Here is a 56264-nt window from a genome sequence, read left to right as displayed (position 1 = left end):
GGCCACCGCGCCGGTGTACGAGGTGGTCGACCTGGTGTGCACCCCGGTCGACCCCGGCGCCGTCCCCGTGGCGGGGGACGACGCCGCGGCCGCCGCGTTCGTGGACCTGGCGACCCTGCAGCAGCTGCCGTGCACGCCGGGCCTGCTGACCGCGCTGGCGGGCTGGGGCCTGCTGCCGCGCTGCTGACCTACCGGCGGACGGGCTCGGGACGGCCGGGCTGCTCGCCGCCGCGGGCGTCGCCGTAGGAGCGCTTGGGCACCATCACCTTGCGCCGGAAGATGCACACGACCGTGCCGTCCTGCTTGTAGCCGATGGTCTCCACGTGGACGACGCCCCGGTCGTCCTTGGACCGCGACTCCGTCTTGTCCAGCACCGTGGTCTCGCCGTAGATCGTGTCGCCGTGGAAGGTCGGGGCGACGTGCTTGAGCGACTCGACCTCGAGGTTGGCGATGGCCTTGCCGCTGACGTCGGCGACGCTCATCCCGAGCAGCAGCGAGTAGACGTAGTTGCCGACCACCACGTTCTTGCCGAAGTCGGTCGTCTCGCCGGCGTAGTGCGCATCCAGGTGCAGCGGGTGGTGGTTCATGGTGATGAGGCAGAACAGGTGGTCGTCGTACTCGGTGACCGTCTTCCCGGGCCAGTGCTTGTAGACCGCCCCGACCTCGAACTCCTCGTAGTACCGGCCGAACTGCACGGATGGGCTCCTGTCGTCGTTGACCTGGACATCCCCTGGCAGGTGAGGGCCTCGGGGCGTCGGCGATCCTACGATGGGGCGGTGCCCCTCCAGACCGTGACCGATGTGCAGGCCGAACCGGAGGTCGTGCCCCTGACCGCCACCGGGCGGCGGGCCCGGCTGGCCGCCGTCGCGGTCGTGCTGGCCCTCCTGCTGGCCGGCAGCGTGTGGGGCGACGACTCGGAGTTCCCCTTCGGCCCCTTCCGCATGTACTCCACCCGCGCCGACCCCGACACCCCGGTGGTCTCCACCCGGGTGGTCGGGGTGACCGCGGCGGAGGAGGAGGTGCGGCTGTCCGGCGGCGAGGTCGGGCTGCGCCGCGCCGAGTTCGAGGGTCAGCTCCCCCGGCTGGTGGACGACCCGTCGCTGCTCGGGCTGCTCGCCGACTCCTACGAGTCCCGGCACCCCGGCGGACCGGAGCTGGTGCGGGTCGAGGTGGTGCAGCGGCACATCGAGCTCGCCGACGGCGAACCGACCGGCGCCTACCGGGACGACGTCCTGGTGTCCTACGAGCTGGACGCCTCGTGAGCGGCACCCGGGCACTGCCCGCGCGCCCGGAGACCGCACCCGCGGTGCCGTTGACCCCGCGCTGGTGGTTCCGGCCCGTCCCGCTGGCCCGCATCGCGGTGTTCCGGACGATCGCCTACCTGTTCGTCCCGGTCGACGTCTTCCTCACCACCGCCTGGGTGCGCGCGCACGCCGACGTCCCGACCGAGTACTACCAACCGCTGCTGATCGGGCGGATCCTGCACCTGCCCACCCCCACGCACACCGTCGTGCTCGTGGTGCAGTGGGCCCTCGTGGTCGCCGCGGTCGCCGCGGCGACCGGGCGGGCCCCGCGGCTGCTGGGCTGGACCGTCTTCGCGCTGTACGCGGAGTGGATGGTCATCGCGATGAGCTACGGCAAGGTCGACCACGACCGGATCGCCTACCTCGTCGCCCTGGCCGTGCTGCCCACCATCGGGGTGGCCCGGTGGCGCGACCGGCGCTCCTCGCAGGCCGCCGGGTTCGGGGCCGCGGCGATCCTGGTGACGGTCATGCTGACCTACTTCCTGGCCGCCTGGGCCAAGATGCGGTTCGGCGGCTGGGACTGGGCGACCGGCTCCACGCTGACCCGGGCGGTCGTGCGCCGGGGCACCGACCTGTCGACGTGGACCCTCGACGTGGCCTGGCTGCTGCCGGCCGCCCAGTGGCTGATGCTGGCCTTCGAGTTCCTGTCGCCGCTGCTGCTGCTGGTCCGCAGCGACCGCGCCCGGATCGGCCTGGTCGTCTTCCTGCTGGGCTTCCACGTGATGGTCTACGCCGGGGTCGGCATCATCTTCCTGCCGCACTGCATCGCGATCCTGTCGGTCCTGCCGTGGGAACGGCTGCGCCGGGACCGCTCGGCCACCGGGCAGCCGGTCGCCGCACCCGTCGGGGACGGCGACCGACCGGCCTGACCGGCTCAGACCAGCGCGCCGATCCGGGCCGCCATCTCGGCCTCGTGCTGCTGGTAGGCGGCCGCCACGTCGGTGAGCAGCCGGCCCATCCCGGACAGCGCCTCGCTCACCCCCGTGCTGCTGGCCCGCCACTGCTCGTACAGGCCGCGGAACTGGACGGCGGCCGAGCTGTCGGTCCAGCCGTCGGTGACCCCGGTGTCGATGCCCGCGGACAGGCTGCCCAGCCGGGACGTCTGCTCGGCGGCCTCCCCCTGGCACTGGGCGGCCATGGCCTGCAGGGTGGCGATGTCGACCTTCACGGTTCCTCCTGTGTTCCGGGCACCTCCCGGTCGAGCGGGGACGGTAGGGCCGGGGTGGGTCACCGCGTCCGCCGTCGTCCACAGGCCGGGTGGTCGTCCACAGATCGCCGCCGTGGCGTCCGGGGCGCCGCCGGGCGGGGCACCCTGCCCGGGTGCTCGACAGCCCCCCGCCCCGGTCCGGCCCGGTCCCCCGCCGGTGGACGCTGCACATCGCCGGCGGTGAGGTCGACGTCGAGGTGTCCGCACCCGAGGACGCCGTCCTGGCGCAGGTGCACCCGGCGCTGGCCGCGGCCGGCCTGCCCGCCGAGGGGCTCTGGGCGGGGTCCCGGTCGCTGACGCCGGACACCCCGCTGACCGACCCTGCGCTGCGCCACGGGGCCCGGTTGGGGGTCGACCGCCCCGGGCCCCGCGGACCGGGCCCCGGCGGCGCCCTCGAGCTGCACGTGTGCGGCGGACCCGGGGCCGGCCGCACCCACCCGCTGACCCGCGGCGTCCTGGTGGTCGGGCGGGGCCGGGGACCCGGGCACCCGCCGGCGGCCCGTCTGGCCGTCCCCGACGGCCAGGTGTCCCGGGCGCACGTCGAGGTGACCGTCACCGGGTCCGGCGTCGTCGTGCGCGACCTGGGGTCGGCCAACGGCAGCCGGCTCGACCGCACCGCCGCCGGCGGGGGCGGTTGCGAGATCGGGCCCGACCCGGTCGGCTGGCCGCTGGGGGCGGTGCTGCGGATCGGGGCCACCGCGCTGCGCCTGGTCGCACCGCACGCCGCCCCGGTCGGCGCCGGGCCCGGACCCGGGGGCCGGCAGCGGGTCCGGTCGGCCGACGGCCCGGGGCACCCCGCGGTCGCGCCGGTGGTGGTCGACGTCCCCGGTGCACCGCCGGCACCGGCGCACCGGTCCCCGGCCTGGCCGGCGATCGTCCTGCCGGCGGCGGGCGGGGCCGCGATGGCCTGGGTGCTGTCGGCCCCGCAGTTCCTCCTGCTCGCCCTGCTCGGTCCGCTCGTGGCGCTGGGCACCTGGGGCTCGGACCGCTGGTCGGGACGGCGCGGCCACCGGCGACGGACCGTCGACCACGCCGTCGCCGTCGCCGAGGTCGACGCCCGCACCGACCGGGCCGTCGCCGACGAGCTCGCCCGGCGGGACCTGCGGGCACCGGACCCCGCGGCGCTGGTCGCGGCGGCCACCCGGCGATCGGTGCCCCTGTGGACCCGTGGTCGTGCCGACCCCGACCTGCTGGTCGTGCGGCTGGGCACCGGGCCCGGCGTGACCGCCGTGGTCCGACGCACCGCCGAGGCGCCCGACGCGCCGGAGCCCGCCGACCGGGTCCCGGTGACGGTGGACCTGCGCGCGGTCGGGCTCGACCTGCGCGGCCCCCGCCCCGCCGTGCTGGGCGTGCTGCGGTCGTTGGTCAGCCAGGTCGCTGTGCTGCACCCGCCCGATGCGGTGGCGATCACCGTGCTCGCCGCGCCCGGGCGCCTGCCGGACTGGCGCTGGACGCGGTGGCTGCCGCACGTGGCCGTCGGCACCGCTGCACCCGGCGACGCCGTCCCGGTCGGCCCCGTGCACCTCCTCGTCGTCGACGGGGCACCCGCCGACGACGCGCGGACCGGGCCGCTGCCGCGCGCGGGGGTCGTGCTGGCCGGGGCCGGCGGCCCGGCCCGGGACGACCGGACGGCGGTGGTCGAGGTCGCCGGTGACACCGACGGCCGTGCCCGGCTGCGCCGCCCCGGGAAGCCCGACCAGCCGCTGGACCTGGACCTCGTCGACCCCGGAGTCGCCGACCGGCTCGCCCGGGACCTCGCGCCGCTGGCGGTCCCCCGGGCCGCGGGCGGCCTGCCCGCGCAGGTCCGCTGGCGGGACCTGGTGCGGGACACCCCGCCGCGGTGGTCGCGCAGCCGGACCCACCTCACCTGCCTGCTGGGCACCGGCGCGGCCGGGCCGGTCGCCCTGGACCTGTGCGCCGCGGGTCCGCACGCGGTGGTGGCCGGGACGACCGGTGCCGGCAAGTCCGAGCTGCTGCGGACGCTCGTCCTCGGTCTCGCGTCGGCGCACCCGCCGGACCTGTGCAGCTTCCTGCTCGTGGACTACAAGGGCGGCGCGGCGTTCGCCGAGGCCACGGACCTGCCGCACACGGTCGGCGTGCTGACCGACCTGGACGGTGCGTCGACCGCCCGGGCACTGCGCTCCCTCGGGGCCGAGCTGACCCGCCGGGAGCGGCTGCTGGCCGACCACGGCGCCCGCGACCTCGCCGAGCTCGGTCCGCAGGTGCTGGCGCCGCGGCTGGTGATCGTGGTGGACGAGTTCGCCACCCTCGGCGACGAGCTGCCCGGTTTCGTGCCGGGGTTGGTCGCCATCGCGCAGCGCGGCCGCTCGCTCGGCGTGCACCTGGTGCTGGCCACCCAGCGCCCCGCCGGCAGCGTCGGGCCCGAGATCCGGGCCAACTGCTCGGTCCGCCTGTGCCTGCGGACCACCGACGAGGCCGGGTCCCGGGACGTGCTGGGGGTGCCCGACGCCGCCTGGCTCCCCGTCGACCGGCCCGGCCGTGCACTGCTCCGGGTGGGCGGCGACCACCCGGTCGCCCTGCAGGTCGCCCGGGTGGGCGGGTCCGGGCCACCGGACGGCGCGCCGGCGGTCACGGTCCGCCCGTGGCGGTGGCCGGTCGAGCCGGTGCACGAGCCGGCCACCGACCCGGCGGAGCGGACCGACCTCGTCGAGCAGGTGGCCCGGCTGCGCACCCGCGCGGCGACCGAGGGGCTGCCCGCCCCGCCCCGGCCCTGGCTGCCCGCCCTGCCCGACCGGGTCCCGCCCGGCGCACCGGGGGCCGACCCGTCGCGCCCGCCCGGTGTGCTCGTGTGGGGCCTGGTCGACCGGCCCGAGGTGCAGGCGCAGGAGCCGCTGCTGGTGGACCTCGCGGCCGGGGGGTGCTGGCTGGTGGTCGGTGGGCCCGGCAGCGGGCGCAGCACCGCGCTGGCGACGCTGCTGGCCGCCGCGGAGGACCGGCTGGACCCCGACGCGCTGCACGTGCACGCGGTCGACCACGCCGGCGGCGCCCTGGCCGGTGCGGTCCGGGGCGGGCGGCACACCGGCACGCACCTCGAGCGGGGGGACGACCACCGGCTGCAGCGGCTGGTCACCCGGCTGCAGCAAGAGGTCGACCGGCGCCGCGCCGCCCCGGGCACCGCGCCCGCCCTGCTGCTGCTCGTCGACGGCGTCGACTCGGTCTGGACGGCGCTGGAGGAGCTGGCACCGGGCTCCGGGAGTGCGGCGCTGCTCCGTCTGCTGCGCGAGGGGGCCGCGGTGGGGCTGACCGCGGTGCTCACCGCCGACCGGGTGCTGCCCGGCAGTCGGCTGGCCGGTGCGGCGACGCACCGGCTGGTGCTCCCGCTGGTCGACCTTGCCGACTACGCGGTCGCCGGGGTGCCGGCCCGGGCCGTCCCCGGCCATCGGCCGCCGGGCCGGGCGCTGCTCGGCGACGATGCGCAGGAGGTCCAGCTGGCCCTGCCCGGTGAGCTCCACCGGCCCGCGGTCCCGGGACCGGCCCGCGTGCTGCCGGGCCGGATCGAGGTGGTCGAGCTCGCCCCGGACCCGCCGGCACCGGCGGTCGGTGCGCTGCCCACGGGGGTCGTCGTCCTGGGCCCGGGCGGGGACGACGGCGCCCCGGTGCTGCTCGACCTGGTGCGCAGCGGCGGGCTGCTGGTCGCCGGTCCCCCGGGCAGCGGGCGCAGCTGCACGCTGCGCGCGCTGGCCGCCCGGCTGGTCGCCGCCGGCACGCCGGTGGCGCTGGTGACCGGTCCCCGCGGTCCGGCCGGGAGCCCGGTGCCGGCCGGGGCCCTCGTGGTCGACCCGGGTGGGGTGCGGGCGCTGCAGGACTGGGTGGCCGCCGTGACCGGCGAGCTCGCCGTCGTGCTGGCCGACGACCTGGGGCGGCTGCCCGACCCGATGCTGGACGCCCTGGCCGGCCTGGCCGCACCGGGCGGGCCGACGGTGCTGGTCGCGGCCGCGGCGCCGGCCGACCTCACCGGCTTCCGCGGTCCGGCACCTGCCCTGCGCCGGACCAGGACGGCGCTGCTGCTGCGACCGGACCGCGGGGACGCCGAGCTGCTGTCCCTGCGGCTGCCGCGGGCCGCCCTGCCGTCGCGGCCGGGCTCGGGCTGGCTGGTCACCGCCGGCGCGCCGACCCGGGTGCAGGTCTCCCGCCGGTGAGGTGCTGGAACGGCCCCGTCGCAGGGACCCGGTGCGCGCGGAGCGTGTGCCGGGGGGCGACGGGGTCCTTCGTCAGAGCAGGTCGAGCGCCGGGCCGATCTCCTGCGTGGCGTACCAGGCGAGCTCGTGGCCCTCAGCCTGGTCGACCACGAACTGGGCGTCCTCGCTGCCCAGGTCGGCCTCCAGCACGACCGACACCGCCTTGGCCACGTCGGCCTCGGCCTCGGCGACGTCGATGTGCGCGCTGGCCACGTCGGTCATGGCCAGGTCGGTCGTGGCCCGCGCGGCCCCGCGGTCGGTGTCCGGGTCGCCGAGCGGCGTGACCGCCCCGTCGGGGAGGTCCGCGGCCAGCACGACCCGGCGGCGGGCCGCGGTCGGGTCGACGTCGACCAGGCGCAGGCTCGCCCGGGCCGCGGCCAGCAGCGCGGCGTACTCCAGCTCCTCCTCGTCGGAGTCGCTGAGCTCGTAGAACTCCCGGAGCTCGGGGGTCACCGCGAACACCGTCAGCGGGCCGGTCAGCCGGCCGTCGTCCAGGAGGCGGCGCAGGACGGTGGTCGTCGCCGGCAGGTACACGCGCATCCCACCAGTGTCGCCCACCCGGCGCGCCGGCCGGGCGGCGGTCACCCCTCCCGGGTGGTCTCGACCAGGTCGGCGACCTCCTGCTCGATGAGGTCGGCGAGCACGTCGACGTCGCTGACGGAGTCCCGGTCGGCGTTGAGGCCGAAGTAGACCGTGCCGTCGTAGCTGGTCAACCCGATCGCCAGCCCCTGCCCCCGGGCCAGCGGCACCACCGGGAAGACCTCGAGCATCCGGGCGCCGGCGGCGTACAGCGGGACCTGCGGACCGGGCACGTTGGTGACCACCAGGTTGAACAACCGGCGGGACAGCCCGCTGGCCGCGCGCGCACCCAGCGCGTGCAGGGTCGGCGGTGCGAACCCCGACAGCGCGACGAGCGCGTCGGCCCCGACCGACTGCCCGCCCTGGGCGGCGCCGCGCATCGCGTAGCCGATCCGCGCCACGCGGACCCGGGGGTTGGGCTCACCGACCGGCAGGTCCAGCAGCAGCGAGGACACCACGGTGCCCTCGGCGTCCTCGTCGGCGTCGTCGGGGCGCACGGACACCGGGACCAGGGCCCGGATGGAGGTCGACCCGACGACCGGCTCTCCGCGGGACAGCAGCCACTCCCGCAGCGCCCCGGTGACGGTGGCCAGCAGGACGTCGTTGACCGTGCCGCCCAGCGCCCGGCGCACGGCCTTGAGCTCGTCCAGGTCGGCGCGGGCCACGGCCACCCGCCGCTGCCGGCCGATCGACCCGTTCAGCGGGCTGGTCGGGGCGGGGCGGACCGTCGTCCGGGCCAGCGCGCTCAGCACCGACCCGGCGGTCCCGACCAGGCGGCCGGCGGTCGCCCGCAGGTCACCGGTCGCCGTGCGCACGGTGTCCAGGACGGCGGTCGGCCGCTGCACCGCCTCCTCGACGGCCTCCCACACCAGGGCGACCGGGCCCGGGGGGCGCCGCGGCCGCCACTCGTCCGGCGGTGCCGGGCGGTCGGCGGGGACCGGGGCGTCGTCCAGGATGACCTGGCCGATGTCGATCGCGGTCAGCCCGTCGACGAGGGCCGGGTGGGTCTTGGTGACCACCGCGATCCGGTCGCCGGCCAGGCCCTCGACCAGGTACATCTCCCACAGCGGCCGGGAGTGGTCCAGCGGCCGCGCGGTCAGCCGGGCCACCAGGTCCAGCAGCTGCTCCTCCGTGCCCGGGCGGGGCAGCGCGGAGCGGCGCACGTGGTAGGTCACGTCGAAGTCGGGGTCGTCGATCCAGGCCGGGTTGGCCAGGTGGCCAGGCACCTCGACCACCTTCTGCCGGAACCGCGGCACCAGGACCAGCCGGGAGCTCACCAGGTCGACGAGGTCCTCGTGGTCCAGGCCGCCCCGCGGGGACTCCAGCACCAGGAACCCGGCCACGTGCATCGGGGTGTCGGCGTCCTCGAGGTACAGGAACGACGCATCCAGCGAGGTCAGCCGGTCGACCACGGTGCTCCCTCCGTCGGGGGGCCCAACCTACGCACACCGGTCACCGGCGGCGACGGCTGCGTCCGGGCACCGGCACGCCGGTCAGCTCGGCGGCCAGGTCGCGCAGGCCGGTGCGCAGCGCCGAGCGCTCCGCGACCTCGCCCAGCGTCCGGCCGGCGGCCAGTGCCGCGTCGGTGGCCCGGCGGTCGGCGGGCAGGAACCCGACCACCGGCGCACCGGTGAACCGGGTCAGCGCGTCGCCGATCTCCCGCCGGGGGTCCCCGGGCACCGGGCCGCGGCGGACCTGGTTCACCACCACGCCGGGCCGCACCGCGGGCAGCACGTCGCGCTGCTGGCCCAGCGCGCGGATGGTCCGCTGCAGGGCCACCGGGTCCGCCCCGCTGACGCACAGCACCGTGTCGGCCTGCTCGAGCACCGTCGTGGTCACCCCGTTGCGCCGCGGCGCGGCGGTGTCGAAGGACAGCTCCTCGTCCTCCTCCACGCAGAAGGCGCAGTCCACAACGGTCAGCGCGGACAGCCGGCGGGCCTGGTCGAGCACGGTGCCGACGGCCTGCGGGCGCAGCTCGGGCCAGCGGTCGGCGCGGGCCAGCCCGGTCAGCACCCGCAGCTGCGGGGTCACCGCCCAGGCCAGCCGGGCCAGCCGGGCGACGTCCAGGGTCCCGGCGGTCGCCTGCCGCGCGGCGGCGGAGATGCCGGGCGACTCGTCGAGCAGGCCCAGCGCCTGGGCGACCACGCCGCCGTAGACGTCGGCGTCGACCAGCAGCGTCGAGACGCCCAGACGGGCCGCCTCGTCGGCCAGCCCGACGGCCACCGTGGTGCGGCCGGGCGCGCCGGTCGGCCCCCACACGGCCACCACCCGGCCCCGGCCGGCCGGGCGCCCCGCAGGGTCGTCGGGCACGCCCAGGGCGGGCAGCGCGGCCCGGGTGTCGGCGATGTCGTGACCGACCTGCCCGGCACCGGCGGACGGGCCGGCGACCGCCTCGCGCAGGGCGGCGGCGATCCGGGCCGCGTCGGTGTCGGCCGGGAGCACCCGGGCCACGCCGAGCTGGCGCAGCCGGTCGGCGGACGCGTCGTCCCCCGGTTCGACCAGGCCCACGACGGCGACGCCGGCGGCCAGCAGCCGGGAGACCGTGTCCCCGTCGAGCCGGCGCAGCTCGGCCGACAGCAGCACGGCCTGACCGGTGCCGGTGCTGGCCGCCGCCAGCAGGTCGGCGACGTCCACGCACCGGCGGACGACGGTCACCCCGTGGTCGGCGCGGTCCAGCGCGCCGACCAGCTCGGACTCCCAGGCCGCGCCGGTGACGGCGGTGAAGACCTGCAGCGCCATCAGCCGGTCGGCCCCGCCGAGGTCGACGGCGCCGTGGCCGGCACGGTGGTCGGCACCGTGGCCGACGAGCCGGCGCCGTCCGCGCTGTCCCGGACGACGACCACCAGCGCCCGGCCGCCCACCGCACCGAGCACGTCGGGCACCTGGTCGGCGGCCAGGCCCACCACGACCTGGATGGTCGTGGTGCTGGTCGACAGCACGCCCTCGCCGCGGCCGGAGACCGCCTGCACCGTCGCCCCGCCGAGGACCAGGGACACCTCACCGGACACGTCGGTGGCCCCGGCGGCGGGGTCGGCGACGGCGTAGACGTCGACCACCTGGCCCCGGGCCAGCGCGGGCGGGGCGTACCCGGCCTGCACCGGCAGGGCCAGCTGCACCTGCTCCGACGCGGGGTCCAGCGCCGACCGCGGCACGAGCTCGCCGGCCAGCACGGCACGGCCCAGCACCTGCCCCGCCGGGTCGGTCGACGTCGAGAGGTAGCCGCCGGCGACGTCGTCCAGCCGTACGGGGACGGCGACCAGGTCGTCGGCCTGCAGCACGGTGCCCGCGGCCAGGTCGCCGGCGGCGGACCAGACCGGGACGGTCGCGTCGGCCGCGGTGACCACCCGGGCGCCGATGAGCACCGAGCCCAGCACCAGCAGGACGCCGAGCACCAGGCGGAGGTCCAGCCAACGGGGCGGGCGGACCCGGCGCGGCACCGGGCCGGCCGGGACGGCGGTGCGGTCGTCCGCGACCGCCGTCGGCGTGCTCCCGCTCATCGAGCTCCGTTCGTCGTGCTCGCACCCGTTCGGGCACGACCAGGTGCCGATGATGACCTACAGGAGCGGATACGTGCACTGGTTGTGGACGTGGGGCCTGTGGATCCACCCGACCGGGTCACCCGGCAGGTGCCAGACTGTCGTCCATCTCTGGAGGGAGACGACCGCACCCGATGGCCACGCCCCGCTTCCTGACCCTCGACGACGTCGCCGAGACGCTCAACGTCTCGTGGTCCCAGGCCTACGCGCTCGTCCGCCGCAAGGAGCTCATCGCCATCCAGATCGGCGGCCGCGGGCAGTGGCGGGTCGAGCGCGACGAGCTCGAGCGCTTCATCCAGCAGAAGTACGCCGAGGCGCGGGGCACGACCCCGCCGCCGGTCGACGCGGTGGCCGCCCCGGAGGGCACGACCGCCGCCGACTGAACGACCCCGGACCGACCACCGTCAGTCCGACCCGGGCACCACCGACACCACCACGGCCAGGGCCTCCAGCACCACGAGCTGCACCGACCGGACCGCTCCCCGGCGCCGGGGCTGGTCCAGGTGGTGCTCGGCCAGCTCCAGGAAGTCCGCGCCCACCCGGTCGACCGTCCCGGTCAGCACCGTGCCGTCGTCGAGCAGGCACCGCACAGGCGCCCGGTCCCGGGCCAGTCCGCGGACGGCCCGCCGCAGATCCCACGACCGGGCGACCGGTCCCTCCTCCCGGCCGGGTGCGGTCGCGCCCCCCGGCCCGGTCACGACCCGCACGGCACCGGTCGACACCAGCAGGTCGCGGCCCTGGTCGTCGGTCAGCAGCAGCCAGTCGACGCCGACGTCGCGCAGCCGGCCCTCGACCGCACCGGCGCCGCGGCAGACCACCCGGACCGGGTGGCCGACGGCGGCGCGCACCCGGTCGACCCAGCGGACCGCACCGGTCTCGGCCCGGGCCCGGGACCCGGCGACCGCGTTCTCCTCGGCCGCCTCCTCGGCCTCGAAGGCGGCGTCGAGCTCGGCGAACAGCTGCTCCCAGCGCATGCCGCGACACAGTAGCCGTCCACAGATCCGTGCGTTTGGTTGCGTTTGCTGCGTTCGGTCGTGTTCGATGCGCTTCATGGACGAGGTGGCGCGATGACGATGCGGCGGTGGGCGACCACGACGGTGGTGATGGCCGTCGTCGGCGTCCTCCTGTGGGCCGCGGCCCCCGACCCGGGCACGGTGGCCGCGGCGACCACCGACCCCCAGCGGCTGGTCGACACCCAGGGACCCGACGCCCTGGTCACCCTGCTGGCCTGGGCGCTCGCCGCCGCGTGCTGGTGCTGGGGGTCGCTCGGGCTGCTGCTCACCGCAGCCAGCGCCGCCCCCGGACTCGGCGGACGACTGGCCGGTGCGCTGCTGACCGTCGTGCTGCCCGCCGGGTTGCGCCGCGCGGCCGCCCTGGCCGTCGGCGTCTCGTTGGTCGCCGCCCCGGGCGTCGCCCTCGGCTCCCCCGGCCCGACCCCCAGCACCACCGCCGTCTCGAGCACCGTGTCGAGCACCCTCTCGAGCACCGTGGGGAGCACCGCCTCGAGCACGGGCCCGGCGACGGCCGCCTGGTCCGACGTCGGTCCTGCTGCGGCGCCGCCGGTCCCCGACTGGCCGGCCCCGGTGACCGCCGACGAGCACGTCGTGGTGCGCGGGGACTGCCTCTGGGACATCGCCGCGGCGTGGCTCGCGACCCGCGGACCGGCCACCGACGACCAGGTCCAGGACGCGGTGCAGGCGTGGTGGCAGACCAACGCCGACGTCGTCGGTCCCGACCCCGACCTGCTGCTCCCCGGGCAGGTCCTGCGCGCCCCGCCCCTCCCCTGACACCGGCCACCACCCTCAGCGCACCCCAGGAGTCCCGACCATGAGCACGCCGCTGCCTACCCCGTCCCGCCAGGAGCAGGTCCGCCTGTGGCTGGTCCCCACCCCGGGGCCGGCCCTGGACCCCGAGCCGGTCGTCCGGCTGGTCCGGCCGGGGGTGCCCGCGCCCCGCCCCGTCCAGCGCCCGGGGCCGCGACCGGGGCCGCCGGGTGCCGGCCCGGTGCGTCGCCGGGCGCTGCCCGACCCCGCGCCGGTCGCGCACCGCCTGGTGACGATGACCCTGGAGGCGTTCAGCGGGCGGCGCCCGTTCGCCCAGCTGCAGGCGGCCTACACGCTGCCGGTGTTCACCGCGGTCAGCCGTGGGCGTCGCCCGGCCTGGTGCGTCGAGGGCACCGGGCCGCTGCTCGTGGGTGCGGTGCGCGTCGCCGAACCCGTCGAGGGCGTCGCCGAGGTGTGCGCGGTGGCCCGGCGCAACGGCCGGGCGCACGCCGTGGCCGCCCGCCTGGAGGCGCTCGACGGCCGCTGGCGGTGCACCGCCCTGCAGATCGGCTGACGGGCCCCCTCGCGCCTGCGAGGGGGCCGCTCCCTCAGGCCCCGGTGACCCCGTGGCACTGCTTGTACTTCTTGCCCGAGCCGCACGGGCACGGGGCGTTGCGGGCCGGCGCCTTGGTGCCGGTGACCGTTGCCGACTTGGCCGCCGCGCCCTTGCCGCCGCCGGAGCGCCGGGTCTCGGCCTCGCCGTCCAGGCCGGGGGCCGAGTAGCTCAGCTCGTCCGTGGACTGCGGGCGGTCCAGCCCCTTCACCGCCAGCTCGGGGCCGGTGCCGGTCGAGGTCGACGACGCCGGGGCCGCCGGGGCCGCCGGGGCCGCAGCGGCGGTGGACGACCTGCGCGCGGAGGCCGCCGGGGCGGCCGCGCTCGCCGGGGCCGCGGGCGGTGCGTCCTCGACCGGGGCGGGCTTCATGAGCTCGGCGGCGCGGGCGGCCGCGGCGCGGGCCAGCACCTTGTCGTTGCCCGACTGCGCCCGGGCCAGCGCCTCGGCCTCGGCGGTGTCCTGCTTGGCCTTGGCCTCGGCCTCCTGCTGCTCCTTCGTCTTGACCTCCAGGTTGAACAGGAAGCCGACCGACTCCTCCTTGATGCCGTCGAGCATCGCGTTGAACATGTCGTAGCCCTCGCGCTGGTACTCCACGACCGGGTCGCGGTTGGCCATCGCGCGCAGGTGGATGCCGGCCCGCAGGTAGTCCATCTCGTAGAGGTGCTCGCGCCACTTGCGGTCCAGCACGCTCAGCAGCACCCGGCGCTCGAGCTCCCGGGTGACGTCGCTGCCCAGGGTCTCCTCGCGCACCTCGTACTGCGCCTGGACATCGGCGAGCAGCTCGCGCTTGAGCACGTCGGCGGTGAGCGCGGACTGGTCACCCTCGGCGTGGTCGTCGAGCAGCTCCTGCTGGGTGAGGCCGACCGGGTAGAGCGCCTTGAGCCCGGTCCACAGCTGGTCCAGGTCCCAGTCCTCGGCGTACCCGGCCTCGGTGGCGCCGTCGACGTAGGCGCCCACGACGTCGTCCAGCATCGACTCGACCTGCTCGTGCAGGTCCTCGCCGTCCAGGACCTTGCGGCGCTCGTCGTAGATGACGGTGCGCTGGCGGTTGAGGACCTCGTCGTACTTGAGGACGTCCTTGCGCGTTTCGAAGTTCTGCTGCTCGACCTGGGTCTGCGCCGACCGGATCGCCCGGCTGACCATCTTGGACTCGATCGGCTGGTCCTCGGGGACCCGCAGCGTGGTCATCATCGACTCGAGCATGGGTCCGTTGAACCGGCGCATCAGGTCATCGCCCAGCGACAGGTAGAACCGGGACTCCCCCGGGTCGCCCTGGCGGCCTGCGCGACCGCGCAGCTGGTTGTCGATGCGGCGGCTCTCGTGCCGCTCGGTGCCCAGGACGTAGAGACCGCCGGCGTCGACGACCTCCTCGTGCTCCTTGGCGACCTGGGCCTTGGCGTCGGCCAGCTCGTCGTCCCAGGCGGCCTCGTACTCCTCCGGGGTGTCGGTGGGGTTGAGACCCCGGGCGCGCAGCGCGTCGTCGGCGATGACCTCGGGGTTGCCGCCGAGCTGGATGTCGGTGCCGCGGCCGGCCATGTTGGTGGCCACGGTGACCGCCGAGAGCCGCCCCGCCTGGGCCACGATCGCGGCCTCCCGGGCGTGGTTCTTGGCGTTGAGCACCTCGTGCGGGATGCCGCGCTGGAGCAGCACCTTGGAGACCATCTCGGACTTCTCGACGCTGGCCGTGCCGACCAGCACCGGCTGCCCGGCCTCGACCCGCTCGGCGATGTCGTCGACGACGGCCTCGAACTTGGCCTTCTCCGTCTTGTAGATGACGTCGGAGCGGTCCTCGCGGACCATCGGCCGGTTGGTCGGGATCGGCACGACGCCGACCTTGTAGGTCTGGTTGAGCTCGGCCGCCTCGGTCTGGGCGGTGCCGGTCATCCCCGACAGCTTCTCGTAGAGCCGGAAGTAGTTCTGCAGCGTGATGGTGGCGAGGGTCTGGTTCTCGTCCTTGATCGCCACCTTCTCCTTGGCCTCGATGGCCTGGTGCATGCCCTCGTTGTAGCGGCGCCCGGCGAGCACGCGGCCGGTGAACTCGTCGACGATGAGCACCTCGCCGTTGGTGACGATGTACTCGTGGTCCTTGTGGAAGAGCTCCTTGGCCTTCAACGCGTTGTTGAGGTAGCCGATGAGCGGGGTGTTGACCGCCTCGTAGAGGTTGTCGATGCCGAGCTGGTCCTCGACGAACTCGACGCCCTCCTCGGTGATCGCGACGGTCCGCTTGGACTCCTCGACCTCGTAGTGCCGGTCGCGCTTGAGCAGCGGGGCGATCCGGGCGAACTCGCCGTACCACTTGGCCGACTGCTCGGCCGGACCGCTGATGATCAGCGGGGTGCGGGCCTCGTCGATGAGGATGGAGTCGACCTCGTCGACGATGGCGAAGTGGTGGCCGCGCTGCACCAGGTCGGCCTGCGACCAGGCCATGTTGTCGCGCAGGTAGTCGAAGCCGAACTCGTTGTTCGTGCCGTGGGTGATGTCGTGGGCGTACTGCTCGCGGCGCTGGGCCGGCTTCTCCCCGGACAGGATGGTGCCCACCGACAGCCCCAGGAAGCGGTGCACCCGGCCCATCCACTCGGCGTCGCGCTTGGCCAGGTAGTCGTTGGTGGTGACCACGTGCACGCCGTCGCCGGTCAGCGCGTTGAGGTAGGCCGGCAGGACGCCGGTCAGGGTCTTGCCCTCACCGGTGCGCATCTCGGCGATGTTGCCCAGGTGCAGCGCGGCCCCGCCCATCAGCTGCACGCGGTAGTGCCGCTGGCCCAGCGTGCGCCCGGCGCCCTCGCGGACGACGGCGAACGCCTCCGGGAGCATGGAGTCCAGCGACTCGCCGTCGGCGTAGCGGGTCTTGAACTCGTCGGTCTTGGCCCGCAGCTCGGCGTCGGTCAGGTCGACGACGTCGGGTTCGAGGGACTCGACCGCGTCGGCGATCTTGGACAGCCGCCGGACGAGCTTGCCTTCGCCCGCGCGCAGGATCTTGGAGAACACCACGCGACCAATGTAGTGCGGTCCCGCCACCGTGCCCCGGCCCCCGACCTGGACCGGCGCGGCCTGTGCGCCGCCTCAGCGCAGGACGAGCGCCCCGGCCCTCGGGTCCAGCACGACCTCCTTGGCACCGGTGCGCATGCCCGCGAGCACCGCGTCGACGACGGCATGCCGGTCGAGGCCGGCCGGCAGCTTCGGCGGTGACCCGGCCAGCGCCCGGTCGACCAGCCCGGTCTCCACGTGCGGCGGCTTGACGTCGAGCACCGCCAACCGGCGGGGGCGCAGCTCCCGGCGCAGCACCGAGGCCCAGGACGACAGCGCCGCCTTGGACGCCGAGTACTCGGCCATGTGCAGGGTGGGCGCGTCGGCGACCACCGCGGACAGCAGGACGACGGCGCCGCCGTCGGCCAGCAGCGGGAGGGCCGAGCGCACCAGGCTCATCGGACCGAGGGTGTTCACCGCGAACACCTCCTCCACGACGGCGTCGTCGGCGTCCGCGGCCGGGCCGAACGCGACCACCCCGCTGGCCACCACCACGGCGTCCAGGCCCCCGAGGGCCTGCGCGGCCTCCCGGGCAGCTGCCCGGCCGGACTCGACGTCGACGACGTCCAGCCCCTGCGCCGGGACCCCGCCCAGGTCGGCGGCCAGCGCGGCCAGCCGGTCGGGATCGCGCCCGGCCACCGCCACCCGGGCCCCGGCGTCGACCAGCCCCCGGGCCAGCGCACCGCCCAGCACCCCGGTCGCCCCGACCACCCACACCCGCGCACCCTGGAGTTCCACCCGGTGATCGTCCCCCGCCACCGGCACTTGCGCAGGTCAGAGCAGCGACCTCCGGGCGCCCGTACGCTGCGCCGGTGACCCGAGACGAGTTGTCCGAGGACCTGCGCGCGTTCTTCACCGAGCGGCACCTGGCGACGCTGACGACGCTGCGCGCCGACGGCAGCCCCCACGTGGTCCCGGTCGGCGTCACGTTCGACGTCGATGCCCGCACGGCCCGGGTGATCACCTCGGGCACGTCGGTGAAGGCCGGGCACGTGCGCGCCGGGGCCGGCACCGCCCGGGTGGCGGTCTGCCAGGTCGACGGCCGGCGCTGGACGACGCTGGAGGGCACCGCGACCCTGCGCGACGACCCGGACTCCGTCGCCGACGCCGTGCAGCGCTACGCCGCCCGCTACCGCCAGCCGCGGGTCAACCCGGCCCGGGTCGTGCTGGAGATCGCGGTGGACCGCGTCCTCGGCAACGTGTAGACGCACCGACGGCCCGCCCCGCGGGAGCAGGACGGGCCGTCCGGGCGGTCGGTCAGACCGACGCGGGTTCGCGCTCGGCGGTGCGGGCCACGTCGACGACGGGCTGACCGGCGAGCCGGATGAGGCCGTAGTCGTAGGCGTGCCGGCGGTACACCACCGTCGGCTGGCCGGTCTCGGCGCAGGCGAAGAGGAAGAAGTCGTGGCCGACGAGCTCCATCTCGTGCAGCGCCTGGTCGACGGTCATCGGGGTGGCCGGGTGCTGCTTCTCGCGGACGACCTGGCCGGGCAGGTGCTCCGGGAGATCGGTGCGGTGCTCGCCCTCGGCGAGGGCGGCGTCCAGGGCCAGCGCGCTGGCGGCGTCGACCTGGGCGGCCGAGGAGTCGACCCGGACGCTGGCCGGGGTCCGCCGGCCGTGGTGCACCCGGCGCCGGTCGGCGGCGCGGCGCAGCCGGTTCTCCAGCTTGGCCACGGCGGCGTCCAGCGCGGACTGGAAGTCCGCGGCGCAGGCCTCGGCCCGGACGACGGGGCCCTTGCCCCGCAGGGTGATCTCCACGCGCTGGCAGTTCGCGGACTGGCGTGGGTTCTTCTCGTGGAGCAGCTCCACGTCGAGGCGCTCGATCTTGGCGTCGAAGCGCTCGAGCTGGCCGACCTTGTCCTCGACGTGCTGCCGGAAGTGCTCGGGCACCTCGACGTTGCGACCTCGGACGACGATCTCCATGTGACCTCCCGAACTCGGGTGTGATCGACCCGACGCTAGCCCCGGTCCGGCCGGTCCGACAGTGGGCAGACCGGGTTGCCCGCCGGTTCACCGCTCACGCACCGTGAACACCCCAGGTCCGGGCCCGACGACGGGGACCGGGCGGCCGCGGGGGGTGGCCGCGACGACCGCGGCGACGACCGGCGTGTCGTGCCGGCGCGCCGCGGGGATCAGCACGGCGGCGGCCTCGGTGACCGACGCCCCGCTGCTGACCACGTCGTCGACCACCACCAGCAGGCCGCTCCCCCGCCGGACCGGTTCGCGCAGCACGAAGGTGCCGGCCAGGTTGGCCCGCCGCTGCCGGGCGTCCAACCCGGCCGAGTCGCGGACCCGGCCGCGGCGGCCCAGCAGCCGTGCCGCGGTCACCGGCACGCCGGCCCGGCGCAGCTCGCGCACGGCGGCCCGGGTCAGCTCGGCGACGTGGTCCCGGCCGCGCTCGCGCACTGCGGCCCGGCTGCTCGGCAGCGGCACCAGCAGCACCGGCCCGGCGCTGCCGGCACCCGCGCGGACCACCACCACGGCCAGCGCGAGTGCGGCCCCCAGCGGTGCGGCAAGCTCGGTGCGCCCGTGCTCCTTGAACGCGTTCACCACCGGGCGGACCGGCCCGGCGTAGGCCGCGGCGGCCACCGTCGGCGGGAACCCGTCGGGGTGCCGGCGCGGGGTGGCCAGCCGGGGCCGGGCCAGCAGGGCGGCGCAGCGGGGGCACATCAGGCAGCCCGGGTGCCCGCAGCCGGCGCACACCCGGGGCAGGACGAGGTCGACCAGCGGTTCGAGCACCCGGGGCAGCACCGACCGAGCCTGCACCCGGGCCGGCCCGCGGCCGGGCCACCGCGCCCCCCTGTGCACGGGACCCCGCGCTGTGGACGACGAGGCCCGTCGCGGGCTCAGAGGGGGTAGAAGGGGGCGCCGCCGCCCAGCGGCTCCTGGCCGCGCACCAGGGTCGACCAGGTGCCCGACACGAGCTGCCACAGCGTGCCGCCGGCGACCACCAGGGGGGTGCGGCTGGGCGCGGCGGCCACCGCGGTGGGCTGGGCCGGGAGCCCGGAGCGGCTCAGCGTCGTCAGGTCCCAGCCGTCCACCCCGACCGAGTAGGGCGCCGTCCCGTCCTCGTCCTGGGCGCCGGCCAGGACGACCAGCTCCGAGGCCGCCCGCCAGGCGACGTCGACCACCTGGGACAGCTCGGGGGCCACCGACCGCAGGTCGCGGACGGCGACCTGGTCGTCGCTGCGCACCACGGTGCCCACCAGCAGCTCGCCGCCGTCGGGCCCGTCGACGACGACGGCGGCCCGGACCCCGTCGGGCGAGAGCTGGAAGACCCGGGCGGCGCCCTGCTCGGGCAGGGTCGGGGCGCTGACCGTCTGCGGCGTGCCGGTCGCCGGCACCCGGATCACCTCGCTGCCGTCGCGGACGGTCCACACCTCGGCGCGGGTGGCCGCGGTCGTCGGGTCGGTGAAGGACCCGGCCGGGAGGACCGGGGCCAGCGCACCCCCGTACGGCCCCACCAGGAGGGTGGCCGTGCCGCCGGCGACGGACACCCCGACGGTGGTGCCCAGGGCGTTGGTGCGGGCGTCGGCGGTCACCGCGGCGGCGCTGAGCGCGTACTGCCCGGTGCCGGCGGGCCCGGGCGCGGCCTCACCGGCGGTGACGGTGCGCAGGGCGCCGTCGGCGACGTAGTGCCCGACCGAGACCGCGGGGACGGCGTCGGGGTCGAAGGACGCCCAGTCGTCGACGGTCTGCACGTCGGGGACGCCGGTGACGTCCACGGGGGCGCCGTCGACCCGGACCCGGACCGCGCGGACGTCGTCGAGCTGGTCCAGCGACCAGACGAGCTGGGCGCACAGCACGTTGAGCGCATCGGCGTTGTCGGCGGGCAGGCCGGTCAGGTCCACGGTGGCGACCTGCTGGGCGATCCGCACGTTGCTGCGCAGCTCGGCGCCGGTCAGCGGGTTGGCGACCCCGGCCGACAGGACGGCGGAGGGGCCGGTCAGCAGCCGGTCCACCAGTGCGGTGGCCTGGGACTCCCCCGACACCAGGAACCGGGGGTCGGGGACGACCCGGGTGCCGGTGGGGTCCAGGAAGTAGGCGTTGACCTCGTCGTAGGTGCGGGCGAAGTCCGGCTCCAGGAGCACCAGCCCGTCCCGGGGGTCGGCGATCCGCCACTCGCCGTCCTCCTGGACGAGGGTGAAGCCCTGGTCGTAGGTCTGCCCGCTGCCGGTGGTGAAGGCACCCTGCGCGTCGACGCCGCCGACCAGACCGGCGGTGACGGCGACGGTGTCGTCGTCCCCGGCGACCGGGGCGTAGTCGGAGCTGATCACGGTGATGGCGCCGGTGTCGCTCCAGCTGTCCGCGGCCTCGCCGGTGAGATACTGGCGGGCGACCGGGTGGTTGCGAGTGGTGCTGGCCATGGCGTCGACGAAGCCGCGGACGATCTCCTCGCGGCTGGCCCCGGGGACCGGGGGCAGCGCCTCGATGCCGACGTCCTCCGGCGGGTCGGCGACCTGGGTGATCTCCACCGGCGACGAGCTGGTGGGCACCGTGCCGCACCCGGCCAGGACGACGGCCAGCGCGACGAACGCCGGGCGGGCCCTCACCGCGGGCTCCGCGGGCGGCGGCGGACGACGACGGGGCGCAGCGGCAGCGGGGACCCGGTGAGGTCGGTCCCCGCGACCAGCGGCAGGGTCAGCCGGAACTGGGCGCCCTGGTCGGGCTGGCCCCACACCTGCAGCCAGCCGCCGTGCAGGCGGGCGTCCTCCAGGCTGATCGACAGCCCCAGTCCGGAGCCGCCGACGGTGCGCACCCGGGCGGGGTCGGCCCGCCAGAACCGGTCGAACACGTGCTGGGCCTCCTCGGAGTCCAGGCCGATGCCGTGGTCGCGGACGGTGATCGCGGCCGCCGTCCGGTTGGCGGCCAGGGTGAGCTCGACCGGGCGTCCGGTGCCGTGCTCGACGGCGTTGCCGACCAGGTTCCGCAGCACCCGCTGCACCCGGCGCGCGTCGATCTCGGCGATGACCGGGCGGTCGGGCACGCGCAGCTCCAGCCGGCAGTCCAGCCGGTCGGCGAGGGAGGTCATGTCCTCGACCACCCGCTCCAGCAGGGGGCCCAGCGCGGTGGGCTCGGCCTCGAGCTCGGCGGCCCCGGCGTCGTAGCGGCTGATCTCCAGCAGGTCCGACAGCATGAGCTCGAACCGGTTGACCTCGGCGTAGAGCAGCTCGGCCGACCGGGCCACGTGCGGGTCGAAGTCCGCCCGGGACTCGTGCAGCACCTCCGCGGCCATCTGCACCGTGGTCAGCGGCGTGCGCAGCTCGTGCGACACGTCGGAGGTGAACCGTTGCTGCAGCTGGGACAGGCCCTCCAGCTGGGTGATCTGCTTCTGCAGGCTGTCGGCCATGGCGTTGAAGCTGCTGGCCAGCCGGGCCAGGTCGTCCTCGCCGTTGACCACCAGCCGCTCCTCCAGCTGACCCGCCGCCAAGCGCTGGGCGCTGCTGGCCGCCCGCCGGACGGGGTCGACGACGAGCCTGGTCACCAGGACGCCGATGCCCACCACGAAGAGGGTCAGCGCGATCCCGCTGATGGCCACGGTGCTGCGCACCAGCGAGAGCGTCTCCTGCTCCTGGTCCAGCGGGAACGCGTAGTAGAGGTCGACCTGCTCCCCGCTGGGGCCCTCGACGGGCACGGGGGCACCGATGAGCAGCGTGGGCACCCGGCGGGAGGACCCGTCGTCCACCAGGCCGTACTGCCAGACCTGGGTGCCGGCGTCCACGGCGGCCACCAGCTCGGCGGGCAGGTCCGGGTACAGGCTCTGCCGGCTCTGGGCGGGACGCGCGGTGTCCCCGGTCCGGTAGACCAGCACGGTGTCGAAGTTGCCGGCCGACCCGTTGCGGCTCTGCAGCTCCCGGACGGTGCGGGCCAGCGTGGACCGCACGCTGGCCGCGTCACCGGTCACGATGCCGGCCACCTGCGACTGGGCGTAGGCGACGCCGGCCTGCGCCTGGTCGATCGCGGCGTTGCGCTTGACGGTGAGCAGCTGGGTGCTGATCTGCTGGAACAGCACGATGCTGACCACCACGACGACGACGCCGGCCACCAGCATCGTGATGGCCCCGATGCGGAGCTGGAGCGAGGACCGCCAGGCGTGCCAGCCGGTCGAGGCCCATCCGCGCAGGCGGGTCGCGACCGTCACCGACGGGTCATGCGGGGCCGGCCTTGTAGCCCACCCCGCGCACGGTCAGGACGACCTCCGGCCGCTCCGGGTCGCGCTCGACCTTGGCGCGCAGGCGCTGCACGTGCACGTTGACCAGCCGGGTGTCCGCGGCGTGCCGGTAGCCCCACACCTGCTCGAGCAGCAGCTCGCGGGTGAAGACCTGGCGGGGCTTGCGGGCCAGGGCCACCAGAAGGTCGAACTCCAGCGGGGTCAGCGCGATGGGCTCGCCGCCCCGGCTGACCTGGTGGGCGGGGACGTCGATGGCCACGTCGCCGATGGTGAGCGTCTCGGCCTGCCCGGTCTCCCCGCGCCGCAGCTGCGAGCGCACCCGGGCGACGAGCTCGACGGGCTTGAACGGCTTGGTGACGTAGTCGTCGGCGCCGGCCTCGAGCCCCTGGACGACGTCGATCGTGTCGCCCTTGGCGGTGAGCATGATGATCGGGACGCTGGACTGGGTCCGGATGTCGGCGCAGATCTGCAGGCCGTTGCGCCCGGGGAGCATCAGGTCCAGCAGCACGAGGTCGGGGCGGACCTGCTGGAAGGTCGCCACCGCCCGTGCCCCGTCGGAGACGAAGGCCGGTTCGTAGCCCTCCCGCCGCAGCACGATGCCGAGCATCTCGGCGAGCGCGGCGTCGTCGTCGACGACGAGCACCCGACCGCGGGTGGGACCGGGCAGCGAAGCAGGGGACGGCACGCCCCCATTGTGCGCGAGCCGGTGCAGAACGGGCCGCACCCCGGTCCGGGATCTCCCCCGGCCGGGGTGCGGCGGTGACGTGCTGGAACGGCCTGCTCGCCGGGTCCCGTGCCGCGCGGAGCGTGGTGCGGGGGGCGAGCAGGTCCTCTCAGTAGCGGTAGTGGTCGCTCTTGTACGGGCCCTCGACCGCGACGCCGAGGTAGTCGGCCTGCACCTTGGACAGCTCGGTGAGCTTGACGCCGAGGGCGTCGAGGTGGAGGCGGGCGACCTTCTCGTCGAGGTGCTTGGGGAGCACGGTGACGCCGGGGGTCTTGCCCTCGTAGGCCGCGCGGTTGCCCCACAGCTCGATCTGGGCGAGCACCTGGTTGGTGAAGGAGTTGCTCATCACGAAGCTGGGGTGCCCGGTGGCGTTGCCCAGGTTCAGCAGCCGGCCCTCCGACAGCACGATGATCGTGTGGCCGTCGGCGAACCGCCACTCGTCGACCTGCGGCTTGATGGTGGTCTTCACGACGCCGGGGATCTTGGCCAGACCGGCCATGTCGATCTCGTTGTCGAAGTGCCCGATGTTGCCGATGATCGCCTGGTGCTTGGTGGCGGCCAGCTGCTCGGCGGAGATGATGTCCTTGTTGCCGGTCGTCGTGATGATGATGTCGGCGGTGCCGATCACGTCGTCCAGCGTGGTGACCTGGTAGCCCTCCATGGCTGCCTGCAGGGCGCAGATCGGGTCGATCTCGGTGACGATGACCCGGGCACCCTGGCCGCGGAGGGCCTCGGCGCTGCCCTTGCCGACGTCGCCGAAGCCGCAGACGACGGCGACCTTTCCGCCGATCATGACGTCGGTGGCGCGGTTGATGCCGTCGATGAGCGAGTGGCGGCAGCCGTAGAGGTTGTCGAACTTGCTCTTGGTGACCGAGTCGTTGACGTTGATCGCCGGGAAGAGCAGGCGGCCGTCGCGGGCGAGCTCGTAGAGCCGCAGGACGCCGGTGGTGGTCTCCTCGGTGACGCCCTTGATGGCCTGGCCGATGCGGGTCCAGTACTGCTCGTCGGCGGCGATGGTGTCGCGCAGCACCTGCAGGACGACGGAGAACTCCTCGCTGTCGGACTCGGTGGTGTCGGGCACCGCGCCGTCGGCGGCGAACCGGGTGCCGAGGTGGACCAGCATGGTGGCGTCACCGCCGTCGTCCAGGATCATGTTCGGGCCGACGACGGTGCCGGCCTCGTCACGGAACTCGAACAGGCGCTGGGTGCACCACCAGTACTCCTCCAGCGACTCGCCCTTCCAGGCGAACACGGGGGTGCCGGACGGGGCGTCGACGGTGCCCTCGGGGCCCACGGCGATGGCCGCGGCGGCGTGGTCCTGGGTGGAGAAGATGTTGCAGGAGACCCAGCGGACGTCGGCGCCCAGCGCGGTGAGGGTCTCGATGAGGACGGCGGTCTGCACGGTCATGTGCAGCGAGCCGGCGATGCGGGCGCCGGTGAGGGGCTTGTCGTCGCCGAACTCGGCGCGCAGGGCCATCAGGCCCGGCATCTCGTGCTCGGCGAGGGAGATCTCCTTGCGGCCGAAGCCGGCGAGGGAGAGGTCGGCGACCTTGAAGTCGTCGGCGGTCAGTACGCGTGCGCCTATTGAGGCGGTCATGTCGCTCCAGAGTGTCCCGGCCGCGCCAGAGGGGCTGCGGCTGCGTCGGATCTGTTCGTGAGCGAGCATGCCGAGGCTTCGGCGGGGCTCGTGCCGTTGCCCAGGCTACCGGTTCGGCGCCCTGGCGTCTCGCGTACCGGGGGTTCGGACCACCCCCGGTACCTGGTTCACACCGCGCGCAGACCGGTGGTGGCGCGGTACAGGATCGCCGGCCCCTGGGCCTCCAGGGGCGCCCCCGCCGGCACGAAGGCCGACTGCCCGCGCTGGAGCACCAGCTCCCCGTCGTCGGTGGTCAGCACGGCGGTGCCCTCGGTGCACAGCAGGACCTGGGGACCGGCGGTGCGCAGGCTGCCGGCGTAGTCGCCGAGCTCGCACCGGGTGAGCTCGAAGTCCTCGACCGGGACCGGGTAGCGCAGGCCGCCGGGCCCGAGCACCGGGTGCAGGACCGGCACCCGGCCGTCGCCGAAGTCGAGCACCTCGACCAGTGCGGCGAGGTCGACGTGCTTGGCCGTCAGCCCGCCCCGCAGCACGTTGTCCGAGCTGGCCATCACCTCGATGCCCGCCCCGCACAGGTAGGCGTGCAGGTTTCCCGCGGGCAGGAAGACCGCCTCGCCCGGCGCCAGCTTGAGGTGGTTGCACAGCAGCGAGATGACCACCCCGATGTCGCCGGGGTAGGTCTGCGCCAGGCTGGCCGCCCAGCGGTAGGTGTTGATGAACTCGGGGTCGTGCGCGGCCACGAAGGTGGCGGCCTTGGCCGCGACCGCGGTCACCAGGGACTGCCGCCGCCGCGCCGACAGCGCCAGGAGCTGCGGCACGGCGACCTGCAGCCCGCCGCGCGCGAGGGCCGCGATGGTCGGCTTGAGCTCGGGCAGCTGGAGCTTGGCCAGGCAGTGCAGCGACTCCTCGACCGGGCGGAAGCCGCAGAGCGCCTCGACCGGGGTCATCGCGAGCAGGATCTCGGGCTTGTGGTGCGGATCCTTGAACGTCCGGGTCGGGTCGTCCTTCGGGATCCCCGCGGCCTCCTCGGCGGCGAACCCGACCTCGGCCTGCGCCGTGGTGGGGTGCGCCTGCAGCGACAGCGGCGACTCCGCGGCCAGCACCTTCATGAGGAAGGGCAGCCGGTCACCGAACCGCTGCCGGACCACCGGCCCCAGGAGCCGGTCGGGTTCGGCCGCGATGGCCGCGTCCAGGCCCCGCCCGTCCGACAGCCGGCTCGGGGCGTCGGGGTGGGCACCCATCCACAGCTCGGCGAAGGGCTCGGTGGCCGGGGACGCCTCACCCAGCAGCTCCGGGATGACGGTGCGACTTCCCCACGGGTAGTGCCTGATGGTGTTCGTCAGCTGCCACATCGTGCGCGAGGCTACCGGGGCGAGGGTCACCCCTCCGACGTCGACGACCCCGGGGCAGAACTTGAGGACCGCTCACCCGCACTGGGCTGTCCGGCCCGGCGGATGTCGGGCTCGAGGTAGATGACCGTGGCGATCGGGACGGCGGCCCGGATCCTCGCCTCCGCCTCGTCGATGGCCCGGGCGACGGCCTCGGCGGTGTCGTCGTGCCGAACCGCGATCTTGGCGGCGACCAGCAGCTCCTCCGGCGCGAGGTGCTGGGTGCGCAGGTGGATCACCGACTCGACGTGCTCGCCGCCCTCGAGCGCGGTCCGGATGTCGCGCTGCACGGCTTCGGTGGCGGCCTCGCCCAGCAGCAGGCTCTTGGTCTCCACGGCCAGCACCGAGGCGACCGCGATGAGGAGGACGCCGATGGCCACCGTCCCCAACCCGTCGTAGACCCCGTCGCCGGTGGCGGTGGTCAGCCCCACGCCCAGCATCGCCAGGACCAGGCCGGTGAGCGCGGCGGTGTCCTCGAGCAGGACGACGGGCAGCTCGGGGGCCCGGGCGTTGCGGATGAAGGCCCAGTAGCTCTCCCCCGCCGGCCGCACCGCGTTGGTCTCCCTGACCGCCGTCCGCAGCGAGAAGGACTCCAGAACGATCGCCACGCCCAGGACGCCGAACGCCCACACCGGGCTGGTCAGCTCCTCCGGCGCCAGGATCTTGTGCACGCCCTCGTAGACGGCGAAGACACCGCCGACGCTGAACAGCACCACCGCCACCAGGAACCCGTAGACGAAGCGGTCGCGACCGAAGCCGAACGGGTGCTGCGCGGTCGGCCGGCGCTTCGAGGTGCGGCCGCAGATCAGCAGCAGCACCTGGTTGCCCGAGTCGGCCACCGAGTGGATGGCCTCGGCGAGCATCGAGGACGCACCGGTCACCAGGAAGGCGACGAACTTGGCGATCGCGATGCCCAGGTTCGCCAGCAGGGCGGCGACGATCGCCCGGGCGCTGCCGCCGTGGCCGCCGTCGGCGTTCTCGGTGCTGGCCTCGGCCTGTTGCGTCACGGGAGGAGTGTCCCCCCGGCTCAGCGGGCCCGCTCGGCGTCCAGGGCCAACGCGAGGTACACCGCGGCGAAGTCGGCGGCCGCGACCTGACGGGCGACCCGGGCAAGTCGGGGTACGCCGTCGGCGTCCCCCTGCTCGGCGAGCCCGCTGACGGGCACGTTGCGCTCGGTCGCGGTGCGCAGCACCTGGTGCAGCGCCTCCGACGCCGACCGCGGTTCCCGCTCGGCCGGGCCGTCCGGGCCGCCGGCCTCGGGATCGCGGACGGTGATCAGCCGCAGCCGGCGGCCTTCGTCGTCGGTGCGGTCCCGGAAGAAGTCGTCGGCCCCGGCAGGGGCGAGGGGGCCACCGAGCACCGCGCAGGCCGCCACCCGCTGATCGGGCAGTCGGAAGGCCGTCGCCGGCAACCCGGCCAGCGTGGCCAGCTGGTCGGCCACCCGGCCGGCGGCCGCTGCGGCCAGCGGTCCCTCGGCGGCGATGACCGGGAGGGCGTCGAGCAGCTCGAGGGCCAGCAGCTTCGCCGGGTTGGCATACGTCGGGACGACGGGCCCGCAGTCGGCCGCCACCGCGTCGAGGGCGTCGGCCACGGCATCGGTGTCGGCGGCCTCGGCGGACAGCAGCCCGAGGTCGGTCGCCAGCCGGAGCATCGGGGTCAGCAGCGACCAGAGCGTGGTGTGCTGCACCCGGGACGGCGGCAGCGGGACGTAGGGCGCCCGGGCGCTCGCGCAGGCGGCGTGCAGCGGAGCGCCCTCGGCGCCGATGCCGACGACGGCCACGCCCCGGCGGGCCGCCTCGTAGGCCGGGGCGAGGGCGTAGTGCCCGGCACCGGTGCGGGTGGCGATCACGACGACGTCCGAGGCACCCATCCAGACCGGCAGCTGCGGGCCGGGCACCACGTCGACGGTCACCGGGCTGCCCGGACCGAGCAGGGCCCGCAGCACGGACGCCGCCACGGCACCCTCCCGGCGGGCCACGACGACCAGGCCGCGCGGGCGGCCGGCATCGGTGACCCGACCGAGCCCGGCCTCGGCGGTCAGCGCGGCGGTCTCGCGGACCTGCGCCCCCGCCCCGGCGACGGCCGGGAGCAGGCCGCGGGGGTCGCGGGCACGCAGCAGCTCCGGGTCGTCCAGGACCTCCTCGGCCAGCTCGGGCGAGGTCACGGCGTGCGGTGCCGGGCCTCGTCGAGGAGCAGCACCGGGATGCCGTCGCGCACCGGGAAGGCCCGGTCACAGGTGCTGCAGAGCAACTCGGCGGCCTCGACGTCGAGCGTCAGCGGGCTGTGGTGGGTGTCCGGGCAGGCGAGGATCGCCAGCAGGGCCGGGTCGATGCCCAGCGTGTCGGGGTGGGTCGTGGTCATGAGCGCACCATCTCCAGGACGTCGTCGCGGATCTCGGTCATGCGGGCCTCGTCGGGGGCCTCGACGTTCAGCCGCAGCAGCGGCTCGGTGTTGCTGGCCCGGAGGTTGAACCAGGCACCGTCGGGCAGCGTCACCGTCAGGCCGTCGAGCTCGTCGAAGGTGACCCGCTCGTCGGCTCCGTAGGCCTCCCGCACCGCGGCCACCCGCCCGGCTGCGTCCTCGACGGTCGAGTTGATCTCGCCGGACGCGGAGTACCGGCTGTAGGCGGCGGTCAGCTCCGACAGCGGGCGGGACTGCTCGCCGAGCGCGGCCAGCACGTGCATCGCGGCCAGCATCCCGGTGTCGGCCCGCCAGAAGTCCCGGAAGTAGTAGTGGGCGGAGTGCTCGCCGCCGAAGACGGCGTCGGTGCGGGCCATCTCCGCCTTGATGAAGCTGTGCCCGACCCGGGTGCGCACCGGCTCGCCGCCGTGCTCGCGGATGATCTCGGGCACCGCCGAGGAGGTGATGAGGTTGTGGATGATCGTGGTCCCCACCCCCCGGGCCAGCTCGCGGACGGCGACCAGGGCGGTGACCGCCGACGGGCTCACGGGCTCGCCGCGCTCGTCGACGACGAACACCCGGTCGGCGTCGCCGTCGAAGGCCAGCCCGATGTCGGCACCGTGCTCGGGCACCGCGGCCTGCAGGTCGACCAGGTTGGCCGGGTCCAGCGGGTTGGCCTCGTGGTTGGGGAACGAGCCGTCGAGCTCGAAGTACATCGGCACGATCTCCAGCGGCAGACCGGACAGCACGACCGGCACGGTGTGCCCACCCATGCCGTTGCCGGCGTCGACGACGACCTTCAGCGGCCGGCTCCCGGAGAGGTCGACCAGACCGCGGAGGTAGTCGGAGTACTCGCCGAGCACGTCCCGGCTGCTGACGGTGCCGGGCGCGCTGACCACCCGGTCGAACACGGCCACGCCGTCGAGCTGCTGCTCGGACCAGGTGCGGATCTGCGCGAGACCGGAGTCCTGGCCGATCGGCGCCGCGCCCGCCCGGCACATCTTGATCCCGTTGTACTGCGCCGGGTTGTGGCTGGCGGTGAACATCGCCCCGGGGAGGTCCAGGCTGCCGGCTGCGAAGTAGAGCATGTCGGTGGACCCCAGGCCCGCCTCCACGACGTCCAGGCCACGGGCGAGCACGCCCTCGGCGAAGGCCCGGGACAGCGGCACCGACGTCTCGCGCATGTCGTGGGCGGTGACGACCGCGGTGGCCCCGGTCTCGGCGTGCACGAACTCCGCGAAGGCCGCCCCGATCGCCCGGGCGACGTCCTCGTCCCACTGGTCGGGGACCACGCCGCGCACGTCGTAGGCCTTGATCAGCGACGACAGGTCAGGCACGGGTCCACCTCGAGAGCGCTGGGCTGGTCCCCGGTCGAGGACGCCCGCAGACCCTATCGAGCGGGTACGACAGCGGCGCCGGTCACGGGAGGTTCGGCAGCACCCGGAGGTGCCCGCGCCGGGTCCCGGACCCGTCGTCGGCAGGGTCGCGCTCGGGCTCGGGCCGGGCCGCCTCGCGGACGGCGTCGGCCAGGGCCAGCAGGTCGTCCCCGGTCGGGCCGGCGTCGTCGGTGTCCACCTCGTGCCGGACGACCTCCCACCCGCGCGGGACGGTCAGCCGCTCGGCGTGGAACTCGCACAGGTCGTAGCTGTGCGGCTCAGAGTACGTGGCCAACGGGCCGACGACCGCCGTGGACTCTGCGTAGACGTAGGTCAGGGTGGCCGCCGCCGGCTGCGCGCACCCACTGCGCGAGCAGCGTCGCGACTGCCTCACCACCGGATCCTCACGGCTCGCACCATAACCGCGCCGACGGCACTTCGTCAGCAGGCACTCCGGCGCGAGCACGAGAACGGCGGTCGACCGGGCCGTCGTAGGCTCGCCCCGCCATGGACCGCTCCCCTGCCCGCCGCCGCGACCGGCACGGCCGTGGCCTGCGCGGTCGGCTGGTGCCACCCGGCGTCCCGCTGTCCCGCAGCCGTGCCGAGCAGTTCGACGACCTGGTCCTGGACGCGGTCGAGGAGATCGAGCGTCGCTGGGAGCGCGAGCTGGCCGGGGTGGAGTTCGCGGTCGAGGACGTGCCGTGGGTCGACCACAGCAGCCCCGACGAGGTCGTCCTGGACGCCGACGTCCTGGACGACGGCAGCGTCCCGCTGGCCCGGGTGATGCCCGGGCGGCGCGAGGGCGGTGTCGAGCACCCGCCCCGGATCGTCGTCTACCGGCGTCCGCTGGAGATCCGGGCGCACGACTCCGTGGACCTGGCCGACCTGGTGCGGGACGTGGTGGTGGACCAGGTGGCGGTGCTGCTGGGCCGGGACCCGGAGGAGATCGACCCCACCGGCTGACATGCTGGGCCCGGTGAGCGACGGGGGACGATCGATGCGCAGGTCACGACGGCGGAGCACGACCACCCCGGCCACCACCCCGGCCCCGGCCGTGGCGCCCACGGCTGCGGAACGCGTCGTCGACGACCTCCCGGGCTTCTACGACGCACCGCCCGGCTCGCCGACGCCCCCGGCTCCCGCGCCAGCACCGGCACCGGAACCCGGGGCGGCCGACGACCGGTCGGCGACGACCGGTCGGGGCCGCCGCCGCGGGGTCGTCGCGGCCGGGGTCGCGGTCGTCGCGGTGGTGACGGCGGTCGTGGTGGTCGGCACGGTCACCGACCGGCACGGTGCCGAGCCCCCGGCGGGGCCGGCGGCGACGACGTCGGCCGCACCGCGCACCTCGTCGGCCCCCTCGACGTCGTCCCCGTCCGCGCCCCTCACGGCGGCCGCCGCCGGGGACCTCGCCGACCTGGACCTCCCCGCCGGGGACGACGGGTTCACCGGCTCGCTGACGTCGACCGGGGTGGTCCTGGAGCCGCAGGCGGTCGGGGTGACGGTGGCCTACCCGCAGCTGACCGTCAGCTCCGACGGCACCCGGTCGGTCGCGCACCTCGACCTGGCTGTGTGGAACTGCCTGGGCGACCAGGCACCGGCCGACCCGGCGGCGGCCGACTGCCGACGGGTGCTGGCCGAGTTCGCGGACCTCGGCTCCCCGGACCTGCAGGTGACCCGCACCTCCGACGGGTTGCAGCTGAGCGGGACCTTCGCGACCTACACCCGGCCGAACGGCTCGGCGCCGGTCTACACCGGCCGCAGCTACCCCCTCGAGGTTCAGGTCGAGGACGCCACCGGCGGACCGACCGGCACCCTCCGGCTCGGCAGCGGTGCGGCCACCGTCGTCCCGCCCGGCGAACTCGTCGGCTAGCGCCCCTGCCCCGAGGCGGTGAGGGACACCCAGGGTTGCCCGGGGGCGTCGTCCGACCCGCCGTCGGGGCCGAAGCCCCACCACGGTCGCCGCACCGGACCGTCGAGCAGCGTCAGCAGCCCGGCGGTGAGCACCCCGCCCGCCGGGACGACGGCGTGCTCGAGCTGACCCGCGGCGGCGTGCACCCGCGCCAGGGCCCGGAGATCGGCCCGCCGGGCACCGGCCGGTCGGTGGTCCAGGAAGACCGGGAGCCGGTCCTCGAGCAGGGCGGGGTCGGTGGACCGCAGGGCCCCGGTCCCGAGGGTGTCCACGAGGGATCGGCTGCGGGAGCTACGGAAGACGGCACCCGTGCCCAGGCGGGCACCGAGCGCGGCCAGGACCGGGTCACCCAGCGGCAGACCGCTCAGGTCCAGCTGCCACCGTCCGCGCACCCCGGCGAGCAGGTCGCTGATGCCCTCGGCGAGGAGACCGGCGACCTCGGGGTCGGCGGCGGGCAGTCGGCGCGGGGCCGAGCCCGGCGGACCGGGCACCCCGTCGTCGCCGAGCAGCCGGACCACGGTGACCAGGCGCCCACGCCGGAGCTGGCTGCGCGACGTCAGCAGCGCCAGCCCCGCCGGACGACCGTGCCGGTGGGCTTCCACCACCACCGCCCGGTGCCGGGCACGACGGGCGGGGGGCGGCGCCGCGTGCAGTGCGGCGGCCAGCCAGGGCCCTCGGGCGGTGGTGGGTACTGCGAGTTCGGACAGGAGCGGACCAGCGGCGCGGATCTCCCGCACCACCCTCGCCCGCCCCTCGACGACCCGGGTGAACACGACCTCAGCGTCGCGTACTCACCCCGGCCCGCCGGCGGCGGGGTTCAGACCGCGCGGCGACGGAGCCGACGACGCTCGCGCTCGGAGAGGCCACCCCAGATGCCGAAGCGCTCGTCGTTGCCCAGGGCGTACTCCAGGCACTCCATCTTGACGTCGCACCCGGTGCAGATCTTCTTCGCCTCGCGGGTCGAGCCGCCCTTCTCCGGGAAGAACGCCTCGGGGTCGGTCTCGGCGCACAGGGCGCGCTCCTGCCAGCCCTGGTCGTCCTCCTCCAGACCGGCCGACCAGTTCGCCACGGCGAACCCGGTCGTGCCGGTCCCGTAGCCGGACCCGTAGGCCGGCTCGGTCTGCTGCTTGTAGTCGCTCAACCAAGACACCTCTGCCATGACGATGCGTCCCCTCTCGCCTTCGTCACAGTGCGTGATCATCGGGCCACTCCCGACGTGCCGCACTCGGTGACATCGAGGGAATTACACGCGTGTCATTGGGGGTGGGTCAAGTCGGACTCCTGTAACGCCGAGCCCCAGAGGTCACAGGTGTCACGCAGGGTCTCGAGGGGGTCACGAAGGCCGGTGACACGCCGCACCGGTGCACAACATCTGCCGACGGAGTGCCGGTAGTTGGTCCAGATCATTCCGACACGGAACCGACCTCGAGAACGTCTCTTGCCATCAGGCACCATGGTGTGCATGAGGATCGTGGTCGTAGCCGGCGGCATCGGCGGGGCCCGTTTCCTGACCGGGGTGCGCTCCGCGGCTCCCAGGGCCGACATCACGGCCGTCGTGAACACCGGCGACGACGTCACGCTGCACGGGTTGCGGATCTGCCCGGACCTGGATTCCGTGATGTATACGCTCGGTGACGGGATCGACCCCGAGCGCGGCTGGGGTCGACGGGGCGAGAGCTGGGTCGTCAAGGACGAACTGGCTGCCTACGGGGCCGAACCGACCTGGTTCGGGCTCGGCGACCGCGACCTCGCCACCCACCTCGTCCGCACCCGGATGCTCGATGCCGGTTACCCGCTGTCCGAGGTCACCCTGGCCCTCGCCGAGCGCTGGCAGCCCGGGGTCACCCTCCTGCCGATGAGCGACCAGCGGGTCGAGACCCACGTGGTGGTCACCGATCCCGACACCGGGCGGCCGCAGGCCATCCACTTCCAGGAGTGGTGGATCCGGCACCGCGCCGCGCTGGACCCCAGCGCCTTCGTCCAGGTGGGTGTCGAGGACGCGCGACCGGCACCCGGGGTCGGCGAGGCGTTCGCCTCGGCCGACGCCGTGCTCCTGGCGCCGTCGAACCCGGTGGTCTCGGTCGGCACCGTGCTCGGCGTCCCCGGGCTGCGGGAGGCGCTCCTGGCGTCGCCGGCGCGGGTCGTGGGGGTGTCACCCGTCGTCGGCGGCGCACCGGTCCGCGGGATGGCCGACCGGTGCCTACCCGCGATCGGGGTCGAGGTGAGCGCCGAGGGCGTCGGGCGGCACTACGGCGCACGCTCCGCGGGCGGGCTGCTCGACTCCTGGCTGGTGCACGAGACCGACGCCGCCGACGTCCCGGGCGTCGACGTCCGGCGGGTACCGCTGCTGATGACCGACCCCGCCACCACGCAGGCGATGGCGGAGGCGGCGTTGAATGCCGCACGTGCCTGAAGGTCCCCTCTCGATCCACGCGGTCCCCGGTCTCCCCGAGTTCGCCCCCGGCGACGACCTGGCCGGCTCGATCGCCGCGGCTGCCCCGTGGCTGGCCGACGGCGACGTCGTCGTCGTCACCTCCAAGGTCGTCAGCAAGGTGGAGGGCAACCTGGTCCGGGTCACCCCGGGCGAGGACCGCGAGGCGGTGCGCCAGCGCGCGATCGACGCCGAGACCGTGCGGGTGGTCGCCCGCCGGGGGCCGCTGAAGATCGTGGAGACCCGGCACGGCTGGGTGGTGGCCGCAGCCGGGATCGACGCCTCGAACGTCGCTGCCGACACCCTCGTCCTGCTGCCGGCCGACGCCGACGACTCGGCGCGCCGGCTGCGGGCGGCGCTGCAGTCCCTGCTGGGGGTCACCGTGGCCGTCGTGGTCAGCGACACCTTCGGCCGCACCTGGCGCGACGGGCTGACCGACGTGGCGGTCGGCTGCGCCGGGCTGCCGGCGCTGGTGGACCTCCGCGGTGCGGTGGACGCGCACGGGAACCGTCTGGAGACCACCCAGGTCGCCCTGGTCGACGAGCTGGCCGCCGCGGCCGACCTGGTCAAGGGCAAGCTCGCCGGGGTGCCGGTGGCCGTCGTCCGCGGGCTCCTCCTCGACGTCCCGGACCAGGACGCCGGCACGCGGCCGCTGGTCAGGCTCGGCCCCGGCGACCTGTTCGCCCACGGCACCCGTGACCTGGTGCCGGCCCGGGCCCCCGGCTCGGGTATCACGGCCCGCCCGGGAGCTCTCGAGGCCGTGGCAGGGGCCTTCCGGGTGGCCTCGGCCGCCCTGCCGGAGTTCCCCGTCGTGTTCGCCTACGGCAGCGACGAGCCCGACGTCGTCGACGTCCACCTCACCGACGCATGGACGACGACCACGGCGCTCAACCTGGGCGCGCTGGTCGGCGCCGCGCTCGTGCAGCTGCACGCCGAGGGATGGGCCACCCGGTGGGAGCCGGTCGGCACCCCGGGTGGCTCCTCGCTGGTCGGCCGCCTGCGCCTGGGCGCGGCACCGGCTCAGCCGCGGTAGCCCTCCCGCATCGCCTCGGCCAGCGCGTCGCGCCAGCCCCGCCGGGCCGGCAGCCCGGCGGCGTCCCACGCGCTGCCGTCCAGCACGGAGTAGGCCGGGCGGGGGGCAGGACGGACGAACTCGGCCGAGGTGGTGGGCAGCACCCGGTCCGGGTCGGCCCCCAGCTCCTCGAAGACCGCCCGGGCCAGCCCGTGCCAGCTGACCTGGCCGTCGTTGGTGCAGTGCAGGACCGGCGGCACCGGGCCACCGACCGCGCCCAGGGCGACGAGCCCGGCCGCCAGGTCGGCCGACCAGGTCGGGGAGCCGATCTGGTCGGCCACCACCTGGACGGTCCCGTGCGACCGCTCCAGCCGCGCCATCGTGGCCACGAAGTTGCCGCCGTGCCGGCCGTGGACCCAGGCGGTCCGCACGACCGCGTGGTCACCGCCGACCGCGGCCACCGCCCGCTCCCCCGCCGCCTTGGTCCGGCCGTAGGCGGACCGGGGGTCGGTCGGCGCGTCCACGGGGTACGGCGTGGTCGCCGTCCCGGCGAAGACGTAGTCGGTGGAGACGTGCACCAGCCGGGCCCGGCCCGCTGCTTCCTCGGCCAGCCAGCCGGGGGCGAGGCCGTTGACCACCAGCGCCGTGTCCTCGTCGTCCTCGGCGGCGTCGACGGCGGTGTAGGCGGCCGCGTTGACGACCACCGCGCGGTCCGCGGACGCCGCAGCCAGCCAGGAACGGACCACGCGGCGGACGGCGGCCTCGTCGGTCAGGTCCACCTCTGCCCGGCCGACGGAAGTGACCTGGTCGCCGACCCGGCCTGCCAGGACGCCCAGCAGGTCCTGGCCCAGCTGCCCGCGGGCGCCGGTGACCAGCCAGGCGGTGCTCACGTGCGCGCCGTGGCGGCCGCGGCCTTGAGCGGCTCCCACCAGGCCCGGTTGTCCCGGTACCACTGCACCGTGAGCGCCAGGCCGTCCTCGAAGGTCATCCGGGGGGCGTAGCCGAGTGCACCGGTCTTGGAGTAGTCCACGGAATACCGCTTGTCGTGCCCGCCGCCGCGGGGGTCGACGATCTCCTCGACGTAGCTCCAGTCGCGACCGGTGGCGGCCAGCAGCTGCTCGGTGAGCTCCCGGTTGGACAGCTCGCGGCCGCCCCCGATGTTGTAGTACTCCCCCGGCGCGCCCTTCTCGACGACCAGCTGGATGCCGCGGCAGTGGTCGTCGACGAACAACCAGTCGCGGACGTTCGCGCCCACCCCGTAGAGCGGGACCCGGTGCCCGTCGAGCAGGTTGGTGACGAACAGCGGGATGACCTTCTCCGGGAAGTGGTAGGGCCCGTAGTTGTTGCTGCACCGGGTGATCGAGATGTCGAGCCCGTAGGTCTTGGCGTACGCCCGGGCGATCAGGTCGCTGCCGGCCTTCGCGGCGGAGTAGGGCGAGTTGGGCTCGAGGAGGTGGTCCTCGACCCAGGACCCCTCGTCGATCGAGCCGTAGACCTCGTCGGTGGAGACGTGCACGACCCGGCCCACGCCGTGCCGGAGCGAGGCCTCGAAGACCTGCTGCGCGCCCAGCACGTTGGTCAGCACGAACTCGGCCGCGCCGGTGATCGACCGGTCGACGTGTGACTCGGCCGCGAAGTTCACGACGACGTCGTGACCGGGCAGGGCCGCGTCCAGGTCGGCCGGGACGCAGATGTCGCCCTGCACGAACCGGTACCGCGGGTCGTCGGACACCGGAGCCAGGTTCGCCAGGTTGCCGGCGTAGGTGAGCTTGTCGAAGACGGTTACCTCGGCGTCCTCGAACCCGGGGTAGCCCCCGGAGAGCATGGTCCGGACGTAGTGGGAGCCGATGAAGCCGGCACCGCCGGTGACGAGGACGCGCATGACGGCGACGGTAACGACCGCCTCTAGGGTTCCCGCATGCGCGGCATCATCCTCGCCGGGGGCACCGGCAGCCGGCTCTTCCCGATCACCCAGGCCGTCAGCAAGCAGCTGATGCCGGTCTACGACAAGCCGATGATCTACTACCCGCTCTCCACGCTGATGATGGCCGGGATCCGCGAGGTGCTGGTGATCACCACGAACGGTGACCGGGCTGCGTTCGAGCACCTGCTGGGCGACGGCTCACGTCTGGGCATGCAGATCGGGTACGCCGCCCAGCCGGAGCCCGAGGGCCTCGCCCAGGCCTTCCTGATCGGCGCGGAGTTCATCGCCGACCAGTCGGTCGCGCTGGTCCTCGGCGACAACATCTTCTACGGCGCGGGCCTGGGCACGGCACTGGCCCGGCTGCCCGAGCCCGACGGCGGACACGTCTTCGCCTACCACGTCGCCAACCCGGCCGAGTACGGCGTCGTGGAGTTCGACGCCGACGGCAGGGTGCTGTCCATCGAGGAGAAGCCGGCCTCACCGAAGAGCTCCTACGCGGTCCCCGGGTTGTACTTCTACAACTCCGACGTGGTCGACGTCGCGCGTGCGATCACCCCCAGCGCGCGGGGCGAGCTGGAGATCACCGCCGTCAACGAGCACTACCTGGGCGAGGGCCGGTTGACCGTGACCCCGCTGGACCGCGGCACGGCCTGGCTGGACACGGGCACCTTCGCCTCCCTGCGCCAGGCCACCGAGTTCGTCTCCGTGGTGGAGGAACGGCAGGGCCTGAAGATCGGCTGCATCGAGGAGGTCGCCTGGCGCAACGGCTGGCTGGACGACGACGGTCTGCGTCGGGCGGCCGAGCCGCTGGCCAAGAGCGGCTACGGCGACTACCTGCTCGGGCTGCTCCCGTCGTGAACATCCGTGAGCTGGCGGTGCCCGACGCCTACGTGCTGGACCTCGTGCCGCACGGGGACAGCCGTGGCCGGTTCACCGAGTGGTACCGGGCCGACGTGCTGGGCGAGGCACTCGGGTACGGCCTCACCCTGGCGCAGGCCAACCACTCGGTGTCCGCCCGGGGTGCCCTGCGCGGCGTCCACTTCGCGCTGGTCCCACCGGGCCAGGCGAAGTACGTCTACTGCCCCAGCGGCAAGGTCCTCGACGTCGTCGTGGACGTCCGGGCCGACTCCCCCACCTTCGGGGCCGTCGACGCCGTCGAGCTGGACAGCGAGCAGCCGAAGGCCGTCTACCTGTCCGAGGGCCTGGGCCACGCCTTCGTGTCGCTGGCCGACCACACCTCGGTGACCTACCTGGTCTCCAGCGGCTACTCCCCCGGCCGGGAGTTCGGGATCAACCCCATGGACCCCGCACTGGACCTGCCGTGGCCCTCCGGCATCGAGTTCGAGCTGTCCCCCAAGGACACCGCGGCACCGACCTTGGCGGAGGCACGCGACCAAGGCCTGCTGCCGACGATGGCGCAGTGCACCGCCCGGTACGACGAGCTCCGGGCTCAGTACGCCCGGTAGTTCGTCGGGGCCATCCGCGGCCCGCGCTTGGGCGGCCGGGAGCCGCCGACCTCGAGCAGGCGGATCACCCGCTGCCGGTGGCCCCGCCACGGCTCGAGCAGCTCGAGCATGCCGGCGTCGTCGGTCTTCCGGCCGGCCAGCGACCAGCCGACGAGGTTCTTCAGGTGGTAGTCCCCGACGCTGACCTGGTCCGGGCACCCGATCGCGCGCTGCGCGACCTCGGCCGCCGTCCAGACCCCGATGCCCGGGACGGACTGCAGCCGGCGGCGCAGGTCGTCGCAGTCGGTGTGGTCGTCGCACTCCAGCCGGGAGGCGACGCCGGCCACCGCGAGCAGGGCACGACGGCGGGCGCCGTCCAGCCCGCAGCGGTGCCACTCCCAGTCGGTGACCGCGCGGACCCGCTCCGCCGACGGGACCACCCGCATGCCCTCCGGCGCCGGCCCGGGTGCGGGGTCACCGGCCAGCTGGAGCAGCTGCCGCCAGGTGCGGTGCGCCTCGATCCCGGTGACCTTCTGCTCCAGCACGCCGGGGACGAGGGCGTCCCAGACCCGGCCCGTGCTGCCGATCCGCAACCAGGGCGACATCCGGTGCAGCCGCTCGACCAGCGGGTGGTGGTGGGCGGGGAACCCCTCGGGCCGATCCTCGGCCCCCAGCCAGCGGGGCACGACGTCCAGCGCCCAGTCCGCGCCGGGGCCCCAGGTCTGGGCGTGGACGTCGCCGCCGCGGACGCTCAGCCGGACGCTCGCGGCGCCGTCGGGGGTGGTGGTGGTCCGCCAGACGGCGCCGTCGGCCGCGTGCTGCAGCGTCGGGTCGCTGGTTCCCCGGCGGTGCGGCGACAGCGCGCGGCGGACGTCCAGCGGCCAGTCCGGGCGCCAGGTCCGCTCCCGGGGGGGCGCGGTCGCAGCGGTCACCCCACGAGGGTAGGACGCTCAGGCGTAGCGCCCGGGGAACCGCTCCTCGGCGACGGCCAGCAGCTGCTTGACCCGCTCGGCGTCCCCCACCGGGCAGACCATCGTCACGTCTGCGGTGTGCACCACCACGCTGTCGCGCACGCCCACCAGGGCCACGAGGTGGTCGGGGTCGTCGGAGAGGACGACGTTGCCGCTGCTGTCCAGCGCGACCACCATCCCCCGGACGGCGTTGCCGGCCTCGTCGGTGTCCAGGGTGTGCGCCAGCGCCGGCCAGGAGCCGACGTCCAGCCAGTCGACGTCCAGGTCGACGACCAGCACCCGCCCCGGTTCGGCGGCAGCGGGCTCGAGGACGGCGTAGTCGACGCTGATCTTCGGCAGGGTCGGGAAGACCTCGGCGAGGGCGGCCTCGCGGTCCTCGGCGGCGACGATGCGCCGCAGGCCCTCGGCGCTCTCGGGGAGGTGGTCGGCCAGCGCGTCCAGCACGGTCTGCGCGCGCCAGACGAACATGCCGGAGTTCCAGACGTACTCCCCCGACGCCAGGTACCCCTGCGCCGTCTCGAGGTCGGGCTTCTCGCGGAACGAGGCCGCCTCCGCGGCCCCCGGGACCTCGGTCGGGGCACCCTTCTGCACGTAGCCGAAGCCGGTCGCCGGCGACGTCGGGGTGATGCCCAGGGTGACCAGCGACCGCGGCCGGACGGCCAGGCAGTCGTAGGCGGTGCGGAGCGCGTCGGCGAACCGCTCCACCGGCCGGATCACGTGGTCGGCGGAGACCACCGCGAGCTCGGCGTCGGGGTCCACGTCGGCGACCAGCGCGGCAGCCAGACCCACCGCGTTGGCGGTGTCCCGGGCGACCGGCTCGAGGATGAGCCGGTCGGCCCCGAGCTCGGGCAGGGCGGCACGGACCATGTCGCCGTAGCGGGCGGCCGTGCACACCCAGATCTGCTCGGTGGGCAGCACGGCCTGCAGCCGGGTGAACGCCTCGGCCAGCAGGCTGTGGGCCGCGCCCGACTCCTCCGAGACGACGTCGAGGAGCTGCTTGGGGCGGGCGGAGCGGGACAACGGCCACAGCCGGGTCCCGGAGCCGCCGGCCATGATCACGGCGTGCCTCACGAGGCCTGGTCCTCCTGCAGCTCGGCGGCCCCCCGTTGGAACCGCGCCCCGGCCGCCACCTGGCCGCTCACGTAGGACAGCAGCATCCGACCGCCCAGGCCCATGCGCAGCCCCAGGCGGAGCGGCGCGTGGCGGCGCCCCGGGTAGCGGCGGGCCAGATAGCGCAGCGCGCTGGTGTGGTGCACCCGGGCCATGCGGTGCGGCTGGCGGCGGGTGGCGTGCCCGCCCTCGTGCACCACGACGGCCGACGGCGCGTAGACGTTGAGGTACCCGGCCCGACCGAGCCGTTCCCCGAGGTCCACGTCCTCGAAGTACATGAAGTAGCCCGGGTCGAACCCCCCGATCGTCCGGTAGGCGTCCAGGTCGATCACGAAGCACGACCCCGACAGCCAGCCGGCCGTGCGCTCGCGAGGAGCCTCGCGCTCCCGTCGGTAGCGGGCCGTCCACGGGTTCCCCGGCCACACCCACCCGAGCGCTGCGTGCCCGGCGCCGGTGGACAGGGACGGGAGGTCGCGGGCCGAGGGGTAGAGCTCGCCGTCCGGCGTCCGGATGGCCGGGCCCACCGCACCCGCCCGCGGCCAGCGCTGCGCCGCGGCCAGCAGGGCGTCGATCGAGCCGGGCTCGAAGACGACGTCGGGGTTGGCGACCACGGCCCAGCGACCGGTCGCACCGGCCAGGCCGGCGTCGACCGCGGCGCCGTAGCCGACGTTCCCGCCCGTGGGCAGCACGCGGACGTCGCCCCGCCCCGCGGCAACCCGCTCCGGGGCGCCGTCGGTGGAACCGTTGTCGGCGAGCACGACCTCGACCGGTCGGGTCGTCGCGCTCCCGAGGGAGGCGATGAACGACTCCAGGCTGGCCCCCGGGGAGTAGGTCACCGCCACGACGCGGAGCGGGTCGGTCTCGGCATCCACACCGTGACCCTAGAGCCGCACCGAGGAGCCGGGCGGTCCGGACCCGCGCGGCGCCGCGACGGTATCGTCGCCAAGCGTGACCACAGGAAGCCCAGACCTCGTCATCGTCGGCTCAGGCTTCTTCGGCCTGACCGTCGCCGAACGCGTCGCCACGCAGCTGGACAAGCGCGTCCTGGTGATCGACCGGCGGGACCACATCGGCGGCAACGCCTACTCCGAGGCCGAGCCGGAGACCGGCATCGAGGTGCACCGCTACGGCGCCCACCTGTTCCACACCTCGAACGAGCGGGTCTGGGAGTACGTCAACCAGTTCACCGACTTCACCGACTACGTGCACCGGGTCTACTCGATCCACGACGGCAAGACGTACTCCCTCCCCATGAACCTGGCGACCCTCGGCGAGTTCTTCGGCCGCAGCTTCACCCCCACCGAGGCACGCGCCCTCGTCGCCGAGCAGGCCGGGGAGATCGACACGGCGGAGGCGGCGAACCTGGAGGAGAAGGCGGTCTCGCTGATCGGCCGCCCGCTCTACGAGGCGTTCATCAAGGGCTACACGAAGAAGCAGTGGCAGACCGACCCCACCGAGCTGCCCGCGGCGGTCATCGCCCGGCTCCCGGTCCGCTACACCTTCGACAACCGCTACTTCAACGACACCCACGAGGGCCTGCCCGTCGGCGGCTACACCGCGTGGCTGACGAAGATGGCCGAGCACCCCAACATCGAGGTGCGGCTGGAGACGGACTACTTCGACGTCCGGGACTCCCTCCCGACCGACGTCCCCACCGTCTTCACCGGCCCGATCGACAAGTACTTCGACTACGCCGCCGGCGAGCTGGGCTGGCGCACCCTGGACTTCGAGACCGAGGTCGTCCCGGTCGGGGACTTCCAGGGGACGTCGGTCATGAACTACGCCGACGAGGACGTGCCCTACACCCGCATCCACGAGTTCCGGCACTTCCACCCGGAGCGGGACTACCCGGCGGACAAGACCGTGGTGGTCCGCGAGTACTCGCGCAGCGCGGTGGCCGGCGACGAGCCCTACTACCCGGTCAACACCCCAGAAGACCGCGCCAAGCTGGAGACCTACCGCGAGCTGGCCAAGAAGGAGGCCACGGACAAGCGGGTGCTCTTCGGCGGCCGGCTGGGCACCTACAAGTACCTGGACATGCACATGGCGATCGGCTCCGCCCTCAGCATGTTCGACAACCGCATCCGACCGTTCTTCGACAGCGGTACCTCGCTGGACGGGCGGCTCGAGGACTGAGCCGCCCGGCGCCGACGGGCCATGCCCGCCGGCGCCGGGTCAGGCCGGGTCGCTGGTGCGGTAGGACATCGGGTGCCCCTGCTCGGACCGGGCGGGCTGCAGACCGATACGCGCCTCGGCCTCGGCCAGGGCCACCTGGCGGGCCAGCCCGACGATCCGGGTCTCCTGCTCGCGGAACCGGACGCCGGTGCTGCCGACCTGGTAGATGAGCACCAGGGCCACGACGTAGAAGAGCAGGTCGGATCCACGGGTCACGCCGACGAGGTCGGCCAGCCACTGCGTGCTGGCCGGGAACATGACGGCCAGGACGCCGGCCACGACCGTGAGCACGGCCAGGATCTTGCGGCGGGCCTGCCCGCGCAGCGAGGCCCGGGACCGCAGCGAGAAGTAGACCAGGGCGATCAGGGTGGGGATGAGCAGCCACTTGATGATCACGGTCGACGCCGTCCTTCGCTGACCCGGTGCGCGATGGTGTCGGCCAGGATGTTGACGCTGTTGAGCAACGGCTGACCCTTCGCCCGGGAGTACTCGGTGTAGAGGATGTGCACGGGGTGCTCGACCACCCGTCGGCCAGGACGGGTCAGGTCCTCCTCGAGCTCCGAGGCGTAGGCCATGCCGGTGTGGCTCAACCGGATCGAGGCGGCCACCTCGCGGGTGATCAGCCGGAGCCCGTTGTGCGCGTCGGTGAGCTTGGTGCCCGCCCGGCGGTTCATCACCTTGGTCGCCGTCCGCAGGATCAGCCGCCGGAACGGGCTCATCTGGGTCTGGCCGTCGAGGAACCGGGAACCCATGACGACGTCGTAGCCGGTGCGGATCTTCTCGATCATCCCCAGCAGGTCGGACAGCTGGTGCTGCCCGTCGGCGTCGAAGCAGGCGATGTACTTGGCGTCGGTGAACCGCAGCGCCGCCTCGTACCCGGTCTGCAGCGCGCCGCCGGCGCCGAGGTTGATCGGGTGGCTGACGCGGAAGGCCCCGGCGGCGTCGATCTCCTCCGCCGAGTTGTCGGTGCTGGCGTCGTCGACGGCGATCACCTTGAGGCCCGAGGCCACCAGCTGGGCGATGACCTCGCGCACGACGAGGCCCTCGTTGAAGACCCGGACGACGACGACCGTGTCGTCCCAGGGCCCGGTCGCACCCGTCACGGCGCCTGCCTCCCGTGCGTGGGCGGCGACGACGGACCCACCGGTGGGCCGTGCGTCCGCTCCGTCGACGTGCATCGGGACCGATGCTAGTGACCGCACCGGGGTGGTCGACCCGCCGGGCGACCCGGCACTCGTCCTGCTCGCCGGCGGGGCCGGCAGGGGGTAGGTCATCACAGCGACGCCGTCACCTCGTAGATCACGGCGTCCGCGTTGCGGTACACCTCGGTCAACCCGTCCACCTGCTGCAGTCCGACCAGCCCCGGGGACCTGGTCATGTCCGTCCGCAGGAATCCCTGTCCCACGACCACGTAGCGCACGTCGAGCTCGCGGACGGCTTCCTGCACCTGGGGCGAGGTGTCCAGCCGCCGCATGCCCTGCGTCAGGACAGCCGCCGGGCTGCCCTCGGCCGCGCCGTAGAAGGTCCACTCCACCGGCTGGGCACCACCGACGGCGTACATCCACACCGACCCGTCGAACCGGTCGTTCATGACCCGCTCACCCGGCCCCACGTGCTCGCCCAGCCAGACGTAGGCCGCGCGCTCGCCCGCGGTGACGGTGGGGCCGTCGCCGTAGGTGAGGGACAGCCGGTCGGTGTTGCGCTGCACGTAGGCACCGTTGCCGAGGGCCGCGACGGCCAGCAGGGTGGCCAACCCCGCCGCCGACGCCACGAGGACGGGACGCCGGGGTGCCAGCCGGGCGGCGGCCCAGGAACCGACCGCGACCACGACCTCGCCCACGGCGAAGGTGCCGACCAGCGGCAGCAGCGCGGCGAACCGCCAGGCGTCGTTGTAGAACGGTCCGGACAAGGTGTTGACCAGGTCGCTGTCGATGGACGCGGTGGCCGCGTAGGCGGCCCCGAAGACGACGAACGCGCCGACCAACCAGACCAGACGCCGGCGCAGCACCATCACGACCAGGCCGACCAGGGCCGTGAGCCCCAGCCACCACTGGGCCTCCTGGGTGACCGGGGAGAACAGCAGGACCTGCCCGAAGCCCTCGGTGGTCGTGGCGAACTCCGGCCAGCGGGCCGCCTGGACGCCGCCGCTCTGCACCGTCGCGGGCAGGATCACCGGCGCCAGCAGGAGGACGGCCAGGACCGCACCGATGCCCATCGGCAGCAGCGCGGCCTTCCAGACCACGGGCTCCAGGCGCAGTGCGAAGGCCACCAGCAGCGCGACGGCGTAGACGAGGACCACGAACGCGATGCTCGGGTGCATCGCGACCACCCCGGTCACGCCCAGGGCCAGCGCCACCACGGCCGGGAGGACCGGGGAGCGGTCGACGAGCATCCGCGCCACGGCGAGCACCCCGGGCAGCAGGGCGAGCCCGGCCACGTACGGCCACAGCGGCCCGCGCCACAGGGAGTCGAAGGGGAAGGCGGTGAACCAGGTGCTCACCGTGGCGGCGACGGCCACCACGGGGGCCGGCACCCGCCAGGTCATGCCCAGCGCGGCGATGCCCAGCGGCCACGCCAGCACCATGAGCAGCGCACCGGCGTTGAGCGCGTAGGACGGGTCGGACCCGAACTGGACCAGGATGGCCAGGACCGAGTGGTAGGTGATCGGGTAGAAGTACGGGTCACCCTCGGCCAGGTTGGCGATCGGCGCGATGGCCGACGGCACCGCCTGGCCGTTCTCCGCGATCCAGCGGACGGCGTTGGCGTGGAAGGGCGCGTCGAAGTCCTGGGAGATCGCCGCCAGGCCCCGGGTGGCCCGCAGGAACACCGTGGCCCCCACCGCCATGCCCAGCAGCACGCCGCCCCCGACCAGCAGGTGCTCCCACCGGGCCCGCACCAGGGGCAGCTCGCGGCCGCCGGCCGGTCCGGTGCCGTCGGCCGGCACCGCGTCGGCCGGCCGTCCCCGGCGCCGCCGGGCCAGCAGGGCGGCGACCGCGGCGCAGACCGCGGTGAGCACCAGCGCCCAGGCCGCGAAGGACCACACCGACCACCGGATGCCCAGGGTGCCCAGCACCGGGCCGCCGACGGCCGCCGCGCCGAACGTCGCCGCCGGCCCGATCCCGGCCAGCCGCCATCCCCGCACCCCGGCGGCGGCGCAGATCAGCACACCGGGCACGACGACGAGCAGGGCGAGGACGAAGATCATGGAGTTCCTTGGTGAGGGATGACGTGCCGGTGTCGACCGGCACCTGGCGACCATAGGTCGGAGTCCTGGCCGGGCCGTGGACCTCCCGTGCCGTCCGGGGCCGATGGGCGACGTGTGGCCGACGGGGCGCAATGGGTCGGGGACCGCGCGTGGTCGGCACACCGTGCCGGACGCCGTCACCCGGGCGCCGTCGACCTTGCCACGTCCACCGGCCCTCCCGGACCACTGGGCTACTCTCGCCCGATCGGCAGCAGGACCACTGCAGGAGGTACGCGACATCCATGGCGCCACGCATCGAACCCTCCGCGGACGTCGCGACCGACGTGGAGGTCGGTGACGGCTCCTCGGTGTGGCACCTGGCCCAGGTCCGCGAGGGCGCCCGGTTGGGGCGTGACTGCGTCGTCGGTCGAGGTGCCTACATCGGCACCGGCGTCCGCCTCGGCGACAGCTGCAAGATCCAGAACTACGCGCTGGTCTACGACCCGGCGGTGCTCGGGGACGGCGTCTTCGTGGGGCCGGCGGCCGTGCTGACCAACGACCAGTACCCCCGGGCGATGAACCCAGACGGCAGCGCCAAGAGCGCCGCCGAGTGGACCGCGGTCGGGGTGACCGTCGACTCCGGCGCCTCGATCGGGGCCCGCGCCGTGTGCGTGGCCCCCGTGCGCATCGGCGCCTGGTCCATGGTCGCCGCGGGCGCGGTCGTCACGCGCGACGTGCCGGCGCACGCACTGGTGGTCGGCGTCCCGGCCCGCCAGGTCGGCTGGGTCGGCTTCGCCGGCGCCCGGCTGCGCGAGGAGGGCGACCTCCTCGTCTGCCCGCTCACCGGGCAGACCTTCCAGACAGCAGACGACACCATCAGAGAGGTCACCCCGTGACGACACCGCCGATGATCCCCGTGGCCAAGCCGCTGATCGGGGACGACGAGCGCGCTGCGGTGGACCGCGTGCTGCGCTCGGGGATGATGGCCCAGGGCCCCGAGGTGGCCGCCTTCGAGCAGGAGTTCGCCGAGGCCCTGGTCCAGGGGCGCGAGTGCGTGGCCGTGAACTCCGGCACCTCGGGCCTGCACCTGGGCCTGTTGGCCGCCGGCATCGGCCCGGGCGACGAGGTCGTCGTCCCCTCCTTCACGTTCGCGGCCACGGCCAACTCGGTGGCCCTCACCGGCGCCACCCCGGTCTTCGCCGACATCGACCCGGTCTCCTTCTGCCTGGACCCCGCCTCGGTGGAGGCGGTGGTGACCGGGCGGACCGCCGCGATCATGCCGGTCCACCTCTACGGCCACCCGGCCGACGTGGCGGGTCTGGCCGCGGTGGCCGAGCGCCACGGCCTCGCACTGTTCGAGGACGCGGCACAGGCGCACGGCGCCGCGCAGGACGGCCGCGCCGTCGGCACCTTCGGCGCGTTCGGCATGTTCAGCCTCTACCCGACCAAGAACATGACCTCCGGCGAGGGCGGCATGGTCAGCTGCGACGGCGAGGTCGCCCGGAAGGTGCGCCTGCTGCGCAACCAGGGCATGGCTGCGCAGTACCAGAACGAGGTCGTCGGCCTGAACAACCGGATGACCGACATCCACGCAGCGATCGGGCGCGTGCAGCTGGGCCGGCTCCCGGCGTGGACCACCACCCGGCAGCGCAACGCCGCCTACCTGGACGCCCACCTGGAGGGTGTGGCGACACCGACCGTCCGCGCCGGTGCCACCCACGTCTACCACCAGTACACGGTGCGGGTGGACGGCGACCGCGACCGCATGGTGCAGGCGCTGCGCGAGGAGCACGGCGTCGGCAGCGGCGTGTACTACCCGGTGCCCAACCACCGGTTGGCCAGCTTCGCCCTGGACCTCGACCTGCCGGAGACCGAGAAGGCGGCGCGCGAGGTCATCTCGCTGCCCGTGCACCCCTCGCTGACCTCCGACGACCTCGACCGCGTCGTGCAGGCCGTGAACACCGTCGCCCGGGCCGGTGCGTGATGGCCGACCTGCGCGCGGGGCTGATCGGCCTGGGGTCCATGGGCCGCCACCACGCCCGGCTGCTCCGGCAGCTGGACGGCGTGGAGCTGGTCGCGGTGGTCGACGCCGTCGGCGACTCCTTCGGCGTCGCCGGTGACCTCGCCGTGGGCCAGCAGGTCGACCACCTGCTGGCTGCCGGCATCGACATGGCGGTCGTGGCCGTGCCGACCGCCGAGCACGAGCGGGTCGGCCTGGAGCTGGCCGCCGCCGGCGTGCACACGATGATCGAGAAGCCGATCGCGGAGAACGGCGCGGCCGGGCTGCGCCTAGCCGAGGCCTTCGAGGCCGCCGGGCTGGTGGGCGCCGTCGGGCACATCGAGCGGTTCAACCCGGCGCTGCAGGAGATGCGCAAGCGCATCGAGGACGGCCAGCTGGGCGACATCTACCAGATCGCCACCCAGCGGCAGGGCCCCTTCCCGGGCCGGATCGCCGACGTCGGGGTGATCAAGGACCTCGCGTCGCACGACATCGACCTGACCGTGTGGGTGGCGCAGAGCGACTACCGCTCGATCAGCGCACGGACCGCGCACCGCAGCGGACGCCAGCACGAGGACATGGTCGCCGCCACCGGCGTCCTGGCCAACGGCATCATCACCAACCACCTGGTGAACTGGCTGTCCCCGTTGAAGGCCCGCACGACGACCGTCACCGGCGAGAAGGGGGCCCTGGTCGCGGACACCGCGAGCGCGGACCTGACCTTCTACGCCAACGGCACGTTCCTGACCGAGTGGGAGTCGATCACGTCCTTCCGCGGGGTCACCGAGGGCGACAGCATCCGGTACGCGCTGGCCAAGCGCGAGCCCCTGCTGCTCGAGCACGAGGCCTTCCGGGACGCCATCCTGGGCCGCGACCAGCGGATCGTCACCATGCGGGAGGGCCTGCACACCCTCCAGGTGGCCGAGGCCGCGCTGGAGTCCGCCAGCACCGGCGTCACCGTCGACCTGCGTCGGGACTGACCCACCCGGACGACGCCCGCGGGGCGGGCGTTGTCCGGCGGCGGGTCAGAACAGCGTCTCGACCGCGTCGGCGATGACCCGGCTGGGCCAGTACCGGTCCATGGTCCCGGGCGACCGGTAGCGCTCCGGGTCGGCCAGGAAGGCCCGCAGGCGGTCGGGCTGCAGCCTGGTGAGCACCATCGTCTCGCCCTCGCCGGCGAGAATCTCGGTGTGCGCGCGGTGGATGGCCGCCGGGATGCCCAGGTGGCTGGTCTCCTGCTGCAGGCCGCCGCTGTCGGTGACCACGAAGCGGGCCCCGGCGAGCACCGGCATGAAGTGGACGTAGCTGAGCTTGTCCTCGATCCGGAACCGGTCGTCGAACAGCCCGAGCAACCCGTACTGGGCCAGCCGCTCGCGCTCGGAGGCCCCGGCGAAGTACACGACCGGGATCGTGGCCGAGTGCTCGGCGAGGATCTCCAGGGCCTGCCGGTAGAGGGCCTCGTCGCGCACCAGCTCGAAGCGGTGCAGGGTGGCCACGGCGTACTCCGCAGGCAGGTCGACCGCCGGCGGCGTGGGCCGGTCCAGGGCGTAGCGGACGGCGTCGACGACGGTGTTCGCGCCGGTCGTGACCACCGCGCCCCGCCGGCCCCGCAGGTTCTCCGCCTCGACGTCGGTCGGGGCGAAGTGCACGTCGACCACGCGGGCGGCCAGCCGCCGGTTGACCTCCTCCGGGAAGGGGTGCCGCAGGTTGTGGCTGCGCATGCCGGCCTCCACGTGGCCGACCCGTGCCCCCAGCAGCCGCCCGATCACCGCGCCCAACGGGGCGGTGAAGGTGTCGCCGTGCACCAGGACCACCGGGCGACGCCCGTCGGCCCGCAGCCGGTCGCGCAACCGCGCCCTGTGCCGCCACACCGTGGTCGCCAGGCGGGCACCCCAGCGGGGGACGTCGACGGGGCGGGCCAGGTTCCCGGCGCCGTCCTCGGGCACCAGCCACTCCGTGGGCGCAGGCAGCGAGAGGTCGGCCAGCGCCTCGCCCAGCTCCTCGACGTGCTGCGCGGTGTACCAGATCTCGCAGGACCGTCCCCGCCCGGTGAGCTCGTGGAAGACGGGAGCCACCTTGATGAGCTCTGCCGTGGTGCCGACGATGAATGCGATCAACGGGTGCCCCTCGCCTCTGACGTCATCCGCGCACAATAGGTGACCACCGCCGGGCCCCCTGGCCACGGGCCGGGCCGACCCGGGCAGCCCGGTCCCGGGCCGCCGCTCGGCTAACCTCGCCCCATGGCGACCCCGACGACGTCCGCCCCGGTCATCCCGCCGCCCCCGCTGGAGGCGCTGAGCGTCGTCGTCCCGGTCTTCAACGAGCAGACCTGGATCCGCACCTGCATCGAGGCACTGGTGACCTCGGCGGCGCGGGCGTCGCTGCCGCTGGACCTGGTCGTGGTCGACGACGGCAGCACCGACGGCACCCCGCAGGTGCTCGCCGAGCTGTCCGCCGAGCACGGGTTCACCGTCGTCCACCAGCCCAACGCCGGGCGGCTCACCGCCCGGGCGACCGGTCTGGCCCGGGCGCGGGAGCCCTGGGTGCTCCTGCTGGACAGCCGGGTCATCACCGGACCGGACTCCCTGTCCTGGGTGCGCCGTGCCGTCGCCGCCGATCCCGACCGGCTGGTGTGGTGCGGCCACGTCGACGTCGCCACCGACGGCAACCTCTTCGCCGCGTACTGGGCGGGACTGGTGAAGATCGGTTGGCGGCGGTACACCGCCGACCCGCGACTGGTCTCCTTCGGCGCCGAGGAGTTCGACGCCTACCCCAAGGGGACCGGCTGCCTGCTGCTCCCCCGCGAGCTCCTCGCCGAGGCCGGCGCCAGCTTCCGCTCGCTCTACGACGACCCGGACCTGGCCAGCGACGACACCCGGCTCCTGCGGCACGTCGCCGGCCGGACGCCGATCTGGCTGACCCCGGACTTCCGCTTCGACTACCACGGCAAGCAGGGCGCCCGCGGGTTCGTCAAGCAGTGCTGGTTCCGCGGGACGACCTTCGTGGACGGCTACCTGGGCCAGCCGGGCCCGGTCCGGCGCGCCCTGCTGGCCGCGCTCGCCGGCGGCGGGGTGCTGGCGCTGCTGGGGCTGCGCCGCCCGGCCCTCGGCGCCGTCGGCCTGGGCGCCGTCACCGTCGCCGTGCCCGCCGTGGTCGCCACGGTCGGTGGCGGTCGGGACGAGGTCGTGGCCGGCGCCGTCCTGACCCCTGTCTTCGTCGCCAGCTTCGGCGCAGGCGTCCTCCGCGGGCTCGTGCTGGCGGCGCGCAGCCGGCTGGGCGCCGCCCGCAGCCGAGCGACCGGGTGAGCGGCCCGACCGACCGGCGGGCAGCAGGGCGTTCGGACGTCGCCCGCACCGGGATCGCGATCGCCGTCGCCAGCGCGGCCGGCTACGCGCTGCTCGCCCTCGTCGGACGCGGCCTGAGCCCGGCCGACTTCGGGGTCTTCGTGGCCGTCTGGGGCGTCGTGTTCGGGTTGGGCTCCTCGCTGTCGACGATCGAGCAGGAGGCCGCGCGGGACGCGGCGCAGACGGGGCCGGCCGGCGGCGGCCCACCGGCGGCCGCGGTCACCTCCGCCGCCGCGCTGCTGGCCGGGCTCGTCGCCGCGGTGACGCTCGTCCCGGCGGTGGGCGAGCTCCTGTTCGGCCGTGCGGACGGCGTCTTCGGCATCGTCGTGCTGGCCGCCGCGCTCGGGTTCGCCGCGCAGTTCGCCGTCCGCGGGCTGCTCGTCGGGTCCGGGGACGTCGGGGGCTACGGCCGCTTGGTGGTCACCGAGGCGCTGCTCCGGCTGGTGGTGCTGGTGGCGCTCCTCGTCCTGGCCCGCCTGGACCTGCGGACAGCGGTGGTGGCCGTCGGGGTGGGCTCCTTCGCCTGGCTGGCCTGGTCCCGCCGGGCCGGTTCGGTCCTGCCGAGCGGTCGGGTGCCGCGGTCGACGTGGCGTCCGGCGCTGGGCAGGGCGGCGTCGCTGATGGCCGGTGCCGGGCTGATCGCCAGCGTCATCACGGGTTTCCCGACGCTGGTGACCGCGTTCGGCGACGGGGCACCGGGTGCTGCAGGCGGCGCGGTGTTCGCCGCCCTCACCGTCTCCCGGGTCCCGCTCCTGCTCATCTCCCCGGTGCAGGCCTTGGCGGTGCCCTTCGTCGTCCGCACGCGCGAGCAGCCCGGCCGCGAGGGTGCAGCAGCGCTGCGCCGCATGCTGCTGCTCGGCACCCTCGCCGCGCTGGCGCTCGGGGCGGTCGGCGCGCTGCTCGGCGGACTGCTCGGCCCCTGGGCGGTGCGCCTGGTCTACGGCAGCGGGTACGACGTCCCCGCCGCGGCGATGGCCCTCCTCGTCCTGTCGGCCTGCCTGCTGGCCTGGACCCAGCTGCTGTCGGCCACCCTCATCGCCCTCTCCGCGCACCGCCGGATGATCGCGGTCTGGGCGGTGGCGGTCACCGCCACGGTGCTCTGGCTCGTGCTGAGCCCGCTCGACGTCGTCGCCACCACGGCCGTGGGCGCGATGGTCGGCCCGGTGGCCGCCCTGGCGTGCGCCCTGCCCTCCGTCCACCGGCTGGCCGCCACCGCACCGGGGACCGCTCGCACCGACTGACCCTGTGGCGGGTGGGACCCGCGGGACCGGCGGGACGACGACCCCGCGCGTCGTCCGGCGGTGGGCCCACAAAGTGCCGTGCTGCCCGGCCGCCCTTGTCGCCCATCGCCCTGTGACGGGACGTTCACGTTGCGTAGCGTCGTGGACGACCCAGCGAGCCGGACCCGTCCTGTCGGGAGGCTCGCGCACGACCAGCGAGGGAGAACGACACGGTGGCTGCGACGTCGACCCGGCCCAGCCGACTGGGTGCCATGGACGCGCTGCGTTTCCTGGCCGCCCTGGCGGTGGTCGCCTTCCACCTCACCGGCATCAACCCGGGCTGGGAGGGCCGTGCGCCCGCCGAGACCGACACCCTGGGCCGCTGGGCCGCCTACGGGGCGATGGGGGTGCCGCTGTTCTTCGTGATCAGCGGGTTCGTCGTCCTCATGACCGCCTGGGGTCGGGACGTGCCGCACTTCGTGGCCTCCCGCATCGGGCGGCTGTTCCCCGCCTACTGGGTCGCGGTGGGGATCGCCGCGGTCTTCGCCTTCGTGCTCTGGCCGGCCGGCTCGGTCAGCGAGGGCGTCGCGCCCACGAAGGGCGACGCCCTGGTCAACCTGACGATGCTGCAGGGCGCCTTCGGCGTCCGGGACCTCGACGGCGCGTTCTGGACGCTGTGGACCGAGGCGCGGTTCTACGTCCTGGTCGCCGTGCTGGTGGTCGTGGGGATCACCCGCCGGCGCGTGCTCGCCTTCGCCGCCCTGTGGCCCCTCGCGGGGGCAATGGCCCAGCAGGCCGGTCAGCCCCTGGTCGCCACCGTGCTGATCGCGGACTACTCCCCCTACTTCGCCGGCGGCATGCTGCTGTACCTGCTCCACCGGTGCGGCCACGACCTGCTGACCTGGCTGCTGGTGGGGATGCAGGCGTTGTTCGCCCTGCACTTCGCGCTCGGCTACTACCCGGTGGCGCTGACCCGGGCCACCGGGTGGGCCACCTCCGGCACCCTCGTCGCCGTGGTCTCGACGGCCTGCTTCGGTCTCGTCGCCCTCGTCACCCTGACCAGGGTCAACCGCGTGGGGGCGCGCTGGATGACGACCCTCGGTGCGCTCACCTACCCGCTGTACCTGGTGCACGAGAAGCTCGGCTACTTCGTCATCCACCTCCTGGCCGGCCGGACCTCGGCCTGGCTGGTCCTGGCCGCCGCCCTCGCCGCGCCGCTGGCCCTCGCCGTGCTCGTGCACCGAGCCGTCGAGCGGCCCCTCGGTCTGCGGCTGCGGACGGCCGTGCTCACCGCCCTGCGCCGGGACGAGGCACCCGAGCCGACCCGGGCACCAGCTGTGGCCGGTCCCGCCGTCCCCGCGCCGGCCGAGGCCGTCGCCGTCGCCGTCGCCACCGGGGAGACGCCGCTCACGACGTCCGCCCGCCGTCCCGTGACCCATCCCGTGCCGATGCACGCCGGGTCGCGCAGCACCGCACAGTTCCCGGCGGTCCACCGCTCGCCCTCGACCCGTGGGCCCGCGGCCACCGGGCCGGTCGGGCGCCCCGCCGTGCCGACGACGTCGTCGAGCGCCCGCCACTCCGCCGTCCTCGACTCCTGAACTGCGAGCTCCCGTGCCCTCTCCCCAGCGCCGCCCCGCCGTCCGGACCCTGGTCCTGCTCGTGCTGGCAGCCGCCGTCCTCGCCGCAGCCGCCGTCCTGGTGCTGAACCGCACCCCCGACGAGGAGGCCGCGGCCAGCACCTCCTCAGCGGCCTCGAGCACGGCCACCCCGTACGCCTCGTACAGCATCGGTGCCGAGCCGACCCAGGTCGCCACCGACGCCCCGGCGCCCGGGGTGGACCCGAGCCCGACGGCGACCGACCCGGCGACCGACCCGGCGCCGACGGCCGGTCTCGACGTGGTCCTGACCTACGCCCAGTACCAGTCCGACACGGGGACGGTGCAGGCCAACGGGTTCGTCTCCGGGGTCATCGAGGACGGCGGCACCTGCACGCTCACCCTGCGGCGCGACGGTGCCGAGGTCGACGTGCGGACGCTGGGCTCGGCCGACGCGACCACCACGTCGTGCGGCCTGCTGGAGACCGGCACCGACCTGACCCCGGGCACCTGGGACGCGCAGCTGACCTACTCCTCCGCGACCGGGGACGGCTCCTCGGCCACCGGCGAGGTGGTGGTCCCGTGAGCGCCGTCCCCCGCACCGCACGGATGGTCGTGCACACCCTGACCCTGCTGTGCGTGCTCGCCGGCGTGCTGGGGGCCGTTCCGCCCGCGGCTCAGCCCGCACCGGAGCTCGTCCCCGCGGCCGACATCTCGCAGTTCGACCCGGGCAACATCATCAGCGACAGCATGTTCTTCGACGCCAACGCCCTCACCGCCCAGCAGGTCCAGGACTTCATCGCCGCCAAGGGACGCACCTGCACCCCCTCCGGCGCCGGCATCCCCTGCCTCAAGGACTACCGCGAGACCACCTTCACCCGCACGCCCGACGGCATCTGCGACGGCACCTACACCGGCGCCCCAGGCGAGTCCGCCGGCATGATCATCTGGAAGGTCGGCCAGGCCTGCGGCATCAGCCCCAAGGTCCTGCTCGTCCTGCTCCAGAAGGAACAAGCCCTCCTCACCGCCACCGGCGCCGGCCTCACCGCCCGCCGCTACCAGATCGCCGCCGGCATGGGCTGCCCCGACACCGCCGCCTGCGACACCCAGTACTACGGCTTCTACAACCAGGTCTACTCCGCAGCCCGCCAGTACCAGCGCTACGCCACCTACCCCCGCAACTACTCCTACCGCGCCGGGGCCACCAACACCGTCTACTGGTCCCCCACCGCCAGCTGCGGCACCAGCCAGGTCTACATCGCCAACCAGGCCACCGCCGGCCTGTACAACTACACCCCCTACCGCCCCAACGCCGCCGCCCTCGGCGCCGGCTACGGCACCGGCGACGCCTGCTCCGCCTACGGCAACCGCAACTTCTGGCTCTACTTCACCGACTGGTTCGGCACGACCATGTCCCCGGGCGGTGACGCCCTGCTGGCCTCCTACGCCGAGCGCGGCGGGGCCACGGGGAGCCTGGGCGCGCCCCGGACCGGCATCATCTGCGGCCTGGCCGCGGGCGGGTGCGGGCAGGTGTTCGCCGACGGCACGCTCTACTGGTCCCCGGCCTCCGGGGTGCGGGCCGTCGCGGAGCCGGTGCTGTCGACCTGGGGCAGCCGCCGCGAGAGCGGCATCCTGGGCTACCCGGTGTCCGAGTACGCCTGCGGCATGGCGCAGGGCGGCTGCGGCCAGGCCTTCCAGGGCGGGCGCATCTACTACACCTGGTCCACCGGGGCCCACGCCCTCACCGGGGACGTCCAGTCGGCCTGGATCGCGCAGGGCTTCGAGAACGGCCCGCTGGGCTACCCCACCACCGACCTGATCTGCGGCATGGCGGCCGGCGGGTGCGGCCAGGTCTTCCAGGCCGGACGCATCTACACCACCCCCACGACCGGGGCGCACGCCGTCTCCGGCGCCCTGCACGCCGCCTGGGCGGCCCAGGGCTTCGAGGCCGGCGCTCTCGGCTACCCGACCACCGACCTCATCTGCGGCATGCGCAGCTCCGGCTGCGGTCAGGTCTTCCAGGGCGGACGCATCTACTCCACCCCCACCACCGGCGCGCACGCCA

The 56264-nt window shown here is 74.7% G+C and carries 55 protein-coding genes (1 of these 55 running past the window's edge); 23 read left to right on the top strand and 32 right to left on the bottom strand.

Annotated elements, in window-relative coordinates:
- Positions 1 to 187, top strand: partial view of an NUDIX hydrolase gene (locus UXQ13_RS06735; RefSeq protein WP_336392015.1) — the final stretch only. Its footprint begins 218 nt before the window's first position; only the last 187 of its 405 coding nucleotides appear in the window; the start codon falls outside the window, past its left edge; the stop codon is at positions 185 to 187.
- Position 188: 1 nt separating this feature from the next.
- On the opposite strand, the gene UXQ13_RS06730 is transcribed toward UXQ13_RS06735, so the two are convergent.
- Entirely contained in the window at positions 189 to 737 is a 549-nt protein-coding gene (locus UXQ13_RS06730; RefSeq protein ID WP_336392101.1) for a MaoC family dehydratase, read from the bottom strand.
- 39 nt (positions 738 to 776) lie between these two features.
- Here UXQ13_RS06730 and UXQ13_RS06725 point away from each other — a divergent pair, with 39 nt between their 5' ends.
- A complete protein-coding gene (locus tag UXQ13_RS06725) occupies positions 777 to 1262 on the top strand; it encodes a hypothetical protein (RefSeq protein WP_336392014.1) in 486 nt (161 codons plus the stop codon).
- Positions 1259 to 2173, top strand: a complete 915-nt coding sequence (locus tag UXQ13_RS06720) for an MFS transporter permease (RefSeq protein WP_336392013.1) — start codon at positions 1259 to 1261, stop codon at positions 2171 to 2173. The genes UXQ13_RS06725 and UXQ13_RS06720 overlap by 4 nt, the downstream gene beginning before the upstream one ends.
- Positions 2174 to 2178: 5 nt before the next feature.
- Here the strand turns inward: UXQ13_RS06720 and UXQ13_RS06715 are convergent, their stop codons facing one another.
- A complete protein-coding gene (locus UXQ13_RS06715; protein ID WP_336392012.1) occupies positions 2179 to 2472 on the bottom strand; it encodes a WXG100 family type VII secretion target in 294 nt (97 codons plus the stop codon).
- Between the two features lie 152 nt (positions 2473 to 2624).
- Here UXQ13_RS06715 and UXQ13_RS06710 point away from each other — a divergent pair, with 152 nt between their 5' ends.
- The gene (locus tag UXQ13_RS06710; RefSeq protein ID WP_336392011.1) at positions 2625 to 6671 is read left to right on the top strand and encodes an FtsK/SpoIIIE domain-containing protein; all 4047 of its coding nucleotides are present in this window, start codon (positions 2625 to 2627) and stop codon (positions 6669 to 6671) included.
- A gap of 72 nt (positions 6672 to 6743) precedes the next feature.
- Here UXQ13_RS06710 and UXQ13_RS06705 read toward each other — a convergent pair whose 3' ends face one another.
- The 4 genes from UXQ13_RS06705 to UXQ13_RS06690 are packed head-to-tail and all read right to left on the bottom strand — an operon-like array spanning position 6744 to position 10786.
- Positions 6744 to 7250, bottom strand: a complete 507-nt coding sequence (locus UXQ13_RS06705) for a DUF6912 family protein (RefSeq protein WP_225234702.1) — start codon at positions 7248 to 7250, stop codon at positions 6744 to 6746.
- A gap of 41 nt (positions 7251 to 7291) precedes the next feature.
- Complete coding sequence (locus UXQ13_RS06700; protein WP_336392010.1) at positions 7292 to 8701, bottom strand: WS/DGAT/MGAT family O-acyltransferase; 1410 nt, start codon at positions 8699 to 8701, stop codon at positions 7292 to 7294.
- Between the two features lie 40 nt (positions 8702 to 8741).
- Entirely contained in the window at positions 8742 to 10028 is a 1287-nt protein-coding gene (locus UXQ13_RS06695) for a CpaE/TadZ family protein (protein ID WP_336392009.1), read from the bottom strand.
- Complete coding sequence (locus UXQ13_RS06690) at positions 10028 to 10786, bottom strand: SAF domain-containing protein (RefSeq protein WP_336392008.1); 759 nt, start codon at positions 10784 to 10786, stop codon at positions 10028 to 10030. The genes UXQ13_RS06695 and UXQ13_RS06690 overlap by 1 nt, the downstream gene beginning before the upstream one ends.
- A 173-nt stretch (positions 10787 to 10959) precedes the next feature.
- Between UXQ13_RS06690 and UXQ13_RS06685 the strand changes: the two genes are divergently transcribed.
- Positions 10960 to 11208, top strand: coding sequence for a helix-turn-helix domain-containing protein (locus tag UXQ13_RS06685; RefSeq protein ID WP_225234698.1), 249 nt, complete (start codon positions 10960 to 10962; stop codon positions 11206 to 11208).
- A 21-nt stretch (positions 11209 to 11229) separates the two neighbouring features.
- On the opposite strand, the gene UXQ13_RS06680 is transcribed toward UXQ13_RS06685, so the two are convergent.
- Positions 11230 to 11799: a hypothetical protein gene (locus UXQ13_RS06680; RefSeq protein WP_336392007.1), complete on the bottom strand. Its 570-nt coding sequence runs from the start codon at positions 11797 to 11799 to the stop codon at positions 11230 to 11232.
- A gap of 93 nt (positions 11800 to 11892) precedes the next feature.
- On the opposite strand from UXQ13_RS06680, the gene UXQ13_RS06675 reads away from it, so the two are divergent.
- Positions 11893 to 12612 carry a LysM peptidoglycan-binding domain-containing protein gene (locus UXQ13_RS06675; protein ID WP_336392006.1) on the top strand — a complete coding sequence of 240 codons (720 nt, stop codon included), beginning with the start codon at positions 11893 to 11895 and terminating at the stop codon, positions 12610 to 12612.
- A gap of 40 nt (positions 12613 to 12652) precedes the next feature.
- Entirely contained in the window at positions 12653 to 13162 is a 510-nt protein-coding gene (locus UXQ13_RS06670) for an Rv3235 family protein (protein ID WP_336392005.1), read from the top strand.
- A 34-nt stretch (positions 13163 to 13196) separates the two neighbouring features.
- On the opposite strand, the gene secA is transcribed toward UXQ13_RS06670, so the two are convergent.
- A complete protein-coding gene (secA, locus tag UXQ13_RS06665) occupies positions 13197 to 16190 on the bottom strand; it encodes a preprotein translocase subunit SecA (RefSeq protein WP_336392004.1) in 2994 nt (997 codons plus the stop codon).
- Positions 16191 to 16262: 72 nt separating this feature from the next.
- Positions 16263 to 16964: an SDR family NAD(P)-dependent oxidoreductase gene (locus UXQ13_RS06660; RefSeq protein ID WP_336392003.1), complete on the bottom strand. Its 702-nt coding sequence runs from the start codon at positions 16962 to 16964 to the stop codon at positions 16263 to 16265.
- Positions 16965 to 17038: 74 nt separating this feature from the next.
- Here UXQ13_RS06660 and UXQ13_RS06655 point away from each other — a divergent pair, with 74 nt between their 5' ends.
- Positions 17039 to 17431: a pyridoxamine 5'-phosphate oxidase family protein gene (locus UXQ13_RS06655; protein ID WP_336392002.1), complete on the top strand. Its 393-nt coding sequence runs from the start codon at positions 17039 to 17041 to the stop codon at positions 17429 to 17431.
- Positions 17432 to 17483: 52 nt separating this feature from the next.
- Here UXQ13_RS06655 and hpf read toward each other — a convergent pair whose 3' ends face one another.
- The 12 genes from hpf to UXQ13_RS06595 form a co-directional block, all read right to left on the bottom strand.
- Positions 17484 to 18149 carry a ribosome hibernation-promoting factor, HPF/YfiA family gene (hpf, locus tag UXQ13_RS06650; protein ID WP_336392001.1) on the bottom strand — a complete coding sequence of 222 codons (666 nt, stop codon included), beginning with the start codon at positions 18147 to 18149 and terminating at the stop codon, positions 17484 to 17486.
- Positions 18150 to 18236: 87 nt separating this feature from the next.
- Positions 18237 to 18977, bottom strand: a complete 741-nt coding sequence (locus UXQ13_RS06645) for a ComF family protein (RefSeq protein WP_336392000.1) — start codon at positions 18975 to 18977, stop codon at positions 18237 to 18239.
- A gap of 95 nt (positions 18978 to 19072) precedes the next feature.
- A complete protein-coding gene (locus UXQ13_RS06640; protein WP_336391999.1) occupies positions 19073 to 20779 on the bottom strand; it encodes an LpqB family beta-propeller domain-containing protein in 1707 nt (568 codons plus the stop codon).
- On the bottom strand, positions 20776 to 22368 hold the full coding sequence (mtrB, locus tag UXQ13_RS06635; RefSeq protein ID WP_225234690.1) for an MtrAB system histidine kinase MtrB: 1593 nt from the start codon (positions 22366 to 22368) through the stop codon (positions 20776 to 20778). Before mtrB ends, UXQ13_RS06640 begins: the two co-directional genes overlap by 4 nt.
- Before the next feature lie 7 nt (positions 22369 to 22375).
- Positions 22376 to 23083 (bottom strand): MtrAB system response regulator MtrA, encoded by a 708-nt coding sequence (mtrA, locus tag UXQ13_RS06630; protein ID WP_225234689.1) that lies wholly within the window; start codon positions 23081 to 23083, stop codon positions 22376 to 22378.
- 148 nt (positions 23084 to 23231) lie between these two features.
- Positions 23232 to 24719: an adenosylhomocysteinase gene (ahcY, locus tag UXQ13_RS06625; protein WP_336391998.1), complete on the bottom strand. Its 1488-nt coding sequence runs from the start codon at positions 24717 to 24719 to the stop codon at positions 23232 to 23234.
- A 167-nt stretch (positions 24720 to 24886) separates the two neighbouring features.
- Positions 24887 to 26068 carry a mannose-6-phosphate isomerase, class I gene (gene manA, locus UXQ13_RS06620; protein WP_336391997.1) on the bottom strand — a complete coding sequence of 394 codons (1182 nt, stop codon included), beginning with the start codon at positions 26066 to 26068 and terminating at the stop codon, positions 24887 to 24889.
- A 26-nt stretch (positions 26069 to 26094) separates the two neighbouring features.
- On the bottom strand, positions 26095 to 27111 hold the full coding sequence (locus tag UXQ13_RS06615) for a cation diffusion facilitator family transporter (RefSeq protein ID WP_336391996.1): 1017 nt from the start codon (positions 27109 to 27111) through the stop codon (positions 26095 to 26097).
- 20 nt (positions 27112 to 27131) lie between these two features.
- Positions 27132 to 28268 (bottom strand): SIS domain-containing protein, encoded by a 1137-nt coding sequence (locus UXQ13_RS06610; protein WP_336391995.1) that lies wholly within the window; start codon positions 28266 to 28268, stop codon positions 27132 to 27134.
- Positions 28265 to 28465, bottom strand: a complete 201-nt coding sequence (locus UXQ13_RS06605; RefSeq protein WP_455428561.1) for a Trm112 family protein — start codon at positions 28463 to 28465, stop codon at positions 28265 to 28267. The genes UXQ13_RS06610 and UXQ13_RS06605 overlap by 4 nt, the downstream gene beginning before the upstream one ends.
- Positions 28462 to 29841, bottom strand: a complete 1380-nt coding sequence (locus UXQ13_RS06600; RefSeq protein ID WP_336391994.1) for a phosphomannomutase/phosphoglucomutase — start codon at positions 29839 to 29841, stop codon at positions 28462 to 28464. Before UXQ13_RS06600 ends, UXQ13_RS06605 begins: the two co-directional genes overlap by 4 nt.
- A gap of 82 nt (positions 29842 to 29923) precedes the next feature.
- Positions 29924 to 30274 carry a DUF3499 domain-containing protein gene (locus UXQ13_RS06595; RefSeq protein ID WP_091242127.1) on the bottom strand — a complete coding sequence of 117 codons (351 nt, stop codon included), beginning with the start codon at positions 30272 to 30274 and terminating at the stop codon, positions 29924 to 29926.
- A gap of 113 nt (positions 30275 to 30387) precedes the next feature.
- On the opposite strand from UXQ13_RS06595, the gene UXQ13_RS06590 reads away from it, so the two are divergent.
- Complete coding sequence (locus UXQ13_RS06590) at positions 30388 to 30843, top strand: metallopeptidase family protein (protein ID WP_225234682.1); 456 nt, start codon at positions 30388 to 30390, stop codon at positions 30841 to 30843.
- Between the two features lie 34 nt (positions 30844 to 30877).
- The gene (locus UXQ13_RS06585; RefSeq protein WP_336391993.1) at positions 30878 to 31750 is read left to right on the top strand and encodes a hypothetical protein; all 873 of its coding nucleotides are present in this window, start codon (positions 30878 to 30880) and stop codon (positions 31748 to 31750) included.
- On the opposite strand, the gene UXQ13_RS06580 is transcribed toward UXQ13_RS06585, so the two are convergent.
- Together UXQ13_RS06580 and UXQ13_RS06575 are read right to left on the bottom strand one after the other, a co-directional pair.
- Complete coding sequence (locus UXQ13_RS06580) at positions 31747 to 32562, bottom strand: hypothetical protein (protein WP_336391992.1); 816 nt, start codon at positions 32560 to 32562, stop codon at positions 31747 to 31749. The genes UXQ13_RS06585 and UXQ13_RS06580 overlap by 4 nt on opposite strands.
- Before the next feature lie 44 nt (positions 32563 to 32606).
- Complete coding sequence (locus UXQ13_RS06575; RefSeq protein ID WP_455428613.1) at positions 32607 to 32939, bottom strand: WhiB family transcriptional regulator; 333 nt, start codon at positions 32937 to 32939, stop codon at positions 32607 to 32609.
- Between the two features lie 312 nt (positions 32940 to 33251).
- Between UXQ13_RS06575 and cofD the strand changes: the two genes are divergently transcribed.
- A complete protein-coding gene (gene cofD, locus UXQ13_RS06570) occupies positions 33252 to 34202 on the top strand; it encodes a 2-phospho-L-lactate transferase (protein WP_336391991.1) in 951 nt (316 codons plus the stop codon).
- Positions 34195 to 35253 (top strand): coenzyme F420-0:L-glutamate ligase, encoded by a 1059-nt coding sequence (locus UXQ13_RS06565; protein ID WP_336391990.1) that lies wholly within the window; start codon positions 34195 to 34197, stop codon positions 35251 to 35253. The genes cofD and UXQ13_RS06565 overlap by 8 nt, the downstream gene beginning before the upstream one ends.
- On the opposite strand, the gene rfbD is transcribed toward UXQ13_RS06565, so the two are convergent.
- Positions 35241 to 36122 (bottom strand): dTDP-4-dehydrorhamnose reductase, encoded by an 882-nt coding sequence (gene rfbD, locus UXQ13_RS06560; protein ID WP_336391989.1) that lies wholly within the window; start codon positions 36120 to 36122, stop codon positions 35241 to 35243. The two genes, UXQ13_RS06565 and rfbD, sit on opposite strands and share 13 nt — an antisense overlap.
- A complete protein-coding gene (gene rfbB / locus UXQ13_RS06555; RefSeq protein ID WP_336391988.1) occupies positions 36119 to 37114 on the bottom strand; it encodes a dTDP-glucose 4,6-dehydratase in 996 nt (331 codons plus the stop codon). Before rfbB ends, rfbD begins: the two co-directional genes overlap by 4 nt.
- Before the next feature lie 36 nt (positions 37115 to 37150).
- Between rfbB and rfbA the strand changes: the two genes are divergently transcribed.
- Together rfbA and UXQ13_RS06545 are read left to right on the top strand one after the other, a co-directional pair.
- A complete protein-coding gene (gene rfbA, locus UXQ13_RS06550; protein ID WP_336391987.1) occupies positions 37151 to 38014 on the top strand; it encodes a glucose-1-phosphate thymidylyltransferase RfbA in 864 nt (287 codons plus the stop codon).
- Positions 38011 to 38622, top strand: coding sequence for a dTDP-4-dehydrorhamnose 3,5-epimerase family protein (locus UXQ13_RS06545; protein ID WP_336391986.1), 612 nt, complete (start codon positions 38011 to 38013; stop codon positions 38620 to 38622). The genes rfbA and UXQ13_RS06545 overlap by 4 nt, the downstream gene beginning before the upstream one ends.
- Here the strand turns inward: UXQ13_RS06545 and UXQ13_RS06540 are convergent.
- From UXQ13_RS06540 to UXQ13_RS06530, 3 genes are read right to left on the bottom strand one after another with little or no spacing between them, the layout of a single operon-like run.
- Positions 38607 to 39533, bottom strand: coding sequence for a DNA-3-methyladenine glycosylase family protein (locus UXQ13_RS06540; protein ID WP_336391985.1), 927 nt, complete (start codon positions 39531 to 39533; stop codon positions 38607 to 38609). The genes UXQ13_RS06545 and UXQ13_RS06540 overlap by 16 nt on opposite strands.
- Positions 39534 to 39551: 18 nt before the next feature.
- The gene (locus tag UXQ13_RS06535) at positions 39552 to 40643 is read right to left on the bottom strand and encodes a mannose-1-phosphate guanylyltransferase (RefSeq protein ID WP_336391984.1); all 1092 of its coding nucleotides are present in this window, start codon (positions 40641 to 40643) and stop codon (positions 39552 to 39554) included.
- On the bottom strand, positions 40640 to 41554 hold the full coding sequence (locus UXQ13_RS06530) for a glycosyltransferase family 2 protein (RefSeq protein ID WP_336391983.1): 915 nt from the start codon (positions 41552 to 41554) through the stop codon (positions 40640 to 40642). The genes UXQ13_RS06535 and UXQ13_RS06530 overlap by 4 nt, the downstream gene beginning before the upstream one ends.
- Positions 41555 to 41630: 76 nt before the next feature.
- Between UXQ13_RS06530 and glf the strand changes: the two genes are divergently transcribed.
- Entirely contained in the window at positions 41631 to 42818 is a 1188-nt protein-coding gene (gene glf / locus UXQ13_RS06525; RefSeq protein ID WP_336391982.1) for a UDP-galactopyranose mutase, read from the top strand.
- Between the two features lie 39 nt (positions 42819 to 42857).
- Here glf and UXQ13_RS06520 read toward each other — a convergent pair whose 3' ends face one another.
- The 3 genes from UXQ13_RS06520 to UXQ13_RS06510 all read right to left on the bottom strand — a co-directional run bounded on the left by UXQ13_RS06520 (position 42858) and on the right by UXQ13_RS06510 (position 46062).
- Positions 42858 to 43253 (bottom strand): DUF2304 domain-containing protein, encoded by a 396-nt coding sequence (locus tag UXQ13_RS06520; protein WP_336391981.1) that lies wholly within the window; start codon positions 43251 to 43253, stop codon positions 42858 to 42860.
- Entirely contained in the window at positions 43250 to 43960 is a 711-nt protein-coding gene (locus UXQ13_RS06515; protein WP_336391980.1) for a glycosyltransferase family 2 protein, read from the bottom strand. Before UXQ13_RS06515 ends, UXQ13_RS06520 begins: the two co-directional genes overlap by 4 nt.
- Before the next feature lie 170 nt (positions 43961 to 44130).
- On the bottom strand, positions 44131 to 46062 hold the full coding sequence (locus tag UXQ13_RS06510) for a DUF6541 family protein (protein ID WP_336391979.1): 1932 nt from the start codon (positions 46060 to 46062) through the stop codon (positions 44131 to 44133).
- Positions 46063 to 46343: 281 nt separating this feature from the next.
- Between UXQ13_RS06510 and UXQ13_RS06505 the strand changes: the two genes are divergently transcribed.
- The 3 genes from UXQ13_RS06505 to UXQ13_RS06495 are packed head-to-tail and all read left to right on the top strand — an operon-like array spanning position 46344 to position 49020.
- Entirely contained in the window at positions 46344 to 46937 is a 594-nt protein-coding gene (locus UXQ13_RS06505) for an acyltransferase (RefSeq protein WP_336391978.1), read from the top strand.
- Positions 46934 to 48025: a DegT/DnrJ/EryC1/StrS family aminotransferase gene (locus tag UXQ13_RS06500; RefSeq protein ID WP_336391977.1), complete on the top strand. Its 1092-nt coding sequence runs from the start codon at positions 46934 to 46936 to the stop codon at positions 48023 to 48025. The genes UXQ13_RS06505 and UXQ13_RS06500 overlap by 4 nt, the downstream gene beginning before the upstream one ends.
- Positions 48025 to 49020, top strand: coding sequence for a Gfo/Idh/MocA family oxidoreductase (locus UXQ13_RS06495; protein WP_336391976.1), 996 nt, complete (start codon positions 48025 to 48027; stop codon positions 49018 to 49020). Before UXQ13_RS06500 ends, UXQ13_RS06495 begins: the two co-directional genes overlap by 1 nt.
- Before the next feature lie 45 nt (positions 49021 to 49065).
- Here UXQ13_RS06495 and UXQ13_RS06490 read toward each other — a convergent pair whose 3' ends face one another.
- On the bottom strand, positions 49066 to 50157 hold the full coding sequence (locus tag UXQ13_RS06490) for a UDP-N-acetylglucosamine 2-epimerase (RefSeq protein ID WP_336391975.1): 1092 nt from the start codon (positions 50155 to 50157) through the stop codon (positions 49066 to 49068).
- A 123-nt stretch (positions 50158 to 50280) separates the two neighbouring features.
- On the opposite strand from UXQ13_RS06490, the gene UXQ13_RS06485 reads away from it, so the two are divergent.
- The 5 genes from UXQ13_RS06485 to UXQ13_RS06465 form a co-directional block, all read left to right on the top strand.
- Positions 50281 to 51345: a glycosyltransferase family 2 protein gene (locus tag UXQ13_RS06485; RefSeq protein WP_336391974.1), complete on the top strand. Its 1065-nt coding sequence runs from the start codon at positions 50281 to 50283 to the stop codon at positions 51343 to 51345.
- Entirely contained in the window at positions 51342 to 52625 is a 1284-nt protein-coding gene (locus UXQ13_RS06480; RefSeq protein ID WP_336391973.1) for a hypothetical protein, read from the top strand. Before UXQ13_RS06485 ends, UXQ13_RS06480 begins: the two co-directional genes overlap by 4 nt.
- Positions 52626 to 52876: 251 nt before the next feature.
- Positions 52877 to 54202, top strand: coding sequence for an acyltransferase family protein (locus UXQ13_RS06475; RefSeq protein WP_336391972.1), 1326 nt, complete (start codon positions 52877 to 52879; stop codon positions 54200 to 54202).
- 13 nt (positions 54203 to 54215) lie between these two features.
- On the top strand, positions 54216 to 54785 hold the full coding sequence (locus UXQ13_RS06470; protein ID WP_336391971.1) for a hypothetical protein: 570 nt from the start codon (positions 54216 to 54218) through the stop codon (positions 54783 to 54785).
- A partial coding sequence (locus tag UXQ13_RS06465) for an LGFP repeat-containing protein (protein ID WP_336391970.1) occupies positions 54782 to 56264 on the top strand: 1483 nt, incomplete at its 3' end. The genes UXQ13_RS06470 and UXQ13_RS06465, both read left to right, overlap by 4 nt.

Source organism: Klenkia terrae, from assembly GCF_037083865.1.
In the GTDB taxonomy this organism is placed as follows: domain Bacteria; phylum Actinomycetota; class Actinomycetes; order Mycobacteriales; family Geodermatophilaceae; genus Klenkia; species Klenkia terrae.
This window is presented reverse-complemented; position numbering and strand designations above follow the sequence as displayed.

Bases quoted from the DNA above. Each gene is read 5' to 3' on its own strand.
- UXQ13_RS06705 (WP_225234702.1), bottom strand. From the start codon at position 7,250: ATGCGCGTGTACCTGCCGGCGACGACCACCGTCCTGCGCCGCCTCCTG.
- UXQ13_RS06695 (WP_336392009.1), bottom strand. From the start codon at position 10,028: ATGGCGCTGCAGGTCTTCACCGCCGTCACCGGCGCGGCCTGGGAGTCC.
- UXQ13_RS06690 (WP_336392008.1), bottom strand. From the start codon at position 10,786: ATGAGCGGGAGCACGCCGACGGCGGTCGCGGACGACCGCACCGCCGTC.
- UXQ13_RS06685 (WP_225234698.1), top strand. From the start codon at position 10,960: ATGGCCACGCCCCGCTTCCTGACCCTCGACGACGTCGCCGAGACGCTC.
- UXQ13_RS06680 (WP_336392007.1), bottom strand. From the start codon at position 11,799: ATGCGCTGGGAGCAGCTGTTCGCCGAGCTCGACGCCGCCTTCGAGGCC.
- UXQ13_RS06675 (WP_336392006.1), top strand. From the start codon at position 11,893: ATGACGATGCGGCGGTGGGCGACCACGACGGTGGTGATGGCCGTCGTC.
- UXQ13_RS06670 (WP_336392005.1), top strand. From the start codon at position 12,653: ATGAGCACGCCGCTGCCTACCCCGTCCCGCCAGGAGCAGGTCCGCCTG.
- hpf (WP_336392001.1), bottom strand. From the start codon at position 18,149: ATGGAGATCGTCGTCCGAGGTCGCAACGTCGAGGTGCCCGAGCACTTC.
- ahcY (WP_336391998.1), bottom strand. From the start codon at position 24,719: ATGACCGCCTCAATAGGCGCACGCGTACTGACCGCCGACGACTTCAAG.
- manA (WP_336391997.1), bottom strand. From the start codon at position 26,068: ATGTGGCAGCTGACGAACACCATCAGGCACTACCCGTGGGGAAGTCGC.
- UXQ13_RS06605 (WP_455428561.1), bottom strand. From the start codon at position 28,465: ATGACCACGACCCACCCCGACACGCTGGGCATCGACCCGGCCCTGCTG.
- UXQ13_RS06590 (WP_225234682.1), top strand. From the start codon at position 30,388: ATGGACCGCTCCCCTGCCCGCCGCCGCGACCGGCACGGCCGTGGCCTG.
- UXQ13_RS06585 (WP_336391993.1), top strand. From the start codon at position 30,878: ATGCGCAGGTCACGACGGCGGAGCACGACCACCCCGGCCACCACCCCG.
- cofD (WP_336391991.1), top strand. From the start codon at position 33,252: ATGAGGATCGTGGTCGTAGCCGGCGGCATCGGCGGGGCCCGTTTCCTG.
- rfbB (WP_336391988.1), bottom strand. From the start codon at position 37,114: ATGCGCGTCCTCGTCACCGGCGGTGCCGGCTTCATCGGCTCCCACTAC.
- rfbA (WP_336391987.1), top strand. From the start codon at position 37,151: ATGCGCGGCATCATCCTCGCCGGGGGCACCGGCAGCCGGCTCTTCCCG.
- UXQ13_RS06510 (WP_336391979.1), bottom strand. From the start codon at position 46,062: ATGATCTTCGTCCTCGCCCTGCTCGTCGTCGTGCCCGGTGTGCTGATC.
- UXQ13_RS06505 (WP_336391978.1), top strand. From the start codon at position 46,344: ATGGCGCCACGCATCGAACCCTCCGCGGACGTCGCGACCGACGTGGAG.
- UXQ13_RS06495 (WP_336391976.1), top strand. From the start codon at position 48,025: ATGGCCGACCTGCGCGCGGGGCTGATCGGCCTGGGGTCCATGGGCCGC.
- UXQ13_RS06485 (WP_336391974.1), top strand. From the start codon at position 50,281: ATGGCGACCCCGACGACGTCCGCCCCGGTCATCCCGCCGCCCCCGCTG.
- UXQ13_RS06475 (WP_336391972.1), top strand. From the start codon at position 52,877: ATGGACGCGCTGCGTTTCCTGGCCGCCCTGGCGGTGGTCGCCTTCCAC.